We start from the raw sequence: 57,035 nt of genomic DNA, 5'->3' as shown, positions 1-57,035 counted from the left end.
CCGTCGAAGTCGATCATCCGCACCGCAAGGCTTTATGCCGACATGCGCGATGCCGAGAATTTCGGCGGCGACATGCCGGACCGTCTTCACGTCAACTTTCAGCGCGCCATGACGCGGATGCGGCAGATCCGGCAGCGGATCAGCCGCGCCGATGCCGCCGATAGCCTGGTTTCCGAAGGCATCGACCTTTATTTCGGCGAAGCGCGGTTTTCCGGAAGGGACACTGTCACGGTCGCCGGACAAATCTTGCGTTTCAGAAAGGCGCTGATCGCGACAGGCGCGCGCCCGAGGCTGCCGACGATCCCGGGGCTTGCCGACGCCGGCTATCTCAGCAACGAGACCATGTTCGATCTCACGGAGTGCCCGAAGCGGCTTCTGGTCATCGGCGGCGGACCGCTCGGTTGCGAGGCGGCGCAGGCCTTCTGCCTGCTGGGCGCGAAGGTCATCCAGGCGCAGCGCGAACCGATGTTCCTGCCCGGTGAGGAACGCGATGCCGCCCAGATCCTTTCGGATGCGCTGGCGCGCGAAGGTGTCGAGGTTCGCCTCAACACCGAGGTGGTGGCGATACGAACGGAAGGCGACAAGAAGCTCGCCGACCTGGTGTGCGACGACATCACGACGACGATTTCCGTCGATGAGATCATCACTGGCATCGGCCGATCGCCCAATGTCGACGGCCTCGACCTGGAAAACGCCGGGGTGGCTTACGATGCCGACGGTATCAAGGTGGACGACTGTCTCCTCACCACAAATCCGCGCATCTATGCGGCGGGCGATGTCTGCCTCGCCTACAAATTCACCCACACCGCCGAGGCGACAGCCCGCATGGTCGTACGCAATGCCCTGTTTCTCGGACGCAGGAAGCTGAGCGAACTGGTCATTCCGTGGTGCACCTATACCGATCCGGAGATCGCCCATGTCGGCCTCTATCCGGCGGAGGCGCGCCAGAACGGCATCCCAGTCAAGACCTATACAGTGCTGATGCACGATGTCGCCCGTGCGGTGATGGATGGCGAGGAGGAGGGTTTTGTCAAAATCCACGTCAGGGAGGGATCCGACCGCATCCTGGGCGCCACGGTCGTTGCCAGCCATGCCGGCGAGATGATCAATGCGGTGTCGCTGGCGATCAAATCGGGCATCGGATTGCGTGCGTTGGCCGACGTCATCCATCCATTCCCGACGCAGGCGCAAGGCATCAAGATGGCCGGCGACGCCTATCGGCGGACAAGGCTCACCTCATCGTGGAAGCGTCTGGCGGGCCGCTGGTTGGCGTGGTCAAGGCGATGGTGACAGCAGCCTGCCGCAACTGGTGCATCTGACAATCAGCGACGATGCGGCGCTTGACGAAAGCCTCGTTCGGCTGAACAAGTCGAAGCCGATTGTTATGGTTTGGGGCCGTCGCGCATGCCGTCTGGAATGAAGCCTACGGCGCAAAGCCCAGAGTGCCCGCTTTGAAACCCGCGGGCGCACAACCGCTCGACGCTGTCTCCGCGGCGAAAGCCGGGCGACGTGTGCTGGTTGTGTCCCACGATCCAGCCTTTCCGCCGATCTCCGGCGCGGATCTGCGGAACTACCGCAATGCTGAGTCTGCTGCGCAATTCGGCCCGGTCTGCCTGGTGTCTGTGCTGCCGCAGGCGACGGAAACAACCGATCCGTCGATCCGCACCGAAGCCTTGTCGATCAAGGGAGAGGCCCGCTCCGCCTCGATCGGGTGGTGGCGTATAAGGGCGGAGCGTCGCATCTCGCGCGTCGCCTTGACGCGGCTGGAGACACTGGTTCGGGACTTCCGCCCGGACACGGTGGTGATCGAGGGTATCGGCCTGTTCAAGCTGCTGCGGCCTTTGCGGGCACTGACGAAACAGCTCATCCTCGACATGCACAATGTCGAGTCCGACCTGGCGGGACAGCTGCGGCACGTCGATGCGAAGCGGGCTGCGGTGGCGATGATCAGCGAGGGCCTTGGCATCAGGCGTCTCGAGAGAAAGGCGCTTGCCCTTGTCGACAGGGTCTGGGTCTGCTCGAGCCAGGATCGAGAGCGGCTGATGGCACTTTGTCGGCACAAGTTGCCGATCGATGTCGTTCCAAACGGAATTCCGCACGCCGGGCACAGCCCCGAAACGCTGCCCGCCGAGCCCGTATCCGACGAAGGCTTTCCGGTGATCCTGTTCGTCGGCCATCTCGGCTATCCGCCAAACGTCGATGCCGTCCAGAGGTTAGCCGGCTCCATACTTCCGCGCATCCGACTGGCCTTGCCGACCGCGACACTGATTCTCGCCGGGCGCAACCCGACAACGGCCGTGCAAGCGCTGGCAGGATTGCCTGGCGTGGAGCTCGTCGAAGACCCCGGAGACATGGCGCCGCTTCTGTCGAGAGCGCATCTCACCATCATCCCGCTTGCGGCAGGCGGCGGCACCCGCATCAAAATTCTGGAGGCGATGGCGTGGGGCGTGCCGGTGATCGCCACGCCTCTGGCGGCCGAGGGCCTGGACCTGGTCGGCGGGGAGGAACTGCTGCTGTCGGATACCGATGAAGGACTTGCCGAGACGGCTGTCGGACTTTGCCTGGACGCGGACGGCAGGGCACGGCAGCGCATCTGCGCGCATCAAGCGGTTTGGGCAAGGTTCGGCCCAGAAGCCATCCGCAATGCCGTCCGCGGCGGGCTGGGGCTGGACGAGGCTGGCACATGATCCCTCCCTCCACCAGATATGGAGGAGCGACGTCGCTCCACATCGCTTGCAGGAGCTCCGCTTCGCACCGCGTCCAACCGGAATTTCGTGGCCTGCCCTATCGGGATGCGTGCTGAAGCTCTTGCCGAATGGGGCCGAGATAGGTTTGCGGATGCAAGCGTCGCCAAACATGGTCCCGGTCGGTCAGATGCGCGACCTGCTCTATCCAGCGTCTCGGCGCATCGGGGTCCCTCACCTCGTGCCAGTCGTCGACGATAATGACAGGCAGGCCCTGGTAGAGCGGGTCGAGCGGCGAGGTCCTGGTGACGACGATGCAGCCGAGATAAAACAGCTCCCATGTCCTATGGCAGTCCAGGCCGTTGCCTTCGGTGGACAGCACGAGCGGGTATTGCGAGTACAGTTGCCAGATCGAGCGCTGCGAGACGCGTTTCGTCAGGAAATCGACGTGCGGACATCCGCCCAGGGCATCAAGCAGTTCCCGGCGCTGCCTCGAGCCATTGCTGATGCTGAAATCAGAGAACAGCCTGGGCGGACGGCGGTCCACATGATCCTGCCGGGCGCGTATGATTTCCAGTTGCTTCACAAGCCCTGCCGGCGTGGCAAGAGACCTAGGCGTGTGAAGATCGAGCCCGATCGGGAAAGGCTTCACCCTGGGGTGAGTGCCATCACAATTCTGGCTGTACCAGGAGACCAGGAAAGGGTTGGCGAGAAGCTGGTCGACGGTGTCCTTCGCCAGATCCGACGGCACCGAAGCATCCCCATCGGTCGTCAGCAGCGTGAATGGTGCCGTAATCGTCGGCAGCACGATCCTGACAAACGTGTCGAGGTCGCAGGTTTGCGCATCCCTGGACAAGGTGCTCAGGCGCAGCCAGACGATGCCATGCGCGCCGCTGTAATGTTGGCGGAAAAATGCCTCGCTCTGCGTAGATGCAGTTGGCGCGTTGCGATACCAGCGCGGCCCGGCGAAATCGCAGAAATGCCCGATGCCCTGCGACCACAGCACGGGCGGAACGCCAAGAAACCTTAGCGCCCTGGAGTAGACGGCTCTTTTGACAGCCCTTCGAAACCTGCCCATCGGCAACTCCTAGCGCGGATGCCAATAGCGTTGCAACGTCCTGCCTTGCACCGCCTTGAGCCGAACCAAGGCCAAAAATTTCGAACCGTCTGGCGGCATCGCAACTGGCTGACGATCTCGCCGGCTGCAGTGCCGCGGCCAACCCCCCGGCTCGGCCGGAGGCACACGGCGGTCTACAGACTTGGTTGTGGCAAAGGTCGAAGTGCTTGCGGTTCAGCGCAAGACCGCAGGTCTCAATCGTGCAATTCCCGCGATATCGGCGGACCGAGGGAGAAATCCGAGAACGTTACCTCAAAGCCTTCGCGTTGCGGCGAACAGCACATCATGCCGATATCGACCGTCTTCGAGGTCGGGAAATAGGCAAGCCGCACAGGCTTCCAGTGGCTCTCGGAAGCGTCGAGGTACTGGACGCGGATCGCCTCGGCGTGACGGGTCAACCGGATCCTGACGCCGTTCGGATCGGCATGAATGGCGACCAGCGACCAGTCTGACGTGTCGTTGGTGACGACGACGGAGAAATAGGCAAGGCCGTCGGTGTACTCGATACCGGCCTTGATCCAGTGCGTTTCGCTGAGCCGGACCATCAGCCCGGCCTGATCATAGAGGACCTCGTAGTCGCCCTTGACCGTGACTTCGGCGCTGAAATCGCCCTCGACAGGCCGGTGCAGGAAGTGGCCGTTGTCGCGCCAGAAACCGTAGAAAGTCTCGCGCCAGAAATCGGTCTCCTTGCCGGTGCGCACACGAACGCTATCGCCCTCGATGGCGTGGTGCGGCGGCGGGTTAAGCCAGGTCAGATCTTGCACTGTCATCCTTTCGCGCCGCTCCAATCCAGATGTGCATGGCGGTGTTGCCGGCATGGTCGGCAGTGACCGATCAGTCAGGCTGATCGGTCGACGGCCGATCAGCCTGCGAACGTATAGGCCGTCTTCACCGTGGTGTAGAACTCCGCCGCATAGTGGCCCTGCTCGCGCGGCCCATAGCTCGAGCCCTTGCGGCCGCCGAAGGGAACATGGAAATCGACACCCGCCGTCGGCAGGTTGACCATCACCATTCCGGCCTCCGAATTGCGCTTGAAGTGCGTGGCATGCTTGAGGCTCGAGGTGCAGATGCCGGAGGTCAAGCCGAAGGGCGTGTCGTTGGCGACGGAAAGCGCCTCGTCATAGTCCTTGACGCGAATGACGCTGGCGACAGGTCCGAAAATCTCCTCGCGCGAACTGCGCATGGCATTGGTGGCCTCGGTGAGCAATGCCGGCTGCAGGTAGAAGCCTGGCGTCTTGCGGTCGAGCCGCTCGCCGCCGAAGGCGAGCGTGGCACCTTCCCTGACGCCGATGGCGATATAGTCCTCGTCCTGCTTCAGCTGCGTCGCGTCGACGACAGGACCGATCTGGGTCTGCGCGTCGAGCGCATCGCCGATGACCAGTTTGCTCATGCGGTCCTTGAGGGCATCGACGAAACGGTCGTGAATGCCGTCAGCCACAATCAGCCTGGATGACGCGGTGCAGCGCTGGCCGGTCGAGAAGAAGGCGCCATTGAGCGCGCAATCGACGGCGATCGCAAGATCGGCATCGTCGAGCACGACCAGAGGGTTCTTGCCGCCCATTTCAAGCTGGAACTTGCGCATGTGTTCGATGCTTGCCGCGGCAACGCGCTTGCCGGTACCGACCGAGCCGGTGAAGCTGATGGCGTTGACGTCGGGGCTGTCGAGCATCGCCTGACCGACGACCGAACCCTTGCCCATGACGAGATTGAGCACGCCCTTTGGCAGGCCGGCGCGATGCAGGATATCGACGATGGTCCAGGCGCTCTCGGGAACAAGCTCCGCCGGTTTGAAGACGACGGTGTTGCCGTGGGTTAATGCCGGGGCGATCTTCCAGGCCGGAATGGCGATCGGAAAATTCCACGGCGTGATGATGCCGACGACGCCGACCGCCTCGCGCGTCATCTCTACGCCGACGCCCGGCCGCACGCTCGGCACGACCTCTCCGGTCAAGCGCAACGTTTCGCCGGCAAAGAAATCGAAAATCTGGGCGGCGCGAATGGTCTCGCCTATGCCTTCGGCCAGTGTCTTGCCTTCCTCACGCGCCAGATTGCGGCCAATCTCGTCCTTGCGCGCCATGATCTCGTCGGCGGTCTTTTTCAGCACCGCGTGACGCGCCAGCGGACCGGAGCGGGACCAAGCCGGGAACGCTGCCTTGGCCGCGGCGATCGCCTGCTGGGCCTGTTCGACACCCGCCGAGGCATAGTCGCCGACGATGTCGCCGGTATCCGAGGGGTTGATGTTGCGCGAACCGGCGTCGCCGACCCACTCGCCATCGATGAGGTTCTTTCGAAACAGCGTCATATCGTGTGTTCCTGCTTGTTGGCCGCGCGGGCATCTGTCTGAACTGGTATTTGCCAGACAATTGCCTCGCGGGAAAGCAAACAGTGAACCAGCAGCCGCGACAAAAATCCCCCCGCCTGCGCCGTGCGGATGGCGGGCGACGACATTGCCTCATTGAGCCTCGATGCGGCCAACATCCATGGTGCGTCGTCCGGCTTGGGCCGATTTCCTCTATACACTTCTGTCCATAGCCTTGATTTGCCTGAGGCAGCATGTCATGCGTCGTGCCGATGGCAGCTCTCGAAACGACGATTCAGCGCGCCGGCGCCACCGGCAATATCAAGGCCACTCGCGAAGACTGGCTGAAGCTTGCGCTCGAAACATTGATCTCTGACGGTGTCGAACGCGTCCGCGTGCTGACACTTGGACAGAAGCTCGATGTGTCGCGTTCCAGCTTCTACTGGTATTTCAAGAGCCGGCAGGATCTGCTCGACCAGCTGCTGGATTACTGGCGGCAGACCAACACCAAATTCATCGTCGAACGCGCCAGGCGGCCATCCGCCACCGTCATTCGCGGGGTGATGAGCATTTTCGAATGCTGGGTGGACGAAAGGCTGTTCGATCCACAGCTGGATTTCGCGATCAGGGCCTGGGCCCGCCGCTCGCCCGCCATCCGGCGCGCCCTCGACGAGGCCGACGAGGAGCGTGTCAACGCCATCCGCGACATGTTCATGCGCCACGGCTATGAGGAAGAAGACGCGTTCGTGCGAGCCCGCGTGCTGTACTTCATGCAGATCGGCTATTACTCGCTTGAGCTCAACGAGCCGATGAGCAGCCGCCTGCCTCACGTCGCCGGCTATCTGCGCAGCTTCACCGGCCAGGAGCCCCCGGCGGAGGATGTCGAGGACTTTTCGCGCTATGTCGAGAAGACGCTTTCGCGCAACCGATAGTACGGCCCGCCCGGCCGCCGCGGCTGACGATTTCGCTTAGCGCATCGCCCCAATAGCAAGCACGTTTGCTGCCGACAGCAGCAGAGGAGCCCCCTCTGCTGCATCGGCGCAGAGCGGAGTCATGGGCCGCTCATTCTATCGCCTTTCCAAGCTCTAGACACATATGTACAATACCAGTAGGGTACGCCACTGACTGGGTGGAGTGCGACAGGATGAAATCCCAATACAGGGCGATCGTCATCGGCGGCGGCGTGGTTGGAGCCTCGGTGCTCTATCACCTGGCGAAGTTCGGCTGGAGCGACGTCGCGCTGATCGAACGCGAGGTACTGACAGCGGGATCGAGCTGGCATGCGGCCGGCGGGTTCCATGCACTGAACGCCGATCCCAACATCGCCGCCCTGCAGGCCTACACGATCGACCTGCTCTCCGAAGTCGAGAAGGAATCGGGCCAGAGCATCGGCATGCACATGACCGGCGGCATCTCGGTCGCCTCGGCGCCCGAGCGCTGGGAATGGCTCAAGGCCTCCTACCGCATCTTCCAGACCATGGGCATCGACGATGTCCATCTGGTTGGCGTCGACGAAATCCGACAGCGCTGCCCGATCCTCAACACCGACGGCATGCTGGGTGGGCTTTATGCCGCGCGCGAAGGTCATATCGATCCCTCGGGCGTCGTGCACGCCTATGCCAAGGCAGCCAGGCTGCGCGGCGCCGACATTATCGAGCACAACCGCGTGCTGGAACTCAACCGCCGCGCCGACGGCGGCTGGGACGTGGTGACAGAGAAGGGCACGGTGATTGCCGAGCACGTCGTCAATGCCGGCGGACTGTGGGCCAAGCAGGTTGGCAGGATGGCCGGCATCGACCTGCCGGTATCGCCGATGGAGCACCATTATCTCGTCACCGAGGCGCTGCCCGAAATCCAGGCGCTGGACAAGGAATTGCCGCTGATCGTCGATCTCGAAGGCTTCACCTACATGCGCCAGGAGCAGAAAGGCCTGCTACTGGGTATCTATGAGGTCAACCACAAGCACTGGAACATGGACGGGGCGCCCTGGGACTACGGTATCGAACTGATCCAGGAAGACACCGACCGCATCGCCGACGAACTGGCGCTCGGCTTCAGCCGTTACCCCTGCCTGGAGAATGCCGGCATCAAGCGCTGGGTGAACGGTGCCTTCACCTTCTCGCCGGACGGCAATCCGCTGGTCGGCCCGGTGCGCGGCGTTCCCAACTACTGGGTGGCGTGCGGTGTCATGGCCGGCTTCCTGCAAGGCGGCGGCGTCGGCAAGTCGCTGGCCGAATGGATGATCCATGGCGAGCCGGAAGCCGATGTCTACGGCATGGACATCGCCCGCTATGGCGACTTCGCCTCCAACCGCGAATACATCAAGCAGACCACCGGGCAGTTCTATTCGCGCCGCTTCATCATGAGCTATCCCAACGAGCAGCTGCCGGCGGGACGGCCCTTGAAAACAGCCGGCGCGCATGACGCGATGGATGCCGCCGGCGCGCGCTGGGGCAATTCATGGGGCATGGAAGTGCCGCTCTATTTCGCGCCGCAAGGCTTCGTCGAGACACCGACGCTGAGGCGCTCCAACGCCTTCGACATTGTCGCACAGGAATGCCGCAAAGTGCGCGAAGGTGTCGGCCTGCTCGATATATCAGCCTTCTCGCGCTACGAGATCATCGGGCCGCAGGCCGAAGCCTGGCTCGACCGGCTGCTCGCCTGTGCGCTGCCCAGGCCGGGTCGCGCAAAACTCGCGCCGATGCTGGGTGAAAACGGCAAGCTCAAGGGCGACCTCACCGTCTTCAATTGGGGTGATGGCTCCTGGTGGATCATGGGATCCTACTATCTGCGCCAGTGGCATATGCGCTGGTTCGAGCAACATATGAGCGATGGCGTCACCGTTCGCGACATTTCGAACGCCGTCGTTGGTTTCTCGCTCGCCGGTCCCAATGCGCGAATGCTACTTGAGCGCCTCACACATCAGGACGTTTCGCACCAGGCGTTCGGCTTTCTCGCCTGCAGGACGTTCGATGTCGGACTGGTGCGGGCGAAGGTCGGACGACTGTCGGTCATCGGCGAACTCGGCTACGAGATTCATTGCCGGGCCAATGAGCACATGGGCCTGCGCCGCGCGCTACTTGCCGCAGGCAGCGATCTGGGAGTCACCGAATACGGCTTCAGCGCGGTCAATTCGCTGCGGCTCGAAAAGAGCTTTGGCATCTGGTCGCGCGAATTCACGCAGGACTATACACCTGATGAGACCGGCATGGACCGCTGGGTCGCCTTCGACAAGGGCGATTTCATCGGCCGCGAGGCGGCCCTGAAAGAGCAGAAGGCTCCATCGAGGCGCACGCTGGTGACGCTCGAAATCGACGCGGCGGATGCCGATGCCAGCGGCTACGAGCCGGTCTGGAACAGAGGCAGGCTGGCCGGCTTCGTCACCTCCGGCGGCTATGGCCATACGGTCGGCAAGAGCCTCGCCATGGCGCTGGTCGAGCGCGAAGCGGCCGATATCGATACGCCGTTGACAACCCACATCGTCGGCGTCGAAAGAGATGCGCGCGTCATCGCTTCGTCGCCATATGATCCACTGGGCAAGGCGATGCGGGCATGACCGATCGAACCGATTACGTCGGTGCGAAAGACCATTCGATGATCCACATTTCTTTCCGAACATCAGGCCTGTCCGGCACGTCATGACCACACGCTATTCCGCCCTGTCGCTGTTCAAGGAGGGCCTGGCTGGCCAGACCGGCTGGCAACCGGCCTGGCGATCGCCCGAGCCGAAGCCGTCCTACGACGCCATCGTCATCGGCGGCGGCGGCCATGGGCTGGCGACGGCCTATTACCTGGCAAAGAATCACAACATCACCAGGGTGGCCGTGCTGGAAAAAGGCTGGATCGGCGGCGGCAACACAGGGCGCAACACCACTGTGGTACGCTCCAACTACTATTATCCCGAAAGTGTCGAACTCTACGGGCTGGCGCACCAGCTCTATGAGGGATTGTCGAAAGACCTGAACTACAACGTCATGCTGTCGCAGCGCGGCATGGTCAATCTGTGCCACTCGACTGCCGAGATGGAGATCGGGGCGCGCACCGTCAACGCCATGCAGATCAACGGCATCGATGCGGAGTTGTTTTCACCTGACGATGTGCGCCGGGTAGCGCCGATCTATAATTTCTCAGCCAATGCACGCTTCCCGGTGTTCGGCGGCATCTGGCAAGGCAGGGCCGGCACGGCGCGCCATGACGCCGTCGCCTGGGGCTATGCGCGGGCGGCGAGCCGGCTCGGCGTCGACATCATCCAGAACTGCGAGATCACCGATTTCATCATCGAGGGCGGCCGCTGTCGCGGCGTCCAGACTTCGCGTGGCGCGATCCGGGCCGAGCGCATCGGCATGGCGGTAGCCGGGCATTCTTCGGTGCTAGCGGCCAAGGCCGGCTTCCGGCTGCCGATCAATTCCTATGCGCTGCAGGCCTGCGTGTCCGAGCCGGTCAAGCCGATCCTCGACACGGTGGTGCTGTCGCCCGGCTGCGGCGTCTATGTCAGCCAGTCGGACAAGGGCGAGATCGTCATCGGCGGCGGCCTCGACCGCATTCCTTCCTATGCGCAGCGCGGCAATCTGCCGACGCTGGAGGGGGTGATCGCCGGCCTTTTGGAGATGTTCCCGATCTTCGGCCTGCTCAAGCTGATGCGGCAATGGGCTGGGATCGTCGATGTCGTGCCGGATTCCTCGCCGATCATCGGCGAATCGCCGCTGCCCGGCCTGTTCCTCAATTGCGGCTGGGGCACGGGCGGCTTCAAGGCCATTCCCGCAGGCGGCACGCTGCTGGCAAACCTGCTGGCATCAGGCAAGCACAACGACATCAGCCGCCCGTTCGACCTCGATCGCTTCGCCAGCGGGCGGCTGATCGACGAAGCGGCCGGCTCCGGCATCGCGCACTGAGACAAAGACCAGAGGCAATCATGCAACTCTTTCCTTGCCCGTTCTGCGGCTCGCGTGACGAAACCGAATTCCACTATTGCGGCGACGCCGGCAATGCCAGGCCGGATGGCGCCGACGTGCCGATCGATCGCTGGGCAAACTATCTCTATCTGCGCACCAATCCGAAAGGCGCGGCGCGCGAGATCTGGGTCCACATGATTTGCGGCGAGTTCTTCGTCATGGAGCGGGACACCGTCACCCACAAGGTGCTGTCTTCGGCCGCTCTCGACGGGGAGCATGCCGCGTGACCGCCTCGCGTCTTGCCACCGGCGGCAGCGCCATCGACCGCTCGCGCCCGATCCGCTTCAGCTTCGAAGGAACCATCGTGCAAGGCTTTGCCGGCGACACCATCGCCTCGGCGCTGCTGGCGGATGACGTCGCGGTCGTCGGCCGCAGCTTCAAATACCACCGGCCGCGCGGCATCTGGGGCGCCGGCGTCGAGGAGCCGAATGCGCTGGTCGATCTCGGCGGCCCGCGGACGATGCCGAACACCCGCGCCACGACCGAGCCGGCGCGCGACGGACTGGTGGCGAAAAGCGTCAACGCCACGCCCAGCGCACTGGCCGACCGCAACGCCTTCCTGGACCGTTTTGCGCGCTTCATCCCGGCCGCGTTCTACTACAAGACCTTCATGTGGCCGGACTGGCACAGGTTCGAGCCGCGCATCCGCGCCATGGCGGGGCTGGGCACGGTCGATGCTGACTGGACCTCGCCCGGCATGGCCGACCAGATCAACCATCATTGCGACGTGCTGGTGGTGGGCGCGGGGCCGGCAGGGCTGGCGGCGGCAAGACTGGCGTCCGGTGCTGGCCTGACCGTCACACTGGTCGACGACCAGCAGAGCCCTGGCGGATCGCTCGGCCATCGTGCCGCGGAGATCGACGGCAAGCCGGCGGCCGTATGGGTCAAGGAGACGATTGCCGAGCTTGCCGCTGGCGGTCACCTCATCCTGCCTTCGACCACCGCCTTCGGCATTTACGACCACAATCTGGTCGGGCTGAATCAACGCCATTTCGACGGCCGGCCGGATACGCTGTGGCGGGTCAGGCCGCGCCAGATCGTGCTGGCGGCCGGCGCCATCGAGCGGCCGCTGCCTTTCGCCAACAACGATCTGCCGGGCATCATGTCGGCGGATGCGGCGTTCGCCTATCTCCGGCGCCACGCTGTGCTGGTCGGCCGCCGCATCATCGTCGCCACCAACAATGACAGCGCCTATGAGGTGGCGGGGGCGCTTGCCGAGGCCGGCGCCGAAGTCAGGCTTGTCGACATCCGGCGCAACGGCACGCCTGCCGCGCCGGCCAATGTCCGGTTGATCAAAGGGCGTTCTCTCGCATCCGCCAGCGGCAGACTGCGCGTCGACGGCGTGACGCTCGACGACGGCACGAGGTTCGATGCCGATTGCGTCCTGGTCTCCGGCGGGTGGACGCCGACCATCCATCTCTTCGGCCAGGCCAAGGGCAAGCTCGCCTGGAGCGATGCGCGCGCCGCCTTCCTGCCAGGCGATCCGGTCGATGGTATCTCCGTGGTTGGCGCCGCAGCCGGCGCGGTCTCCTTGTCGGAGGTGTTTGCTGGCGTGGGCAAGGCATTCGCCGGCAAGGAGAACTCGGCAACACCACGCAGCACCGGGCCGGAGGCGACGGGCGGCATAGTCGCGGCATGGCCAATACCGGGCTCTAAGGGGCGCATCTGGATCGATTACCAGAACGACGTGACGGTGAAGGACGTCGAACTGGCGGCGCGCGAAAACTTCGTCTCGGTCGAACATCTGAAGCGCTACACCACGCTCGGCATGGCGACCGACCAGGGCAAGACCTCCAACCTGCCCGGCCTGGCGCTGATGGCCGGTATCACCGGGCGTACGGTGCCGGAGGTCGGCACCACCACCTATCGTCCGCCGTTCACGCCGGTGCCGCTGGCAAGCTTTGCCGGCGCGCGCGTCGGCGAATTGATGGCGCCGGTGCGCCGGCTGCCGCTCGAAAATGTCCACCGTTCCAGTGGCGCCGTTTTCCAGGAATATGGCGGCTGGCTGCGCCCGGCTCACTATGGCGGCAACGGGGACGCGGAACGTTCGATCGCGGACGAGGCGCGCCGTGCCCGCCACTCGGTCGCGCTGTTCGATGGTTCGACCCTCGGGAAGATCGAGGTGATCGGGCCGCAGGCGGCCGCGTTCGTCGATTTCCTCTACTACAACACCATGTCGACGCTGAAGCCGGGCCGCTGCCGCTATGGCTTCATGCTGTCGGAGAACGGCGTGGTCTTCGACGACGGCGTTCTGGTCCGACTGGACGAGCATCGCTTCGTCGTCTCGTGCTCGTCCTCGCATGTCACTTTGGTGCATGCGCGGCTGGAGGAATGGCGCCAGGACCGCTTCGGGCGCGGCGCCGTCTACATCCACAACGCCACATCGGACATGGCGACGCTGACAGTTTCAGGACCGAACGCCCGAAAACTGCTCGAAGCGCTGGATCTCGGTCTCTCGCTCGGCGACGCCGATCTTCCGCATATGGCGATCGGTCATGGAACCTACGCCGGCAACGAAGTCCGCATTGCCCGCGTCAGCTTCACCGGCGACAGGAGCTACGAGATTTCGATCCGGGCCGATCGCGCCGAGCCGTTATGGGCGCATCTGCGCGAGGCCGGCCAGGCGCTCGAGGCCGTCGTCATCGGACTCGAGGCGCTGATGATCCTGCGGGCCGAGAAAGGCTTTATCGTCATCGGCAAGGACACTGACGGCACCACGCTGCCGCATGATCTCGGCGTCGACGGTCCGCGCGTCAAGCGCCAGACCGAGTTCGTAGGCCGCCGCTCGCTGTTCACAGAGGAGGCCTCGCGTGACAACCGCATGCAGCTTGTCGGACTAGCGGTGCCGCAAGGCGAAGCGCCGCTGGCCACCGGTGCGCATGGCATCAAACGGATCGACGGCGGATTGCACAGCCAGGGCTTTGTCACCTCGAGCTACCAGAGCCCGACGCTTGGCCGCGCCGTGGCGCTTGGCCTGATCGAGCGCGGCGCGGCGCGTCACGGCGAAACGATCGAAATCCAGCATCTCGGCAAGATCAGCAAGGCGACAATTACCGCCCCTTGCGCCTTTGACCCGGCAGGAGACCGGCTGCATGCGTGATCTCGCGGAAAAATGGTCTGTTGCACCGGACTGGCAGAGCGCGGCCATCACCACGCCGGGCCTTGCGATACGAGCCGTCCTCGACCTCAACCAGTTGATGGTCAGCGGCGACCTCGACGCGTGGACACGGGCTTCCAGCATCGGCGGGACTGGCGTGGGTGCCTTTGGTATCGCACAGGGCGACCGCTACGCGGCGCGGCTGGCGCGCGACCGGTTGCTCGTCGTATCGAAGAGCCCGCTCGCCATCGCCACGGGCTGGCATGCAGACGGGTTCGCGGTGACGGCGATCAGCGCTGGGTTGCAAATATTCGAGGCCGAGGGCATGGCGCTCGACGCTTTCATCGCGCGTGGAACGACGCTCGATCCCGCGAAGCCAAGTGCCAGTGCAGCACTTTCCTTCGCCGGCATCAGCGCCGTCGTCTATCGTCTTGACGGCAAGCTGCGCATCCATGTCGACCGCGGCCTTGCCACTTATCTCTGGACATGGATGGAAACGGCCGCCGGCAACATCGCGACCGGATCAGCCGACTAACCGGCGACACGTCAGAGCGTGAACGACCAAAACAGGCAGGCCAGCGTCGCGGCGGCAAAGACCACGAAGAACAGGCTGCGCAGCAGCACATTGCGGCGCAGCTCGTTCATGACGAAGTGACAACCGACGATCGCCGCGGCAAACAGGAACCGCCAGTTCAGCAGCGCCCACACGGCGCTGCCCTGCCCGAACGCCCGTCTGGCGACCAGACAGCCGACGATGGTCGCAAACAGCGCGATCACGGTCCAGAAAAGGGCGTCGGCGGCATGGGTCAGGACGATGCCGGCCGCCCTGATCGGCAGGATCATCATCAGCATCGCGCTGAAGAAATAGACAGCGGCAATCGGGATGAACACGCCGGCGTCGGCAATGCCGTCAAGGCGCCTGACGCCGATCGCGCCATAGGGATAGCCGTGCCTGGCCACAGCCAGGCTCAACGCCATGAGCAAGGCGGTCAGCACGGCGACCAGTGCGAAGGATGTGAGGGCTTTGCTCATGACGTTCCTGTCCCAGACGAATCAGACAGGAACGTTTTTAGCGGGCGGTCGTAAATTGCGGGTAAGCGAGGGCGCTGCCCTCGCCTGTTTCGATCGCAATCTGGTGACAAAGCCTATTCAGCGGCGATCCTGCCGGCCGAGCGGTTGGCCAGCACGAAGCCGACCTCGTCAACCGCCTGTGCCGCACGCTTCAGGATCGCCTCGGAGCGCAGCACACCGTCGGTGAAATCCTTGTCGGTGGCGTAGACGGCGGTCGGCAGCGCGAAAGCCTCGAAGAAGCCGAACAGCGGCCGCAGCTGATGCTCGACGATCAAGGCATGGCGCTCGCCACCGCCGGTCGCCGTCAACACGATGGGCTTCCCCCGCAGCGCTGCCGGATCGATCAGATCGAAGAAATGCTTGAACAGGCCGGTATAGCTGCCCTTGTAGGTCGGCGAGCCGACGACGAGCACGTCGGCGGCGAGGATTTGTTCCAGGATCGCGCGCGCCTGGCCGTCGAGATCGCGGGCCCATTTCGCCGTGCCCAGCGACGGGCCGAGATCCTCGATATCATAGGTGCTCGCCGATAGGCCGTGGCTGGCGGCGATGTCCCTGGTGACCAGGTCGACGAAGGCGCGCGTCTTTGACGGCCTGGTGATGTTGCCGGAAAAGCCGACGACTGTTGGATTTGACATGGCAGTGGGCCTCTTGGATGGTCGAAGGTTTGACGTGGCAGGCCGCCCGCCCGCCGGTGGGAATCAGCTCCAGGCGTGCAGCGGCGGATTTTCGCCGTTGAGGAAATATTTGCCGAGGATGGAATATTTCCAGCGCACCGGATCGTGCAGCGTGTGCGTGCGCGCGTTGCGCCAATGCCGGTCGAGATTGTATTCGGCCAGCGTCGAGCGGGTTCCCGCAAGTTCGAACAGCCTGTTGGTTGCGGCAATGGCGATCTCGGTCGACAGGATTTTTGCCTCGGCGGTGACGATCTGGGCATGCGCGACGGTCTCGGCGGTCGGATCGATCACTGCCCGGTCGATCGCATGACCGGCCTTTTCGAGCAGCGCCTGCGCCGCGTGCAGGCGCAGCGTCAGGTCGCCGATGGCCTGAATGGTGTAGGGATCGTCCCAGGCATTGTCGACGCCGCTGTCGATCCAGGCGCGGCTTTTGGTCCTGACGAAATCGACGGTCTCGTCGATCGCCGCCTGGGCGATGCCGGTGTCGACCGCCACCTGGATGATCTGGAAGATGGCGCCGTCGGCGGTCGGCCTGTCGTAGCCCTTGTAGCCGGGTACCAGATGGGTCTTCGGCACCTTGACGTTGTCGATGATAACGGTGCCGGACAGCGTCGTGCGCTGGCCGAAGCTCGACCAGTCGTCGATGACCGTCAGCCCGGGTGCGGCACGGTCGGCGATCGCATACCAGGCGCGGCCCTCGTCATCGAGCGCCACGATCGGCACGAGATGGGCAAGCAGCGCGCCGGACGAATAGAATTTGCGGCCGTTGACAACCACATGATCGCCGGCATCGGTGAAGCGGGTCTCAAAATCGGCGGCGCGCTTGGAGCCGAACTCGGAAAAGGCGTTGCCGAACCGCGTGCCTTTCAACGCTTCGGCAAACAGCAGCTTCTGCTGGTCCGCGTCGGACACGGTGCGAATGGCGGCGACAACACCGAGATGGTTCTGCGCAACCTGGCCGATCGAGGAATCCGCCGCCGAGATGATCTCGATTACCTTCGCCAACGTCGCATAGGACACCTCCGGCCCACCGAATGCCTTGGGTACATTGATCGACCACAGGCCGCTTTGCGAAAAGGCATCGAGTTCGGCGACCGGCCAGATCCGCTCGCGGTCGCGCTGGGAGGAGTCCTTCACGAATTCGGCGGCGAGTGCGTGGGCAATCGCAATCGCCTCGGCATCATCCTTGATGATGTGCGCTGGGGCGGTCGGCCTTGCGACTGGCGGCACGGCGGCGGAAGCCTTGTCGGTTTTGACGGTCGAAACGGTCATTTCACTGCTCCTTGGGATTTTGGCTCAGGCAACGGCGTGGAGATGGGCGGGCTTGGTGGCGGGTGACACCTGTTGCCCGGGGGTTGATTGACCGAGATAGAAGGCTCTGATGTCCTCGCGCTGGCGAAGTTCGACGGCAGCGCCGGCGAGAACGGAAACGCCGTTTTCGAGCACGGTGGCGTGGTCGGCGTATCTGAGCGCGACCGCCGAGTTCTGCTCGGCAACCAGGATCGACAGGCCGGTCTCGCGGTTGAGTTTTTTCAAGCTCTGGAAGATGTCCTGGACGATGAGCGGCGCGAGTCCCATCGACGGTTCGTCGAGAACCAGCAAACGCGGTCGCGACATCAGCGCCCGGCCGATGGCGGTCATCTGCTGTTCACCGCCGGAGGTCAGGCCGGACAATGTCCGGCGCTTCTCCCTGAGGCGCGGGAAATAGCCGTAGATCCGTTCGAGATCCTCGTTGATCTCGGCGCGGCTGCCGCTGCGGCCGATGCCGCCGGCGATCAGATTCTCCTCGACGGTGAGGCTTTTGAAGCAGTGGCGGCCTTCCAGCACCTGGACCAGCCCGGCGCGCACCAGATCACCCGGTTTGCGGCGCGAGACATCGGACCCTTCATAGCGGATGGTGCCGGCATTGACCTGGCCACGTTCCGCCGGCAGCAGGTTGGAGACGGCCTTCAGCGTCGTGGTCTTGCCGGCGCCATTGGCACCGAGCAGCGCCAGGATCTGACCGCGCCTGAGCTCGAAGCTGACGCCATGCAGCGCCGTGATGGCGTGGTTGTAGGTGGCATGGACCGTGTCCACGGCAAGAATGACGTCATCGTTCGGCATAGGCTGTTCTTTCGCGGTTCGAAAACCGAACAGGTCGGGCGCCACGGAAACTTGGTCCGCGACGCCCGGCACTGACTGATCAGTTGGTGGTCACAGCATTGGCATCGTCGGCGGTACGCAGCTTGATGCCCTTCTCGGCGGCGTAGGCCTCGGCGGACTTCTCGATGATCGGCCGCAGCAACGCCCAGTCCGGCGCGATCCAGTCGGAGACGACGTTCCACTTCCTGCCGTCCCACTGCTGGAAGGTCACGTAGCCTTCGCCTTCGTGATTGTCCCAGCTGACGTTGATCGAATGGAACAGATCCTTGGCGCCGAGCGCCTCGACCTTGGCCGGATCGAGCTTGAGATGCTCGAAGCCCCAGCGGACCTCGTCGCCGGTCAGCGTGCGGTGGCCGAACTTCTCCTGCGCGACCCGGATCGCCTCGACATTGAGGATGCCGTTGACGATGCCGAGATTGTGGTAGACTGAGCCGATGCGCGCCTTGTCTTCAAGGTTGCCCTTGGAGGCGCCGTAGACCGTCTTCACGATCTCCTGCACCACCGGATAGGAATTCCCGGAAGCCTGGGTGGTGATGGCGGTATAGCCCTTGGCGGCGTCGCCGGCCGGGATCACGTCCTCTTCCGAATTCGACCAGACATTGCCAACGATGTGGTCGACGGGATAGCCGACCTTCACCGCCGTCTTCAGCGCCACCGGGTTCATCACGCCCCAGCCGCGCAGGACGACGAAGTCCGGCTTGGCGCGGCGGATCGTCAGCCACTGGGACTGCTGCTCGTTGCCGGGATGCGGCACCTCGATCTGCTGCACGGTGAAGCCGTATTTCTGCGCCAGCAATTCATAGATCGGGATGGTTTCCTTGCCGTAGGGCGACCCATGATAGAGCACGACGATCTTCTTGCCCTTCAGCTTGTCGATGCCGCCTTCCTTCGAGGCGATGTAGTTCACGATGCCTGATGTCTCGCTGTAGGGATTGAGCAGGAGCGGGAAGACGTAGGGGAAAACGCGCCCATCTGTGGAATCGGTTCGGCCGTGATTGACGGTGATCAGCGGCACCTTGTCGGCGGTGATGCGATCGATCATGGCATAGGCGATGCCGACCGAGAGCGGGTTCCAGGCGGCGGCACCGGCATGGCTCTTCTGCCGCTCATAGCATTCGACACCACGCTCGACCTCATACTGGGTCTCGCATTCGTCCCAAGTCAGTTTGACGCCGTTGACGCCGCCGTCACGGATGTTGATGAGGTTGAGATAGTCGATGAAGCCGCCGAAGAAGCCGGTGCCGCCGGCCGCGTAAGGCCCGACGCGATAGCTCTGCAGCGGAAAATATTGCTCGTCGGCGTGCGCGGCCGGTAAGGCCACCGACACGATCATCGCCGCGGACAGCGCCGCCGCCTTGATTGTGCTGAGGAAAGTCATGGTCGAGATACTCCCGGTATGGGCCGTCTTGGGTTCGGCCCCTTGTTCATTTTCGGATTGGATTCATTTTCAATGCATCAGCTCAAGTCGACTGCCAGGCGAACAGGAGCCGTCTTCGGACCCTGTCCCACAGCGCCACCAGCCCGTCAGGTTCAAGGATCAGAAACAGGATGATGAGCGCGCCCAGCACGATGCGCTGGCTCATGTCGAGCACGCCCGAGTCGAAGAGATCGCCAAGCAGAAAGCCGCCGAGGCGCGACAGAGCGAGTGGAAAGACCACGATGAGGGCGGCGCCGAAAAACGCGCCGCGGATCGAAGCCAGACCACCGATGATGATGATGAACAGGATCTGGAACGACCGGTCGAGATCGAAGCCGTCCGGCTCGACCGTTCTGAGATAGGCGAAGGCCCAGATGACGCCGGCAACCCCAATGATGAAGGACGAGATGGCGAAGGCCAGAAGCTTGGTCTTCAGGACCGGAATGCCGATGATGCGGGCGGCGGTTTCATTGTCGCGGATGGCGATGAAGTTGCGCCCGGTCTGCGACGAGACCAGCCTATAGGCAAGGAAGGTGAGCACAGTGACGATGGTCAGCGCGAACAGATAGCGGCCGATGGCGCCGTCGAGCGCGAAACCTGAAATCGACAGTCTCGGCGCGTCGATGACGCCGGACGCCGAGTTGTTGGAAAACCAGCTGAACTTGGTCAACGCCCATTGCACGAAGAACTGCGCGGCAAGGGTCGAAACCGCGAGATAAAAACCCTTCAGGCGCAGGCTCGGCAGGCCGAAAACGACGCCTATCGCGGCCGCCACTATGCCGGCCAGGAAGATGCTGCCGACCAGCGGCAGGCCTTCGACACGCAGGTTGAAATTATAGGCGGCAAAGGCGCCGGCCGCCATGAAAGCAGCACTGCCAAGCGACACCTGGCCGGCATAGCCGGTCAGGATGTTCAAGCCCACGCCGGCAAGGCTGAGCGCCAGGAAAGGCAGCAGGATGGCCTCGAACAGATAGCTTGAGCCGATCAGCGGCACGACGCCGTAAGCGAAAGCGAGCAAAAGCACGGGCACGACCCATTTCGGCAGCACCGGCGCGGCGGCGAAATCGCTTGTTATCGCGGTCATCGTTCAGATCCTCTCGACAAGCTTCTGACCGAACAGGCCGGAAGGGCGGATCAGCAGGAAGACGAGCGCGACGACATAGGCAAACCAGCTCTCTATGCCGCCGCCGAAATAGTCGCCGATATAGACTTCGGCGAGCTTCTCGCTGGCGCCGATCAAGAGGCCGCCGACGATGGCGCCGAGGATGGAATCGAAACCGCCGAGCACCAGCACCGGCAGCGCCTTGAGCACCACCAGCGACAGCGAGAACTGCACGCCGAGGCGTGCGCCCCACAGCAGTCCGGCCACCAGCGCGACGAGGCCGGCGGCGGCCCATACAGTGGCCCAGATCAAGGGTAGCCTGAGGCCGACCGCGAGTGCCGCGAACTGATCGTCGGCGACTGCGCGGAAGGAGAGGCCGATGCGGGTGTAGCGGAAGAACAGCGACAGCAAGAGGACCATGCCGGAAGCAACCACGGCCGCGAAAATATCGAACTGGCTGATCAGCACGCCGCCGATTTCCAGCGGCACGTCCTCGATGCCGAGATCGAGGCCGTGGACCTGCGTGCCCCAGATCAGCTGGGCAGCGCCTTCGATGATGTAGGACAGGCCAAGCGTCGCCATGAACAGGGTGATCGGCGGCTTGTTGGTCAGTGGCCTGAGCACCGTGCGCTCGATGGCGATGCCGATCGCCACCATGATGGCGAAGGTGACCACCAGCGCCAGCGCGAAGGGAATGCCGCGCTCGGAAAGGCTGACGAAGGTGAGTGCCGCAAACAGCAGCATCGCGCCTTGCGCGAAATTGAGCACGCCCGAGGTCTTGTAGATGAGCACGAAGCCGATCGCGACAAGCGAATACATGACGCCTGAGAGCAGGCCTCCGACGAGCACTTCGATGAAGAACTGGTAGTCGAAACCGGCGATCATATGCCTGCCCCGTCTTCATTGTCCGAGGCGACGCCGAGATAGGCATCGATGACGCGCTGGTCGTTCCTGACCTCATCGGGCGTGGCGTCGGCGATCTTGCGGCCGTAGTCGAGAACGGCGATGCGATCGGACAGACCCATGACGACGCCGACATCGTGCTCGATCAACACCACCGTGGTGGCGAAACGATCGCGCGCGGCACGGACGAAAGCCGCCATCTCGCTCTTTTCGCTCGCTGTCATGCCGGCCATCGGCTCGTCGAGCAAAAGCAGGCGCGGCTCGGCCACCAGCGCGCGGGCCAGTTCGACACGCTTCTGCAGCCCGTAAGGCAAGGTGCCGACAAGACGGTCGCGAATGGCGGTGAGATGGAGGAATTCGAGGACCTGTTCGGCACGGCTGCGTGAATCGCGCTGCTCGCCACGCGAGCGGCCGATGCCGAGCACCTGGCCGGCAAAGTTGGAGCGAACCTTGTAGGCAAGGCCAGAGGCGACATTGTCGAGGACGCTGAGGCCCTTGAACAGTGCAAGGTTCTGGAAGGTTCTGGCGACGCCGAGATGGGCCAGCCGCTGCGTCGGGACCTGGGCATAGAAGGTACCGTCGAGCTGGACATGGCCACGATCCGGCCTGTAGACGCCGCTGATGACGTTGATCAGCGAGCTCTTGCCGGCGCCGTTAGGGCCGATGATGGCGCGGATCTCGCCTGGTAGAACCGACAGGTCGATATCGGCAAGTGCGACGACGCCGCCAAACGACAGGCTTATGCCCTGAAGCGCGAGCAAGGGAGAGGCGGCGTCGGCAACGGACCCTGCCGGCCTGGCGGCATCTTCGAACGACTGCTCCGACCGCAGGCCTGACGGCAAGCCGCGTGCAAAGACTTCCGGCGCATAGACCGAAGCGTCCATCACTCCGAGCGTATAACTGGGCAACGGCATTCCAATCGTCCTCGATTAGGCGCGCAAAATCCTATTGCCGCCCGACGGATCAGCGCGCCGGGCAAGCTTCATGTGTGCAGGCCGGCGCCTGTCCGGCGTGCCTATGGGGTGACTACTCCGCCGCCAGCGACGCCGCCGCCTCGGCATCTTCCAGTTCGCGAACGAGTGGGATGACATGCTTGCCGAAATACTCGACCTCTTCCTGGAAGTGCAGGAAACCGAGCAGGATGAGATCCGCACCCGCGCGCTTCAGGTCGACGACGCGTTGAGCGACCTGCCTGGGGGTGCCGATCAGGTTGGAGCGGAAGCCGTCATTGTACTGGACCAGGTCGTCGAAGGACGATTTCGCCCAATTGCCCTCACCTTCCGGCGAGGCCTTACCGGCGTTCTTGACCTCATGGCCGAAAGCATTGACAGCCTCGGGATTGGCCTTGGCGATGATTTCGGCGAGCACTGCTCTCGCCTCGTCCTCGGTCTCGCGAACGACGGCGAAAGCGTTGACGCCAACCTTGACGGAATGGTTGTTGGCCTTCGCCTTGATCCTGATATCGTCGACCTGCTTGGCGATTTCGGCCGGCGTGTTGCCGTTGGTGAAGTACCAGTCCGAGACGCGCGATGCCATGTCGCGCGCGGCGCGCGACGAGCCGCCCTGGAAGATTTCGGGCAGCGGCTTCGGCGGCTTCGGCTTCAGCGAATATTCGTTGAAGCGGTAGAAATCACCACGGAAGGTGAAGCTGTCTTCAGTCCATATTCCGCGCAGCGCACGAATGAATTCTTCCGAGCGGCGGTAGCGCTCGTCATGGTCGAGCCAATGCTCGCCAATGGCGTGGAACTCGCCGCGGAACCAGCCGGAGACAAGATTGATCGCGACGCGGCCGTTGGTCAGGTAGCTGATGGTGGCGATCTGCTTGGCCGCCAGCGCGGGGTTCCATGGCCCGGGCAGGATCGCGGCGATGACCTTGAGCGTGGTGGTCGCCGCCAGCAGATCATGGCTGAACGCCACCGATTCATGCTGTTCGTCGGCGCCGTAGCCGGCGGTGAAACGGATCTGGCTGAGCGCGTAGTCGAAGCCGGACCTCTCGGCGATCTGCGCCAGCTTGCGGTTATACTCGGCCGAATGGTTGGTGCGCTGCTCGATGTTGGAGATCACCAGGCCGCCCGAAACATTCGGCACCCAGTAGGCAAACTTGATCGCGTCGGTCTCTGCGTGTGCCATGAAATGTCTCCCATTCAGGCCGTGTCATTGATCGATCCGGCCGCAGCCGGACTTCGCCGATATTTATTATGTTTATAGAATATATATACAAAGAAGGATTTTCCGTTTTTAGGGCACTCTTGGGACGGAAATACCAATTTTCGCTGCCGAACCCGGCCTGCAGATGTCAGCCCGCAAGAGGTCCATGCGCGGCATGGGCGCCGATCGCCTGCGCTGACGGCAGCGTAACCAGCAGCTTGGCAATTTCCCCCGCGACCGCACGGGCATGGCGGGCGACTTCCGGAAGACCCATGAGCTCGCCGAAAGTGCCTCTTGCCAGCGGGCCGGCGACCAGGAGTGTCGCAACCGCCTCACCGTCCGAGCCGATTGCGCGGCTGTCGAGACTTGTCTCGATGCCAAGTCCATATTGGTCCGTCCTGATCAAGCCGGCTTCCGCCAGCGAGCTCAGCGCCGGGTTCAGCTGTAATGCCTGCCCATGAGCCGGACCCGTAGTGTTGATGACGGCATCGAAGCGCGTCGTCTCGATCCGTGTCTGCCCGCGCCGTTGAAAGCTGACAGCCAGGCTGCCGTCCTCATCGTTCGACGCGACAAGCCTGGCGGCAATGGTGTCGAATGTTCCGGCCGCATGACGCCGGTCGAGCACCGCCGCCACCTGCGGAGCGATCCTGAAGCGATGCACGTCCCAGAACACGCGCAGCCGGCGGACCAGCCTTGTCCGCTCCGGCGGGGCAAGTGCGGCCCACAGCACCGGCCCCTGCAGGCGCAGCTGGTCGAAGACCGACTGCCAGTTGACATTGGCCGCTCTCGCAGCTGTCAGCGTCGCCCGAATGGCCCTGAGCAGGCCGAGCGCCGTCGTGGCCGGCTCGAATGCAAAATCGCCAAAGGGCTCGCCCCTGACATCGGGGTGTCCGCGCGAGCGTAAGCCGCGGCGCGACAGCGCCAGGATGCGACCGCGATGGCCACGACGGTCGAGTTCGGCGACCATGTCGGCAGAGGTCAGCCCGGAGCCGACGATCAGCACCGACGCCTCCGGACCGATCCCGGCAAGCGCCGCTGGTGCGTACGGGTCGGCGATGAAACCCGGTGCTTCCGACAGGTGGACCAGCGCGGCTGGAATCGCGGGCTGTGGGTGCGTCGCTGCCAGGACGACGATATCGGCAGCGACCAACCCACTGGACGTATGCACGGTCCAGCCCGCGCCACTGGCATCGCGCGTCACGCGCATGGCGGGACCTTCGACATGACGGACAAGGCCGGAACCAAGATACGGCGCCAGATGCTTGGCGACGTAGCGACCGAACACGCGTCGGCGCGGAAAAGCGTCGCCGTTCTTCCAGATGGCGTCCGGGTCGCGTTCGAGTTCTCCGCTGCCAGTCAACCAGCGTGCAAAATGCTGCGGGTCGTCGGGAGCCATGCTCATCCTGGCTGCGGGGACATTGACCCGATGAGACGGTTCCTCGCTGGAATAGGCAAGGCCACCGCCAAGAACCGGCCGTGGCTCGACCACGGAAATGGAAATCCGCTCCGGCCGAGGCATTTGCGCCAGGTGCCACGCCACCGCGGCGCCGGAAAAGCCGCCGCCAATAATGGCGACGCGCAACCGCGAGGACGCAGGAAGCAAGTTCACGAGGCGCTGGCGAGCGACTTCGGCCGGTGGTCGCCGGCGATGGTTTCGCCGAACGGACCGGTGTTTACGGACGAGCCGGCTGCTTTGACCGGATGGTCGGTCGGCAGTTTCGGCAGCACCAGCTCACCGAAGCGATAGGCTTCTTCGAGATGCGGATAGCCGGAAAGGATGAAAGTATCGATACCGAGGCGCCGGTACTCGTCGATGCGCTCGGCGATCGTGTCGGGATCGCCGACAAGTGCGGTCCCTGCGCCGCCGCGCACCAGGCCGACGCCGGCCCAGAGGTTGGGGGCGATCTCGAGCTTGGCGCGATTGCCGCCATGCAATGCGCTCATCCGCGCCTGGCCGACCGAATCCATGCGGGCAAAGACCTTCTGCGCCGAGGCGATCGTCGCATCGTCGAGCCGGCTGATCAGCCTGTCGGCCGCGGCCCAAGCCTCCTCGGTGGTTTCGCGGACGATGACATGCAGCCTAATGCCGAAGGAGAGCTTGCGGCCAGCCTTCTGCGCCAGTTCACGCATGCCGTCCAGCTTGCGCTCGACATCGGCTGGCGGCTCGCCCCAGGTCAAATATTTGTCGATCTCCTGCGCTGCCACAGTCGACCCGGCATCGGACGAGCCGCCGAAGTAGAGCGGGGGATAGGGCGTCTGCACCGGCGGAAACAGCAGCCTTCCATCCTCGATGCGGAAATGCTTGCCCTCATGCTCGACCGTCTCGCCGCTCAGCACCCGCTTGTAGATCCGAAGGAATTCCTGCGTCACCTCGTAGCGCTCGGCATGCGACAGGAAAATGCCGTCGCCCTTGTTCTCCAGCGGATCGCCGCCGGTGACGACGTTGATCAGCAGGCGGCCATTGGAGATGCGATCCAGCGTCGCAGTCATGCGCGCGGCCAGCGTTGGCGACTGCAAACCGGGCCGCACGGCGACAAGGAAACGCAAGCGTTCGGTCATCGGCACAAGAGCCGATGCGATCACCCAGGAATCCTCGCACGAGCGGCCGGTCGGCAACAGCACGCCATAGTAGCCGAGCGTGTCGGCCGCCTTCGCCACTTGAGTCAGATACGGCAGATCGACCGATCTGCCGCCCTCGGCCGTGCCAAGATAACGGCTGTCGCCATGCGTCGGCAGAAACCAGAGCACCTTGATGCGGTCCGGCACGACCCGGCTCATGGCCTCTCTCCCGCTGCCTGACGAAGGCGGCCGGATATGCCTGCTTTGGTGAGTAGCTGATGCGAAAGAGTGGGCATGGCGTGGTCCTGTCCGGGTGGAAACCAGATCGCCAGTGCAGATTGCTTATTCCACAAACTCTGTAGAGTTAGTTTATTCCAATTCTGCCGCCGCTATTAGAATTTCTCTCTCTGGAAGAAAAGGAGGCCGGCCCGAATACACCGGGCCGGCCTCCTCGTATCAGAACGCTGGTTCGACCGCGTTGACGTTGTCCTTGGTGACGACGGTCAGCGGGATGGGCAGCCGGTCCTTGACCTGCTTGCCGTCGATGATCTCGGCCATCGTGTTGATCGCCAGGCGGCCATCCTCGACGGGGGACTGGACGATGGTCGAGTACATTTCATTGGTGCGGATCGATTCGAACGCATCCTTCTGGCCATTGATGCCGACGATCGGCGGTGCGGCCTTGGAGGGGTTGGCCTCCTTCCATGCGTCGATGAAGCCGCGGGCCATCGTGTCGTCATTGGCGTAGACGCCGCTGATCTGGTCGCCGAAGCGTGTGATCAGATCGCGGCTGACCACCAGTGCCTTTTGCTGGTCGAAGTCGGCGTTGACCGTGTCGAGCACCTTGATGTCGGCATTGGTTTCCTTCAGACGGTCGGTGAAGCCGCTGACGCGTCCGATCGTGGTGCCGTTGCCGGCCTGGCCGGCGATGATGACGACGGAGCCCTTGCCGCCGAGCGCCTTGCTCAGCGAGTCCGCCGCCAGCTTGCCTTCCTCGTAGACGTCAGGCCCGGTGAACGACTTGATGAACGGCTTGGCATCGTCGCTCATCGGTGAATTGATGAGGATCGCCGGGATGTTCGCCTGCTGCGCGCGCGCCAGCCCCGGTATGTATGCCTGCGGGTCGAGCGGCCACAGGATGATGCCGTCGACCTTGCGCGCAACGCAGGTGTTGAGCTGCTCGGTGCCTTTCTGGACATCAAAATCCTGGCTGAGGCTCAGGATCTCGATGCCGAGTTCCGCGGCGCGCGCCTGAAGCGCCTTGTTGGCCGGCGTCGCGTAGGCATGCGAATCCGCTGCCGTCACGTAGCAGACCGTCTTGGCGCTGGCCCAGCCCGTCGATGCCAGCACAGCCGCCACGGCGGCGACGTGAAGCATGCTTTTCTTGCCAATCATGTGTTTCCTCCCAATCATGTGGTTCCTCCTTGCGTGATTGGATTGTCGCGAACGAGCGCCGGGCGCGTGCCCGGAGCCCTCCCCTTGGTGGTAACGGCCCGATCGAGCACGACGAGCAGGATCAGGATAAGCCCGGACACGACCTGCTGGACGTATGCGGGAACGGACTGGAACTCCATCGCGATGGTCAGCGAACCGATCGTCAGCACGCCGCCGAGCGTGCCGAGCGCAGATCCCCTGCCGCCTTCGAGACGAGTCCCGCCGACAACGACCGCGGCAATGACGGCAACCGTCAGTTCCGAGCCGAAGACAGGCGAGCCGGTGTTGGTGACGAGGCTCTGGAGAACCCCCGCCAGGCCGGCAAGCGTGCCGGCAAAGACAAAGCCGAGAAAAACGATACGGTCCGAGGCGATACCGCTTTCCTTGGCAGCCGCCGGGTTGGATCCCACCGCAAAGACGTTGCGCCCAGGTATGGTGCGCGTCAGCCAGAAATGCAGCAGCACGATCAGGGCGATGAACAGCGCGCTGCGGAGGGTGAAGACATCGAGATAGATCTTGGCCAGCGCCAGGGAGAGCATGATGTCGGTTCCGGTCACCGGCTGGCTGTTGGTGATCCAGTGCGCGAGCGAGCGGAAGATGAGCATCGTCGCGAGCGTCAGCACGAGCGAATTCACCTTCAGGCCGACGACCAGCATGCCGTTGACGGCGCCTGCCAGGGTACCGACCAGGATGCCGACGATCCCGGCAGGCAGGATGCCGATCTCTCGCTGCAGGATGACCGATACGATGCCGGCCAGGGCAAACACCGCGCCACCGGAGAGGTCGATCTGGCCCGATATCAAAAGCACCGTCAGGCCGATCGCGATCAGGCCGATTGTCGCCGCCCGGTCGAGGCCGAGGCCGAGGGTCGATGCCGAGAGGTAGCCGGGGACCACCAGCGCGGAAATGACGAGCGTCAGACCGAGAATGACGATGACGCGATACTGCGAGACAAGCGAAAGAAAACGCATCACGACACGCCCCGCTTGCGCAGCGCCGCATCCATGCCAACGGCGCCGACGATCAGGATGCCGAGCACGAAACCCTGGATCGGCGTGCGCACACCGTCGAGCACCATGACGTTGGTCAGCAGTTGCACGAAGATGAGGCCGGCGATGGCCCGTGGCACCGATCCGAAGCCGCCGACGATCGACACGCCGCCGACCACCACCGCCGTGATGGCACTGAATTCGTAGCCGCCGCCGATGAGCGGCCGCGCGCTCTGCAGCGTCAGCCCGAGCAGGCCGCCGCTGATGCCGGAAGCGAGTGCTGTGATCACGAAGGCGCCAGCCTTCACGGCCTGCACCGGAACCGCACTTGCCTCGGCGGCGCTGTAATTGCCGCCGGTGGCAAGCGTCCATCTGCCCCAGAAGGAGCGGGACAGCACGAAATGGCCGACAAGGGCGATGACCAGGAAGATCAGCACCACGACCGGCATGCCGAACAGCCGGCCCTTGGCGAACTCGGCGGAAGCGGGATTGCTGCCATAGACGATGACGCCGCCGACAGCCGCCTGGACGATGCCCAGTCCGATCGTGCCGATGCCGAGCGTGGCGATGATGGGGTTGATGCCGACATAGCCGACCAAGACGCCGTTGAGCAGGCCTATGAGGCCGGCAAGGCCGACGGCCAGGACGAATGCGGGCAGCGGCCCGATCATCGGCTGCAGCCCGAGCGACAGGATGGCGCCGCAGGCGATGGTGGCCGGCACCGAGAGGTCGGCCAGGCCGCCGACCACGAGCACGAAGGTCATGCCGACGACGACGATGCCGACGATGGACATCGAGGTCAGGACGTTGAGCAAATTGCCTGATGTGAAGAAGGCGGGGCTGACGAAGGAGCCGTAGAGCATCACGGCGAGGATAGCGAAGGCGAGCCCCGCCTTCGACAGGACATCGACAAGCCTGCTGCCGCGCGTAAAGCGGTCATTGCGGTTCACACCGCCGATCTCCATGGCCGCTTCGGTCACGCCATCTCCTCCCCCGTGGCCAGCGCCATGATGCGCTCCTCGCTCAATTCGCTGCGCAGGAGAGGCTCGGAGGCATAGCCATCGCGCATCACCACCACGCGGTCGCAGACACCGAGGATTTCGGGCAGCTCCGACGAGATCATCACGACCGCCATGCCGCCGGCGACGAGTTGGCCGATGATGTGGTGGATCTCGGCCTTGGCGCCGACGTCGACACCCCGCGTCGGCTCGTCGAGGATCAAGGCCGAAGGTTTGGCGGCAAGCCATTTGGCGATGACCACCTTCTGCTGGTTACCGCCCGACAGCAGGCTGATGCGCCGTTCGCCGTCGGGCGGTGAAATTGAAAACTGCTTGACCGAGTCCGCGGCAAGCGCGTGATCGGCGCTGCGGCTGATGCGTCCGAAACGGCTCAGGCGGCGCAATATGGGCAGGCTGATGTTTTCCCGGATCGACATTCCAGGCACGACGCCGTCGCCCTTGCGATCTTCCGGAACATAGGCAATGCCTGCCCTGACCGCCTGGGATGGCGAGTTGATCGAGACCTCGCGTCCGTTGACGCTGACTGTGCCTTCGACAAGCCGCGACAGGCCGAAGATCGCGCGGGCGACCTCGGTGCGGCCAGCGCCCACCAGCCCGGTCAAGCCCAGTATCTCGCCGGCGCGTACATCGAAGCTGACATCGCGGAAGCGCGCCGTCGCTGATGCGTTCGACGCGCAGCACCGACTTGCCGATCTCGGCCGGGCTTTTCGGGAAGACATTGCTGACTTCGCGACCGACCATCAGCCTGATCATGTGAGCGGCATTTATGCCTTCGATCGGCCGCGTCTCGATCATTGAGCCGTCGCGCAGCACAGTCACCTCGTCGGCGATTTCGAGCACCTCCTTCAGTCGGTGGCTGATGTAGATGATGGCGATGCCGTCATCGCGCATCTTGCGCAGGATCCGGAACAACGCCGCCGTCTCATGCTCGCTGAGGCTCGATGTCGGTTCGTCCAGGACGATGATCCTGGGCTGCGCCGCGTAGGCCTTGGCGATCTCGACGAGCTGCTGCTGGCTGATCGACAGGTTGCCGAGCCGTTCACGCGGGTTGATGGCCGCTCCGAGCTCATCGAGGACGGCGGCTGCCGCCCGGATCATCTCGCCCTTGCGCAGAAAGGTCCACTTGCCCGGCATGCGGCCGAGATAGACGTTTTCGGCGACGCTCAGGTCGGGGACCAGATTGATTTCCTGATGCACCATGCGGATGCCCAGCGCCTGGGCGTCGGCGGGCCGGCGCATGCGCACTTCGGCGCCGCCGACCCTGATTGTGCCGCTGGTGGGTGCGTAGGACCCGTTGAGTACTTTCATGAGCGTCGATTTGCCGTCGCCGTTCTCACCCACGACCGCATGAACGGTGCCGAATTTGACGGCGAAATTGACGTTGGACAGAGCCTTCACGCCCGGGAACGTCTTGCTGATGCCTCGCATGTCCAAGGCGCAATCGGCGACGACAGTCATATCTGGCTAGGTTCCTCCTGGCGGCTGGCCGATCGTCCTCGGTATCGGCCATCGATATGTTAGTATAATAGTCGCTCAACACAGCTCGACCCCTCTTCGAACTGGCTTGAACGTCCGGGCTTTTGAACACGCGACTCAGTCAAGGCTCTCGGTTGCGGTTGAATTTCTCACCGCGGATGATGACTATTGCACTAATATAATAGTTCTGGCAAGGTGGATTCCGGCGGTCGTTATGAACATCGTGTCCACCGACACCCGACCGCTTCCATTGGATGCGTTCCGATTGACATTCTAGTATTATCTGGCCATTTCTGGTGAACGAAGACACGGATTTGCAATGGACCTGGATCCTTCGACGCTCAATCGGGCTCTTCCGCTCCGCGATCAGATCTACCACAAGATCCGCAACCTGATCGTCGTCGGGCAGCTGAAGCCGGGAGAGGTCATCAACGAAGTCGCCATCGCGGAGGCCCTGGGGGTGTCGCGCACCCCGGTGCGCGAAGCGGTCAAGCGCATCAGCGACGAGGGCCTGGTCAAGATCTTGGCACAGACCGGCACCTATGTCGCTCCGATCAGCCGGGCCGACCTGGAAGAAGCCTATGTCATTCGGCGGGCACTGGAGATGGAGAGCGCCCGACGCGCGGCCGCCAAGTTCACAGCGGCGGCCAGCGAATTGCTGGAAGACAACATGGCGGCGCACCGGCTTGCCATATCCCGCGGCAGATATGCCACCGCGATACAGCTCGACGATGTCTTCCACCGCACCATAGCCGAGATCTGCGACCTGCCGATGATCTGGAGAGCCGTCGACATCTCGAAGGCACAGATGGATCGCGGACGCTATCTCGCCATCCCAAGACCGGGCTATGGAGAACAGACGATCGAGCAGCACGAGGCCATTTTCGACGCGCTGAAGCGCCACGACGCCGAGGGGGCGGCAAGGGCCATGGAACATCATCTCGAGACGTCGTTCCGCAACACGCTCGAAGTCGCCGCCGACCTTCTCGACTGAAGCCCCTGCGAGCCACCGGCATGCAAAGAATGGGACTATGTATCGGCGTGAAAGCCGAGGCGATCGCGGACTACAAGCGCGTCCACGCCGCCGTCTGGCCCGAAGTGCTCGACGTCATCAGCCGCGCCAACATCCGCAACTATTCGATCTTCCTGCGCGAACCGGAGAACCTTCTGTTCGCCTGCTGGGAGTATCACGGCAGCGACTTCGCCAGGGATGCGGCGCGGATGAGCGAGTCGCCGGCGATGCGCAAATGGTGGGAGCTGTGCGACCCCATGCAGACGCCACTGCCGACGCGCGCCGACAGCGAATGGTGGGCGGCGATGGAAGAGGTCTTCCATCTCGACTGACCGTGTCCCGGCCGGGCGGCGATCCGTTGTTTCATCCAGCCGTTTGCCGCCCTCAAACTGCGCCGCAAGGCGCACTCATCGCACGCCACTCACCTGACCGATCCGCCGCAACGCCCTGCAGTCCAGGCCTTTCGCAACCGCACCTTGACCACTGACATTCTATTATATTAGTATTCCAAATCACTTTTGCCTCTCGACGCTCCTTGTCGGGGAGAGCTTTTTCAGAGTTTGGGTCATGGCACGGTTCATCAAGCTGTCGGATACCGACAACATTCTTCTGGCAGTCGATCCGTTGAAGATCGGCGACAAGGCCGGGGACGTGGCAGCGAAGGCGCGCATACCGCGCGGGCATAAGATGGCGCTGTGCGACATCGGCTCGGACGACCCGATCGTGAAATACGGCCAGACCATTGGCTTTGCGCGGGAACCCATCGTCGCCGGCGACTGGGTTCACGAGCACAATGTGTATCTGCGCAATTTCGAACGCGACTACGTCTTCGGCACCAATACCAGGCAAACCGAGATCGTTGCCGAGGCCGAGCGGGCCACCTTCATGGGTTACCGCCGGCCGAGCGGCAAGGTCGGCACGCGCAACTTCATCGCCGTCCTGACGTCAGTGAATTGCTCTGCCAGCGTCGCCCGGTTCATCACCGACGAGGTCAACCGGTCTGGCATCCTGCGCGACTATCCCAATATCGACGGCATCATCGCACTCGTCCACGGCACCGGCTGCGGCATCGACACCAAGGGTCCCGCTTACGACCTGCTGAAGCGCACGCAATGGGGCTTTGCCACGAACCCCAATGTCGGCGGCGTGCTGATGGTCGGGCTCGGCTGCGAAGCGTTCCAGATTCCGCGCTGGATGCAGTCGTACAACATCGAGGAGAGCACGATTTTCCGCACGATGACGATCCAGGAAACCGGCGGCACGCGAAAGACAGTCGAGGCCGGCGTTAAGGCGATCGTCGACATGCTGCCTACGGTGAACGCCGCCGAAAGGACGCCGCAACCAGCCTCCGAACTGGTGCTAGCACTGCAATGCGGCGGATCGGACGGCTACTCCGGCATCAGCGCCAATCCGGCACTGGGTGCTGCGGTGGACCTGCTTGTCGGGCAAGGCGGCACGGCCGTGCTCTCGGAGACGCCCGAAATCTATGGCGCCGAACATCTTCTCGCCTTGCGCGCCGAGAGCCGCGCGGTGGGTGAAAAGCTGATCGAGCGCATCCGCTGGTGGGAGGATTATACCGCCAGGCACGACATGGAGATGAACAACAACCCTTCGCCCGGCAACAAGCTGGGTGGGCTGACGACCATCCTGGAGAAATCGCTCGGCGCCTCCGCCAAGGGCGGCACCACCAATCTGCGCGCAGTGCTGGAATATGCCGAGCCGATCAACGAGCGCGGCCTCGTCTTCATGGATACGCCTGGCTACGATCCGGTCTCGGCCACCGGGCAGGTCGCCGGCGGCGCCAACATATTGTGCTTCACCACCGGCCGCGGTTCGGCCTTCGGCTGCAAGCCGACGCCCTCGATCAAGCTTGCCTCCAACACCTTTATCTTCGAGCAGATGCGCGAGGACATGGACATCAATTGCGGAGACATACTGGACGGCGTCTCGCTGGCCGAGAAGGGCCGGGAAATCTTCGCCGAGATCCTGCGCGTCGCATCCGGCGGGCGCACCAGGTCGGAAGCGCTCGGCTATGGCGACAACGAGTTCGTGCCATGGAGCCTTGGCGCAACCATGTAGCGATATCGCCCGCCTGCGCAGGCCGGCCTTTATCCCGGAAGTAGCTCAAACGGAAAGAACCGCTCGACATGAACAGGATCGATCTTGACGGCCAGCACGCTGTGGTCACCGGCGGCGCCCAGGGCCTCGGCTTTGCGATGGCCAGACGTTTCGTCGCCTCCGGCGCGACGGTAACCTTGTGGGATCTCGATGAGGCCCGCCTCGAAACCGCCAAGAAGGAACTCGGCAGCGCCGCCACGACGGAGACCGTGGACGTCGCCGATTGGGCGTCGGTGGACGCGGCGCGCGCCAGGACCGAAGAGCTGGCCGGCAAGATTTCCATTCTGGTCAATTCCGCCGGAATTGCCGGCCCGGCCGCCCCGCTCGACGTCTACGACATCGAGACGTGGAAGAAGGTCATCGACGTCAACGTAAACGGTACGTTCTACGTCAATCGCGCCGTGGTTCCCGGAATGAAGGAGCGCAATTACGGACGGATCGTCAACATCGCTTCGGTGGCCGGCAAGGAAGGCAACCCCAACGCCTCCGCCTATTCAGCCTCGAAGGCGGCGGTCATCGGCTTGACCAAGTCGCTCGGCAAGGAACTGGCGCAGTACGACATCGCCGTGAACTGCATCTCGCCGGCCACGGCACAGACGCGCATCCTCGAACAACTGACGCCGGAGCACATCGAATATATGCGCTCGCGCATTCCGCGCGGCCGCCTGCTGGAGGTTGACGAAGCCGCGGCGATGGTCGCCTGGCTCGTCTCCAAGGAGAACAGCTTTACAACCGCCTCCACGTTCGACCTGTCGGGTGGACGGACGACCTACTGAAAGGCAGTTGCCGTTCAGCCAGGCAACCGACCCAGACCAATCGCAAAGCGCTCCACCATTGCGAGGCCAGGCTCGCCTGGCCGCATCGCCGGAGCCCGGTCATGTACCGGGATGCCGGCGCGGGCGCCGAACAGCCGCTTGCCGTAACAGACCAGGCTCTCGATGCCTTGCATGACGAACACGGCAGCCGGCAATATTCTTGCATATTCAGCCTCGGCCGTGACTTCGTCTCCGGCGCGGAACGCATGATAGGCGCGCACGGCATAGTCGGCGCAATCCGGCGCCAGGATCATGCCGCGGCAACCGATGCGGAAATTGTCGATCAGTTCCAGGCCGCCGCGTCCGTTGAAAACCGGTATCCGGCCTTCGGTGCGCTCGATCAGCCCGGCGATGTCGGTGACCGGACCTTCGCCCTTGATCAGCCTTATGTTGGGATGCAGCGTGACGAGTTCGCGGATTTCGTCCGATGACAGGCCGCGCCCGAAAAACGCCGGCGCGTTCTGGATCGCCACCGGCAGGTCGGTCGCCTCGGCGACGCGGCCGAAGAACTTGATGTATTCCGGCGCACCATAGGATCCGGCTGGCGGCGGCTGCAGGATCACCCAATCCGCTCCGACGCTTTCGGCATGGCGAACCTGCGCCACCTGCTCAGCCACAGAAGAACCGAAGATGGTGAAGGCGAGCGGCACTTTTCCTGCGGTGTCTTCCGCCGTCCAGTCCATGATCGTCCGACGCTCGGCCTCGGTCAGCTTGGCGACTTCCGTTGCCAGGCCGAGCGCCGCCATGCCGTGCACGCCGGTCGCGAGGCAGATCTCGACCTGCCGACGCATCGCCGCGCGGTCCAGCTGTTCGTTCACGTCAAAGAGCGCGTAGAGAATGGCGTGAATGCCGTGGAAATCGAAAGGCCGGAAATTAGGCATGCTGGTCGGCCTCAATGGCTTTCGCGCGGGATGGCGTGGCCACGGCTTCCGACGAGAAAGTCGAGGTCGGCGCCACGATCCGCCTGCAGGACATGGTCGACGTAAAGCCCCTGATAGCCGCCGCGCATCGCCGGGACGGGCGGTAGCCAGGATTCACGACGCCGCGCCAACTCCTGTTCCGACACGTCGAGATGCAGCTTCCTCGCTTCGACATCGAGCTCGATGAAGTCGCCGCTCCTGACCAGCGCCAGCGGGCCGCCGATAGCGGCTTCGGGTGCGGCATGCAGAACGACAGTGCCGAAGGCGGTACCGGACATGCGGGCGTCGGAGATGCGGATCATATCGCGGACGCCTTGCTTCAGCAGCTTCCGAGGCAGCGCCATGTTGCCGACTTCGGCCATGCCAGGATAGCCTTTCGGCCCGCAATTCTTCAGCACCATGATCGACGCATCGTCGATGTCCAGCAAGGGATCGTCGACGCGCGCCTTGTAGTCGTCGATGTCCTCGAAGACGACGGCGCGGCCGCGATGCTTCATCAGCGCTGGCGAGGCGGCGGACGGCTTGATAATGGCGCCGTCGGGCGCCAGATTGCCGCGCAGCACCGCGATGCCGCCGTGCGATGTCAGCGCCTTGTCGCGCGGGCGGATCACCTCCGGATTGTAGTTTTGGGCGTCAGTGATGTTCTCGCACACGCTCTTGCCGGTGACGGTCAGCGCGTCGAGATCAAGCAGATCGGCCATCTCCTTCATGACGGCCGGAATGCCACCGGCGTAGCAGAAATCCTCCATCAGGAAACGGCCGGACGGCATCAGGTCGAGGATGGTCGGCACATCGCGGCCATATCTGTCCCAATCGTCCAGCGTCAGCTCGGTGCCGACGCGGCCGGCGATTGCCAGCAGATGCACGACCGCATTGGTCGAGCCGCCGATCGCGCCATTGATGCGGATCGCGTTGGCGAAGGCTTGTCTGGTGAGGATAGCCGACAGGCGCAGATCCTCATTGACCATCTCGACGATGCGCCGTCCGGTCATGCGGGCGATGCGGCTGCGGCGTGCATCGACTGCCGGATAGGCGGCGTTGCCCGGCAGCGCCAGGCCGAGCGCCTCGACCATCGAGGCCATGGTCGAGGCCGTGCCCATGGTCATGCAGTGACCGGGTGAGCGCGACATGGCGCTCTCGGCATTGGCGAAATCCTGCTCGCTCATCACGCCGGCGCGAACGTCTTCCGAAAACTTCCACACATCGGTGCCGGAACCGATCTCCCGGCCCTGGAAGCGGCCATTGAGCATCGGACCGCCTGAGATGACGATCGACGGCAGGTCGCAGGAAGCCGCGCCCATGACCAGCGACGGCGTGGTCTTGTCGCAGCCGGCCATCAGCACAACGCCATCCATGGGATTGCCGCGGATTGCCTCCTCGACATCCATCGAGGCGAGGTTGCGAAACAGCATCGCCGTCGGCCGCAGATTGGACTCGCCGCAAGAGAAGACCGGGAATTCGAGCGGCAGGCCGCCGGCTTCCAGCACGCCCGCCTTGATATGCTCGATCAGGCCGCGGAAATGCACGTGGCAAGGCGTGAATTCGGAGAATGTGTTGCAGATGCCGATCACCGGGCGGCCGTCGAAAGCATCATCGGGCAGGCCGTTGTTCTTCATCCAGCTGCGGTGGATGAAGGCATCCTTGCCCAGCCCGCCGAACCACTGCTGCGATCGTCTCTTGGTCATGGTCTTTCCGGCGTTCAGGCGGGATGCTGGAGCTGGCTCAGTCCACCGTCGACGACGAGCGTGGCCGCGTTCATGAACGGGCACTCGTCGGAAATCATGAACACCGCGGCAAGCGCGATCTCGTGCGCCGTGGCGATGCGGCCGCCGGGGTGCAGTGCCATGGTGTTGGCGCGTGCTGTGGCCGGGTCGGCAAAGCTGTTCCAGTAATCGATCGCCTTCTGCGTCTCGACATAGCCCGGCGCCAGCGCGTTCACGCGCACGCCTTGCGCCGCATATTCGAGTGCCAGCGATTTGGTCAGGCCGAGCAGCGCGTGCTTGGCGATCGGATAGGGGAAGGTATGCGGGATGATGGTGAAGCTGTGCGTCGAGGCGATGTTGAGGATGGCGCCGCCGCCGCTCGCGATCATGCCCGGCAGCACCGCCTTGCTGCAGTTCCAGGCTCCCTTGACGTTGACGTCGAAGTTGCGGTTCCACTCTTCCTCGGTCGCCTCGAGCGGCGTCGAGAACACATTGACCCCGGCATTGTTGATCAGCGCGTTGATCGGGCCGATCTCGGCAGCCGCTTGGCTGACGGCAGCCGCAATCCCGGCGCTGTCGCTTATGTCGGCCGCAACATGTCCGACATGGCCTTGCGGTGCGGCAAGGCCGGCGACTGCCTTGTCCAGCAGTGCGGCATCGCGGTCGACCAGGAACAGTTTTGCGCCTTCGGCCAAACAGGCTTCGGCGATGGCAAGCCCGATGCCTTGCGCTGCACCCGTCAGGAAGATGCGTTTGCCGGAAAGGCGCTCAGCCATTTTTGTTCCTCCAGCCTATCGCCGACCCAGTGCCGATGAGCGCAGATTGTCGAGCAGCACGGCCAGCAGCAAAATAACGCCGCGCACGATGTACTGGTAGAAGGCCGGGATGTTGAGCAGGTTCATGGCGTTTTCGGCGATTCCCATGATCAGCACGCCGACGATGACGCCCGACATGGTGGCGCGGCCGCCGGCAAGCGAAACGCCGCCGAGCACGCAGGCCGAAATGACCGAGAGTTCCAGCCCGACCGCCGCGTTGGGCTGGCCCGAGGTGATGCGCGACGCCAGCAGGATGCCGGCGATACCGCAGACGACGCCTTGCAGCGCAAAAATCCAGATGCGCGTCCGGTCGACATTGACGCCGGCAAGCCGCGAGGCCTCCGGATTGCCGCCGATGGCCAGCGTGTTCTTGCCGAAGACGGTCCGGTTGAGGACGAAGCCGAAGATGCAAAACAGGATGGCAAGCACCCAGACCGGCGTCGGTATGCCGAGCAGTTTCGAGAGCGCCAGCTGATAGAAATCCGGGCTGTTGATGCCGACGGCGCGGCCGTCGGACGCGATCAGCGCAAAGCCGCGCACGATCTGCATGGTGGCCAGCGTCGTGATCAGCGCGTTGATGCGAAATTTGGCGATGACAACGCCGTTGATGAAGCCGACGAAAGCGCCGCAGGCGATTGCCGCCAGCAGGCCAAGCAGGATCGAGCCGGTGTAATTCGAGGCCATCACAGCGACCATGCCGGCAAAGGCGACGATCGAACCGACCGACAGGTCGAAGTCGCGCGCGGCGAGGCAGAACATCATGGTGCAGGCGACGATACCGACGGTGACCACCGACTGCAGCAGGCCGAGCATGTTGCGGTCCGTAAGGAAGTTCGGCACCAGAGCCGACACCAGCGCGAAGGCGACGACAAAGATGACGACGAGGCCCTGTTCGCCGAGCAGGATTTTTTTCAACTGGTCGGTCATGCCAAAGTCCTCAGGATGCGATCGCGTCGGGGGTTTTCTGATCGGGCAGAGCGGCGGCCAGGATCGCCCTTTCGGCGAACTGGTCGCGGGTGAGTTCAGCGCTGACGCGGCCACCGCACATCACCAGAATACGGTCGCAGATGCCCATCACCTCCGGCAGTTCGGACGAGACCACGACGATCGCCATGCCGTCCTGCGCAAGCTGGTAGAGCAGTTCGTAGATTTCCGATTTGGCACCGACATCGATGCCGCGCGTCGGCTCGTCGACAATGAGCACCCGCACGCCCTGTTCGGACAGCCAGCGGCCGAGGATGACCTTCTGCTGGTTGCCGCCGGAGAGGTTGATGATGTCCTGCTTGCGCGACGGCGTGCGCACCTTCAGCTTCTTGATAAAGGTCTCGGCCGTGGCGATCTCGCTGGCGCGGTTGAGCACGCCGAAGCGTGTGTGATGGCGCCGCGACGAGATGTTGATGTTCTCCTCGACCGAGCGCCCCTGGATGATGCCGTCATGCTTGCGATCCTCCGAGCACAGCACGATGCCGGCCCGGATCGTGCCACGCGGATCGGTGGCGCGAACCAGCTTGCCGTCGACGGTGATGGTGCCGCCCGAACGCGGATCGGCGCCATAGACCAACCGCATCAGCTCCGAGCGCCCGGCGCCGATCAGGCCGAAGAAGCCGACGATCTCGCCTGCCCTTGCCTCGAAACTGGCCGGTGTCTGCAGTTTGGGGCCGCTGAGAGCGTCGACCTTCAGGCGGACATCGCCTGTTTTTCGTGCGCGAAAACCCCAGATATCCGAAATCTCGCGGCCGACCATCTCGGCGACGACCTGATCGCGGGTGACGCCTTTCAGCGACGCGTGGTGCGCCGCGAGCTTGCCGTCGCGCAGCACGGTCAGGCTGTCGCAGAGCCGGAACACCTCGTCGAGCCTGTGCGAGACGTAGATGATGACCTTGCCCTCGCTGCGCAGGCGATTGATCAGGGCAAACAGGATTTCGCTTTCGCGCGAGGACAGCGACGAGGTCGGTTCGTCCAGCGCGATAACGCGTGCGTCGAGCATGACCGCCTTGGCGATCTCGACCATCTGGCGTTCGCCGATCGACAGCGTCTTGACCTTGCGGCGCATGTCGATGTCGATACCGGCCGATTTCAGCTTGGCGCCGACGTCGTCCAGCATCCGGCGACCGGCGATGATGCCGGCGTTGGCGGGGAAACGACCTAGGCTGAGGTTTTCGGCAACGGTGAGTTCAGGAACGAGTTGCAGTTCCTGATGAATGACAATGACGCCATTGTCGAAGGCATCCCGGGTCGAGGTATAGGCCTGAACCCTGCCGTCAATGCGGATCTCACCCTGATCGGCATGCTGGTCGCCGGACAGGATCTTGATCAGGGTGGATTTGCCGGCGCCGTTCTCGCCCATCAGGCCATGCACGGCGCCTTTGTCGACGCCGAACGAAACGTCCGACAGCGCCTTGACGCCCGGATAGGTCTTGGTGACGTGCGAGAAGTCGAGAAAGGACACGAGCCGATCCTTTTGAGCCATGACAAACAGGCGGCGGGATGAGCCGCCGCCTGTTTGTACAGGGAGGATTATTCGATGCCGAGGCCCTGGCGGACCTTCTGGTAGTCGTCGCGCTTGGCGAGTGCACCCGAAGTCAGGATCAGCTTCTCCGGTTCCTTGTTGTTGGCAACCCAGTCATACATGTTGAGCGCCGTCTCGTAGCCATGACGCTTCGGCGAGATGATCACGGTGCCGACGAAGCCGGTGGCGGTCGGCTTCTTGAACTCGTTGATCGCGGAATCCGCGCCGCCAATGCCAACGCCGATCACGCTGTCAGCGGGGATGCCGACGCTTTCGGAAGCACGCACTGCGCCGAGCACCGCCTCGTCGTTGAGGCCGAAGGAGACCCACTTCTTGATGTCGGCATGGGCGTTGAGCACGACAGTCGCCGCATTGAGGGCAGCTTCCGTGTCGGTCTTGGCCTGCGGGGCGTCAAAAATGTTCTCGGCTGTGAAGCCGTTTGCCTTCAGCACCGAGATGGCGCCTTCGACGCGGTCAACCGCGGTCGGCAGTTGGTCATACGAGACGCGGATTGCGCCGACCTCGTCCGCCTTCCAGCCGCGCGCCTTCATTTCGTCGACGATCGCCTGGCCGACGGCTTCGCCGATCTTGGTGGCCGAAATGCCCATATGCGGCACGTCTTCCAGCGCCTTGCCGTCGGCGCCGACCAGACGGTCGTCGACAGTCATCAGCTTGAGATTGTTGGCGGCGGCCTTGGCGACGATGCCGGGGCCAAGCTTTACGTCCGGTGTGCAGACGATGAAACCCTGGGCGCCCTGGGCGCCGAGATTGTCGATCGCCGACATCAGCTTCTCACCGTCCTCGGCGCCGATCTTGACCAGGGTAAAGCCCTTCTCCTTGGCGGCCTGGTCGGCGAACTTCCATTCATCCTGGAACCACGGCTCCTCGGGCTGTTTGACGATGAAACCGATTTTGGTGTCCTGAGCATATGCAGCGATGGTCGTGACGGACAGCACGGCAAGCGCGCCCGCGACGAGCGCGGTCTTCAAAAGTCGCATGATTACCTCCCAGCGATAGACCGGGCGCTCAGCCCGGATGCCGGAGTCTCTAATCGCTTTTATCATACTCGTCAATTGATCTGGTATGATAATTAATGTACATGCTCTGACCAGCGATCGCTAGCGCAATCGATCCGCATCCGTTAAGGGCGGACCGGTTGTGCGAAACCAGCGGTTCGCCGCCTTGGAGGAGGGCTGAGGTGACCGAGATTCTGAAAAAAGCCCCGGGAGATACGACCACTCGCCGCCCGCGCGTGATGCCGGATGTGACCAAGGCGATAGCCTCTGACATCTTCTCCGGGCGCTATCCGGCCGGCTCCTCCTTGCCGACCGAAAACGAGCTCGGCGTCGAGTATGGGGTCAGCCGCACCGTGATCCGCGAAGCCCTGAAGGTGCTGGCCGCCAAAGGGCTGGTGCTGTCGCGGCCACGCATCGGCACGATCGTCTGCAACGAGGACGACTGGAACATCATCGACCCGCAGGTGCTCGCCTGGCACGCGCCGCACGCGCTGGACGACAAGCTCTTCGACGCCATCCTCGAAACGCGCCGCGCCATCGAACCGCTGGTCGCAGAACTCGCCGCCACCCGCGCGACGCTGCAGGAAATCGCCGACCTCGAAGCGGCATGGCGAGGCATGGCCGGCGCCGGCGAGGATCTCGCCGCCTTCTCGCGCAGCGACATCGCCTTCCACCAGATCGTCTATGCCGCGAGCCACAACCCGATCTTTCGCCAGATCGGCAATCTCATCGACACCGGGCTCAAATTCTCGCTCGAGGCGACGGCGGTGATTTCGCTCGACCGGCGCATGGAGGCCGTGGCGGCGCACCTCGAGGTGGTCGAGGCGCTGCGCATGCGCAATGCCGAGGCGGCACGCGGGGCGGCAAACAAGATCCTCGACCTCGCGGCGCGCGACCTCGTCAGCGCCAAGAAACTCAAGAGCAACTGAGACTGCGCATGAAAATCATCTCGCTCACCACCTACATCGTTCCGCCGCGCTGGCTGTTCCTGAAAATCGAGACCGATGCCGGCGTCACCGGCTGGGGCGAGCCGGTCGTCGAGGGCCGGGCACTGACCGTCGAGGCAGCGGTCAAGGAGCTTGGCGATTACCTCATCGGCAAGGATCCCCGCCTGATCGAGGACCACTGGACGGTGATGCACCGCGGCGGCTTCTACCGTGGCGGGCCGATCCTGATGAGCGCCATTGCGGGCATCGACCAGGCACTGTGGGATATCAAGGGCAAGGCGCTCGGCGTGCCTGTGCATGAATTGCTCGGCGGCAAGCTGCGCGACACGATCAAGGTCTATTCCTGGATCGGCGGGGACCGGCCGGCAGAAGTCGCGGCCGGTGCCCGGGAAATGGTTGCGCGCGGTTTCCTGGCGTTGAAGATGAACGGTACCGAGGAGTTGCAGATCGTCGACAGCCACGACAAGATCGATGCCGCTGTCGAACGCGTCGCCATGGTGCGCGAGGCGGTCGGACCCAACATCGGCATCGCCGTCGATTTTCATGGGCGCGTCCACCGGCCGATGGCGCGTGCCCTGGTCAAAGAACTGGAGCCTTACAGGCTGATGTTCATCGAGGAGCCGGTGCTCAGCGAAAACCGCGAGGCGCTGAAGGAGATCGCCGCGCTTGGCTCGACGCCGATTGCGCTCGGTGAGCGGCTCTACAGCCGCTGGGACTTCAAGTCGGTGTTCGAGGAAGGTGTCGTCGATATCATCCAGCCAGACCTGTCGCATGCCGGCGGCATCACCGAATGCCGCAAGATCGCGGCGATGGCGGAAGCCTATGACGTGGCGGTGGCGCCGCATTGCCCTCTCGGGCCGATCGCGCTTGCTGCGTGCCTGCAGCTCGACGCGGTCAGCTACAACTGCTTCATCCAGGAGCAGAGCCTCGGCATCCACTACAATGCCGCCAACGACCTGCTCGACTATGCCGCCAACAAGGATGTCTTCCGCTACGAGGATGGTTATGTCGCCATTCCCGACGGACCGGGCCTGGGTGTCGAGATCGACGAGGACTATGTCAAGGAACGCGCCAAGGAAGGCCACCGCTGGCGCAATCCGGTCTGGCGCCACAAGGACGGCTCCTTCGCCGAGTGGTGATCGGGCTGCCTTTCAGTCTCTAAGCGCTCCATGAACAATGAGGACTTTGTCCGGCGAGCGATCGCTCTCGAGAAATGGCTCGTTCGTTCCGTTGATGGAGGCGCTTTCAGCGGCGTTGCCTGAACTGGCCATCAAGCGCGATGGCCGCAGTGCGGCACATTCATCGGCTGCGAATTGCAGAGGGACTGTTTGGTGGAGCCAATCGGGATCGAACCGACGACCTCTTGAATGCCATTCAAGCGCTCTCCCAACTGAGCTATGGCCCCACTTCCGGCAGTCAACCGGCGCCGTTTCCGGCGAAGAGATCCGGCGCGGGTTGGAGACCGCGCCGTTAGTGCAGGCGGCTTCTAACCCCGCCCTTCTCAGATATCAAGCCTTCGAGAGCCGCTTTTTCTTCACAGGCCTCGAAAGCCCGCAAACGCCCGCTTTCAAGGCCGATCAGACCTCGTCGTCGTCGTCGCCGACGCCGATCATGTCGGCGACATCGTCGTCTTCTTCCTCTTCGTCGGCAAGGAAGGTGTCATCTTCGTCGTCGCCGAGATCGACGTCGTCCTCGTCGTCGCCAAGATCCGGCAGGTCGTCGCCCTTGACGTCCTCATCAGCCTCTTCGAGCGAGACGACCTCAACGCCTTCTTCTTCCTCGGCGTCCACTTCCTTCTCGGCCACTTCCTCTTCCTCCTCGAGAGCGGCAATTTTGCCTTCCTCGAAATAGGAACGCGGATAGGTCTTGCCAGTGTATGGCGAGACGATCGGGTCCTTGTTCAGGTCGTAGAATTTTCGGCCCGTCTCCGGGTCGATACGTTTTGTGCCAAGTTCGGTTTTTGCCACGGCAAGCCTCGTCAATAAAAGAGTGGTCCCCTTAACCACAGTTTGCAGCGCTGTCAAAGCGAAAAGCCTGCGTCACAAAACCATGCATTGAAAGGCCTCGCGTCAGTGACGACCATGGGGGATGACCATTTCGGCCCGCCGTGATACGAGACCGCCGCAACAAATGAAAAGCGCCGGCCTGCCGGCATTCCGTCCAGGGAAATTCCATGTCTCACGCCGCCGCCCCCAAGCCGGCCACCGCCCGCCAATCCCCAGCCCTTTCCGGCATCGCGCGCGTGCCGGGCGACAAGTCGATCTCGCACCGTTCCTTCATGTTCGGCGGCCTCGCCTCCGGGGAGACTCGCATCACCGGCCTGCTCGAAGGCGAGGACGTGATGCGCACGGGTGCGGCCATGAAGGCAATGGGCGCACATATCGAGAAGAACGGCGACGAGTGGGTGATCCGCGGCACCGGCAACGGCGCACTGTTGCAGCCGGAAGGCCCGCTCGACTTCGGCAATGCCGGCACCGGCTCGCGGCTGACCATGGGCCTTGTCGGCACCTATGACATGGAGACGACCTTCATCGGCGACGCCTCGCTGTCGGGCCGGCCGATGGGCCGCGTGCTGGAACCCTTGCGCCAGATGGGCGTGCAGGTGCTGAAGGCGACGCCAGGCGACCGCATGCCGATCACGCTGCATGGACCGAAGCACGCCGCCCCGATCACCTACCGCGTGCCGATGGCCTCGGCGCAGGTGAAATCGGCGGTGCTGCTGGCCGGGCTGAACACGCCGGGCATCACCACGGTGATCGAGCCTGTCATGACGCGCGACCACACCGAAAAGATGCTGAAGGGTTTTGGCGCCAATCTGTCGGTCGAAACCGACGAGCGCGGCGTGCGCCACATCTTCATCGAAGGCCAGGGCAGGCTGACCGGCCAGACCATCGCCGTGCCGGGCGACCCGTCCTCGGCCGGTTTCCCGCTGGTGGCCGCACTGATCGTGCCGGGTTCGGACATCACAATAGAAAACGTGCTGATGAACCCGACCCGCACCGGCCTGCTTTTGACGCTGCAGGAGATGGGCGGCAGCATCGAAATCCTCAACCCGCGCAATGCCGGCGGCGAGGATGTCGCCGACCTGCGCGTGCGTTATTCCGAACTGAAAGGCGTCATCGTGCCGCCCGAGCGGGCGCCGTCCATGATCGATGAGTACCCTGTGCTCGCGGTCGCTGCCAGCTTTGCCGAGGGGGAAACGCTGATGCAAGGGCTGGAAGAGCTGCGGGTGAAAGAGTCCGACCGGCTGTCGGCCGTCGCCAACGGGCTGAAGCTCAACGGCGTCGATTGCACCGAGGGCGAGGCTTCGCTCGCCGTGCGCGGCAAACCGGGCGGCAAGGGCCTTGGCGGCCATCCCAACGGCCAGGACACCACCGTGCAGACTCACCTCGACCACCGCATCGCCATGAGCTTTCTGGTGATGGGGCTGGCGACGGAAAAGCCGGTGACCATCGACGATCAGGCGATGATCGCGACGAGTTTTCCGGAATTCATGGGGCTGATGAAGGCGCTGGGCGCGGAGATTGGATAGCAAATGTTGCACGACTGGCCAATCCTAGGAGCTTGCCTAGGAGCGGCGTTGGTCCCTTATCTAATTGAGCGTTTTGTTTTCAAAAACCGCGTAGGCATTTTTGCCTTTCTTTTTTGGATTTTGTTACTTCAATTTCTGATGATGTATCTGTCGGTTTACGCAGCCACCCTCCTGGAAAACAACAAATGGGTTTTCCTTGCGGTGCTGATCAAAGGGTTCGGTGCAATGGCTTTTGTAACAATTGGCGTCGTACCGTTTATAGCGCTGCCGCTGTCGGTTCTGATTGCCGCGGCGGTGTTGGCATTTCGATTTTTCAGACCAGCCAAATGAGCTCGACCTTCACCATCGCCATCGACGGCCCCGCCGGCGCCGGCAAAGGCACCCTCGCCCGGCGGTTGGCTGACCATTACCGGCTAAACCTGCTCGACACCGGTCTCACCTATCGCGCCGTCGCCTATGCGCTGATCCAGCACGCGCTGCCGCTCGGCAATGTCTCGGCCGCCGAAACCGCGGCGCGCCAGGTCGATCTGGCAAGGCTCGACCGGACGGTCTTGTCGGCGCATGCGGTCGGCGAGGCCGCCTCGAAGGTCGCGGTGTACCCCACGGTGCGGCGCATCCTCGTCGAGAAACAACGCGACTTCGCCAAGACGCCGCCCGGGGCCGTGCTCGACGGCCGTGACATCGGCACCGTCGTCTGCCCCGACGCCGACATCAAACTCTATGTGACGGCCAGCGCCGAGGTGCGGGCACAGCGCCGGCTGGCCGAGATCGAGAGCATCGGCGGGACCGCTGATTTCACCGAGATCCTCGCCGATATCGTGCGCCGCGACGAGCGCGACATGGGTCGAGCGGACTCACCGTTGAAGCCGGCGGTCGACGCGCACTTGCTTGATACCAGCGAAATGGCTATAGAAGCCGCGTTTCTTGCAGCCATGGCGATCATAGACGACGTGCTGGCCAAGAGAGACAAGGCCTGATCCGGGTTTTCCCTCGTATTTCCGTTGTCGGAGGCGAAGAAAATACCCATATCGGGCACGAACCAGCCTGCCAGCATTCTTCATGCGCCGGAATTGCCGCTTAAAGAGCGGCCCAGGGTTTTTGTAGCCCGGAACGCCGGCAGGCCAACGCAACGCTAACCTACGGCGCCCGTCCCGCTTCTAGATGCGGGGCACTCCAGGAGAAACAATGTCAGCTGCAAATCCCACTCGCGATGATTTCGCGAGCCTGCTCGAAGAATCATTTACCACAGGCCATTCCGGCGAAGGTCAGGTCGTCAAGGGTACGATCACCGCGATCGAAAAGGACATGGCCATCATCGACGTCGGCCTCAAGGTCGAAGGCCGCGTGCCGCTGAAGGAATTCGGCGTCAAGGGCAAGGACACCACCCTCAAGGTCGGTGACACCGTCGAAGTCTATGTCGAGCGCATCGAGAACGCGCTTGGCGAAGCGATGCTTTCCCGTGAGAAGGCCCGCCGCGAAGAGAGCTGGGTCCGTCTCGAAGAGAAGTTCACCAAGGGTGAGCGCGTCGAAGGCGTCATCTTCAACCAGGTCAAGGGCGGCTTCACTGTCGACCTCGACGGCGCCGTGGCCTTCCTGCCGCGCAGCCAGGTCGATATCCGCCCGATCCGCGACGTCTCCCCGCTGATGCACAACCCGCAGCCCTTCGAGATCCTCAAGATGGATCGTCGCCGCGGCAACATCGTGGTGTCGCGCCGTACCGTGCTCGAAGAGAGCCGCGCCGAACAGCGTTCGGAAATCGTGCAGAACCTCGAAGAAGGCCAGGTTGTCGAAGGCGTCGTCAAGAACATCACCGACTATGGTGCGTTCGTCGACCTCGGCGGCATCGACGGCCTGCTGCACGTCACCGACATGGCATGGCGCCGCGTCAACCATCCGACCGAAATCCTCAACATCGGTCAGACGGTCAAGGTGCAGATCATCCGCATCAACCAGGAAACCCACCGCATCTCGCTCGGCATGAAGCAGCTCGAGAGCGATCCGTGGTCCGAGATCGGCACCAAGTTCCCGATCGGCAAGAAGATCAAGGGCACCGTCACCAACATCACCGACTACGGCGCATTCGTCGAGCTGGAGCCGGGCATCGAGGGTCTCATCCACGTTTCGGAAATGTCGTGGACGAAGAAGAACGTGCATCCCGGCAAGATCCTGTCGACGACCCAGGAAGTCGACGTGGTGGTGCTCGAGGTCGATCCGGCCAAGCGCCGCATCTCGCTCGGCCTCAAGCAGACGCTCGAGAATCCGTGGCAGGCTTTCGCCTCGAGCCATCCGGTCGGCAGCCAGGTCGAGGGCGAGGTCAAGAACAAGACCGAGTTCGGCCTGTTCATCGGCCTCGAAGGCGACGTGGACGGCATGGTGCACCTTTCCGACCTCGACTGGACCCGTCCGGGCGAGCAGGTCATCGAAGAGTACAATCGCGGCGACATGGTCAAGGCGCAGGTGCTCGATGTCGACATCGACAAGGAGCGCATCTCGCTCGGCATCAAGCAGCTGGCCAAGGATACGGTCGGCGAAGCGGCGACTTCAGGCGAACTGCGCAAGAACGCGGTCGTCACCTGCGAAGTCATCGGCGTCAAGGATGGCGGTCTGGAAGTGCGGCTGGTCGACAGCGGCATCGAGACCTTCATCAAGCGCTCCGATCTGAGCCGTGACCGCGACGAGCAGCGCCCCGAGCGCTTCACCGTCGGCCAGAAGGTCGATGCCCGCGTCATCGCCTTCGACAAGAAGACCCGCAAGCTGCAGGTCTCGATCAAGGCGCTGGAAATCGCCGAAGAGAAGGAAGCGGTCGCTCAGTACGGCTCGACCGACTCCGGCGCTTCGCTGGGCGACATCCTGGGTGCCGCGCTGAAGAAGCAGGGCAGCTAAGCATTAGCTGTTGCCGCGCCTTGCGCGCGGCCTCAACAAAAACCCCGCCGGAGCGATCCGGCGGGGTTTTTCTTTGACTTGACCGACGTGAAGGGTTGGAAGGTTACGCCCTGCCGTAAAGCGGCACCAGCGTACCGCTCATCGCCAGATTGGCCGGCGATGCCAGGTAGGCGATGGCTTCCGCGGCGGCTTCGAGGCTGACCCATCTGGTGACATCGGCATCCGGCATGTCGGCGCGGTTTGCCGGCGTATCGAGCGTCGACGGCGCCACGGCATTGACCAGGATGCCCCTGTGCTTCAGCTCTTCGGCCATCGCCACCGTCATCGCGGCAACCGCCGCCTTGCTGGCGGCGTAAGCGACCATGCCAGCGCCGCGCCGCGGATCGAGCCCGGCGCGCGCCGTGACGTTGACGATGCGGCCCGCGATGTCCGACGACAGCATTGAGCGGATCGCGGCGCGGCAGCACAGGAAGGCGGTGCGTGCATTGGTGTCCATCATCTCGGCAAAGGAGGCCGACTCGATCTTTTCCACCGGTGCGGCGGTGAAGCCGCCGGCCAGGTGGATTGAGCCCCACAGGCCTGGAACCTGACTGTAGAACGCCTCGACCTTGGCGGGGTCCGAGAGATCGACATTGTGCACCAACTGGACACGGTCATGCGCGGCGAAGGGAAAATGCGCTGGTGCGGCGGCATGGGCATTGGGCACATGGCAGATCGCGCCGTCACTCAGCAGTTTGCCGACAACCGCACCGCCGAGCGCACCGGTTCCACCGGTCACGACGATATGCTTGCCTTCAAGTGTTTCCGTCATCTTGGACGCTCCTGTCATTTTTTTATCGTTAGGTCGTTTCTGTGCCGCCGACGCGAAGCGTCGCGCCTTTTGCCCCGTCACTCAATTGACATCTCGACATGGCAGTTGTCGCGTCTTTGCATGCGTCCGCCCACCGGCCGGCCGAGGTTCAGGGCCGGCGAGACGGGAAATACGTAGCACCGTCCTTCAGTCAACCGTGATTTCGATGACGCGCGGCAGTCCGGTGGCCCGGGCGCGCTTCAACGCGTCCGCGAGAGCGTCGATGTCGGCAAGCCGTTCGGCGCCGATGCCATAGGCCTCGGCCAGCTTGCAGAAATCCGGCGGCGCCGGCGATACACCGACCGGCTCGACACCGACATCGAGCATCGAGGTTTCGATCTCGCGGTAGCCTCTGTTATTCCAGACGATGAAGATGACCGGCGCCCGCGCATCGAGCGCGGCGCCCAACTCCGGCAACGTGAACTGGAAGCCGCCGTCGCCGGTCAGGCAGACAACCGGCGCATCGGGTATCGCAAGGGCCGCGCCAATCGCCGCCGGCGGGCCATAGCCGAGCGCGCCGAAGCCGGTGGCGGCATTGAACCAGCCGCCTGGCCGGTCGTGGTCGTAATAGAGGTTGGCCGCATAGATCGGCTGCGTCGAATCGCCGACGATGAGCGCGCCCGGCAAGGTGTCGCGGATCATCTCGACGGCGCGCACCTGTGCCTGCAGTGTCGGATTGAGCTCGGCAAAGGCTGCTTCCCGGGCGGCGGCGGCGCGTGTCGGCCCACCTTCGCTTGCCGGGATATGGCCCGTCTGCAGAAGCAGCGCTTCGAGCGCCTCGGCGCAATCGGCCTGGATCGAAACGGTTGCCGGGCGGCGGGCAAGCTGGTCGGCGCCGATATCGATGCGGATCAGATTGGCGGGCAGGACGAAGCCACCATCGCTGTAGCCGTCATAGTCGGTCGGGCCGAATTCGGTGCCGGCGGCAATGACCAGGTCGGCGTCGGCCATCAGGGCCCGTACCGCCTTCAGGCTGGGACTGGCCGGCACGCAAAGCGGATGACCATGCAGCAGGCCGCGCGCATTGGCGGTCTGGACGACCGGCGCTCCCAGCCGCTCGGCCAGACGCCGCAGCGGCGCTTCGGCGCGTTTGGCGCCGCCGCCGACCAGGATCAGCGGGCGGCGCGCGGCACCGATGAGTTTGGCCGCGCTGGCAATTGCGGCACCTTCCGGCGCGGGTGGGGTCACATTGCTCAGCATGGCAGCGATGCCATCCGCCGACTTGACCATGACGTCGGTCGGGATCTCGATATGCACGGGGCCGGGCCGGGCCGATGAAAACAGGGCAAAGGCCTGCGCCAGGGCACCGGGCAATTCGCTGGCCTCGGTAACGCGCTGCGAAAACAGCGCCACCTTCTCCATCATGCCGCGCTGGTCCGGCAATTCATGCAGATGGCCCAGCCCCTTGCCCAGCGTCGGCGTGGCGTTGACGCCTGATATGACCAGCATCGGTACCGAATCGGCGCGTGCCTGCCCCATGGCGGTGATGGTGTTGGTGAGCCCCGGTCCGGTGATGACAAAGGCGACGCCCGGCTTGCCGCTGGCGCGCGCATAGCCATCGGCCATGAAGCCGGCGCCCTGTTCGTGACGCGGCGTGACGTGGCGGATATTCGAGCGCGCCAGCCCGCGGTAGAGCTCGACCGTGTGGACGCCCGGAATCCCGAACACCGTGTCGACGCCATGCGCTTCAAGCAGCGAGATGAGGGCTTCGCCGAGTGTCGTCATTGGTTTTCCTCCCCGTCCGGCGCGAGGCCTAGTTCGGCCTCGACAGTCTTGATGCCGATCGCCGCCAATTCGCCGGCCGAGAACATCTCGCCGGCCAGGCAGCCTTCGATCCAGAGTCCGTCGATGATCGCATTAATCGCGATGGCATGGTGGCGCAATTGGCTTGCGTCCGGATTGCGCCGTTCGGCGGCGAGCACCTCAGCCACAACCGCCTCCACCTCATTGCGAAAACCAAGGTAGCCTTCGCGGTGGGCGTGGGCCAAGGTCGGATCCGCTCTGGCGCGGCCGATGAAGGTTGCCCAGAGCGAAAACACCCGCGCATCGATGATCGGCGCATTGAGGTTGGCGGTGACGAAAGCCGCAAGGCGCTGGCGAGGCGAGGCATTCTCCATGACCAAAGCCGCTTTCGCCTGCTCGGTCATGCGGCCCATCAGCGCTGCATAGGCTTCCTGCAGCAATTCTTCCTTGCCGGGAAAATAGTGCCGGATCAGCCCAGCGGTGACGCCGGCACGCAATGCGATGGTGCGCAAGGTGGCGCCCTGCAGGCCATGTTCCGCCACGCTGTCCAGAGTGGCCTCGATCAGATCCTGCCGCCGCCGCTCCTCGCCCTCGCGACGGAACCTGCGGCGGGATGGCATATTCATTGGCGCAGGATCGGTCGCGTCAGGCATGTCGGCCCGCCCTCGCAGGCGATGCAGAGCGCATCCGCCTCGAAGATTTCGACCGTGCAGCCGGCGGCTTCCATCGCGGCTTTGGTCTTTGGAAAGCCTGCGACGGCAATGACCTTGTGTGGGCTGGTCGGCAGCACGTTCAGGCTAAGGCCGTTGGAAGCCGCGAACTCTTCGGCGTCGCCTTCGACCAGTCGGATGTTGCGCGCCTTCAGCATCTGATAGAACGGGGCCGGCAAAAGCGGTGAATAGACCAGTGCGAGGTCGTCGGCCAGCGGGCTGATCACCGACATCAGATGCAGGCACGCCTCTTCGCCTTGCCACAGCGGCAGATCAAAGCCGTAGACGGAAACGCCCAGCGGCGTCAGCAGGTTGGAAACCTGCTGGATGCCTTCCTGGTTGGAGCGGACACCGCGCCCGATCACCAGCGTGCGGGCATCGAGCCATACACAATCACCGCCTTCGACCTGGCCAGGAACCTCGACGCGGCCCAGGATTGGAATACCCAGCCTTCGGTAGGTTTCCTCATGAAGCGAGGGCTCCCTGGCGCGCAACGGCTTGCCCATGGACAGGATCAGCGCGCCGCGATCGGTCATCAGCGACGGGTCGTGCGTGAACACCGAATCCGAAAGTCCATCCGCCGCGTCCTCGATCCATTCGATTTCGGCACCGGAAGCCGCCACCAGTTCAGCAAGGAGCGCGTGCTGCGATGCCGCTTTCGCCGGATTGAAACCCGGGCCATAGTGCCAAGCAGCCCTGTCGGCATTGCGCATGGCGTTGGCCGCCGACCGCATCAGCACGCGGCGCAGCGGCGCCGCCATGGACTGTGATCCGAAAGCGCTCATCGAAGTCCTTTTTCGCTGAAAAAAATCGAGAAAATTTCACGGAAGGCTATTTATACACTTGCACAACAAGCTCGCAAGTGCCGTAATAAGCAGGATTGACGGGCTCGCGCCGTTGGGTCCATGCTGAAGTCTGGAGCGGGGCAGTACAGCGTATATGTTGATTAGCCGGATAGACGTTCGACGAACCGCCACCGACCCTATAGAGGTCACCCAGTGAGCGTGGTGGAAGCTGCCACAGTCCAATCCGGCAAGGCGCATGACGGCGCCGCCGAAGCCATCCACGTCGAAAACCTGCACAAGAAGTTCGGTGAGCTGCATGTGCTGAAGGGCGTCTCGCTGTCGGCGCGCGACGGCGAGGTCATCGCAATCATCGGCGGCTCGGGCTCCGGCAAATCCACCCTGCTGCGCTGCATCAACTGCCTGGAAAACCCGACCAGCGGCATCATTCGCGTCAATGGCGAGGAGATCAAGCTCAAGGCCGACAGCCACGGCCACACCATTCCGGCCGACCGCAAGCAGATCGAGCGCATCCGCTCCAAGCTCGGCATGGTGTTCCAGAACTTCAACCTTTGGAGCCACATGACGCTGATCGAAAACGTCATCGAGGTCCCCGTACATGTGCTTGGCGTCAAGCGCGATGTGGCGATCGGCGAGGCCGAGAAACTGCTCGCCCGTGTCGGTCTGGCCGAAAAGCGCGATGTCTATCCGGCCTATCTGTCGGGCGGCCAGCAGCAGCGCGCGGCGATCGCCCGTGCGCTGGCCATCAATCCGCGCGTCATGCTGTTCGACGAGCCCACCTCCGCACTCGATCCCGAGCTGGTCGCTGAAGTGCTGAAGGTGATCGGCGACCTGGCGCGCGAAGGCCGCACCATGGTGCTGGTCACCCACGAGATGAAGTTCGCCCGCGAGGTCGCGACGCATGTCGTCTATCTCTACAATGGATTGGTCGAGGAAGAAGGCCCGCCCGAGCAGATCTTCGGCGCGCCCAGATCCGAAAGGCTGAAGCAGTTCATCCGCAACATCGGCTAGGACAGGCCGGGACGGAAGAAAACCGGGAACCAACAACAAACTGGGAGTCATGAAATGAAGACCGTTCTGAAGACATTCGCCGCAGCGCTGCTGCTCGGCGTCGCAGCCATGGGCGTGGCCAAGGCCGATCCCGTCAAGATCGGCGTCGCCGCCGAGCCTTATCCGCCCTTCACCTCGCCCGATGCTTCGGGCAAGTGGGTTGGCTGGGAGATCGACTTCATCGATGCCGTCTGCGCCGAGGAGAAGCTCGATTGCGTCATTACCCCGGTCGCCTGGGACGGCATCATCCCGGCACTGACGACCAAGAAGATCGACCTCATCGTCTCCTCGATGTCGATCACCGCCGAGCGCGCGAAGACGATCGATTTCTCGGACAAGTACTATAACACGCCGACCGCGATCATCGGCCCGAAGGACCAGAAATTCGGCTCCGCCCCGGACGACCTCAAGGGCAAGATCGTCGGCGTGCAGGTTTCGACGGTACACGCTGTCTACGCCAAGAAGCATTTTGGCAGCACAGCCTCCGAGATCAAGGAATACCAGACCCAGGACGAAGCCAACAACGATCTTGCCGCCGGCCGCCTCGATGCGGTTCAGGCCGATTCCATCGCGCTTGGCGAGTTCCTGAAATCCGACCAGGGCAAGGCCTGCTGCGACTTGAAGGGGATGGTCGCTCCGGACGACGAAGTGCTCGGACCGGGCGTCGGCGCCGGCGTGCGCAAGGAAGACACCGAACTGAAGGGCAAGATCAACGCCGGCATCAAGGCGATCCGCGCCAACGGCAAATATGACGAGATCTCGAAGAAATACTTCGATTTCGACATTTACGGCGGCGGCGGCGCGCAGTCGAACTGACTATCCTCGCATGAGCCGTGGAGCATGGCGTCAGCGCCATGCCCCACCTGCCCGATCTTTCCCAGGCATGTTTGCCGCCGACACAGCCGTCGGCGGTTGGCCAGCACTTCGGGGGCGACGCTGATTGACGCACTTCTTTCGGCCTCCGCGGCCGGCATCACCGAGCTTCTCTCGCCCTACCCGCCAGGCTGGGGCGGGACGCTTCTGGTCGGGCTGCTGCACTCAATCGAGATCGCGCTGGGCGCCACGTGCCTCGGCCTTCTGATCGGCACCGGCGGCGCCTACGGCAAGCTTTATGGCGGGCCGGTGGTGCGCGATCTCCTGGCGGTCTACACCACCATCGTGCGGGCTGTGCCCGAACTGGTGCTGATCCTGCTACTCTATTACGCCGGAACCGACCTGATCAATCAGGCGCTGACGGCCATGGGCTATCAGCGCGTCGACGTGAGCGGCCTTGCCGCCGGCATCGCCGTGCTCGGCTTCGTCCAGGGCGCCTATTCGACAGAGGTGATACGCGGCGCGATCCTGGCCATTCCGCAGGGCCAGATCGAGGCCGCCCGCGCCTATGGAATGTCTCCGGGCCTGCTGTTGCGGCGCATCACCTTGCCGTCAATGCTGCCCTTCGCCATACCGGGCCTCGCCAATCTCTGGCTGATCGCCACCAAGGATACCGCGCTATTGGCGGTCGTCGGCTTCTACGAACTGGCGCTGGCGACGCGGCAGGCGGCGGGTGTCACCAAAGCCTATTTCACCTTCTTTTTCGCGGCGGGCGTGCTCTATCTGCTTTTGTCGCTGTTCTCCAACCTCGTCATCGGCCGGGTCGAGACCTGGTCGCGGCGCGGCATGCCTTCGCTCAAGGAGGCGCGCTGATGGCCAACGAGGCTGCCATCATCAACGTCGTCGCGCGAACATCGCTGTGGCTGCAGCCGCACCGCATCGTGCTGATCCTGATCGCACTGGGCCTTGTTTTGTCGGCTGCCTTTTTCATGCGCTGGGACTGGCTGCCGCAATATTATGAAATGGGCTTGATCGGCATCTGGCGGTCGCTGTGGATCCTGGCCGTCACCTGCGTGCTGGGCTTTCTGCTGGCCGTGCCGCTCGGGCTGGCGCAAGCCGCCGGCTCATTCTGGTTCGCCGCGCCTGCCAAGGTGTTCTGCACGGTGATCCGGGGCACGCCGCTGCTGATCCAGCTCTGGCTGCTCTATTACGGCCTGGGTTCGCTGTTCCCGCAATATCCGTGGATCCGCGAATCCTGGATGTGGCCATATCTCAGGCAAGCCTGGCCCTATGGCGTGCTGGCGTTGACCCTGTCTTTCGCCGGCTATGAGGGCGAGGTGATGCGTGGCGCCTTTGCCGGCGTGCCCAAGGGACAACTGGAGGCGGCGCGTGCCTTCGGCATGAGCCGCTGGAAGGCATTCCGGCGGATCTGGCTGCCGCAGGCCATCTACCGGGCGCTGCCGACGCTGACCGGCGAGACCGTGCTGCAGTTGAAATCGACGCCGCTGGTGGCAACGATCAGTGTCATCGACATCTTCGCCGTTTCGTCCAAGGTGCGGCAGGACACCTACCTCACCTATGAGCCCCTGCTGCTGCTGGCGCTGATCTACATGACGATCACCGGTATTCTGGTCTTCGCCTTCAGCAGGATAGAGGCCAGGATTCCCAACAAGATTGGTTAGAGGGGAGTAGGGGAGTAGGGGAGTAGGGGAG

General features: G+C 63.6%; 51 protein-coding genes, 1 tRNA gene and 2 pseudogenes (1 of these 54 running past the window's edge). 22 read left to right on the top strand and 32 right to left on the bottom strand.

Translation table 11 applies throughout. The annotated features are described in order from the left end of the window. Both AC0L24_RS11525 and AC0L24_RS11520 read left to right on the top strand, forming a co-directional pair. Positions 1–1,290 carry the 3' portion of a mercuric reductase gene (locus AC0L24_RS11525; RefSeq protein ID WP_473563723.1) on the top strand. 243 nt of this gene lie to the left of the window's left edge, so the window shows 1,290 of its 1,533 coding nt (coding positions 244–1,533); its start codon lies beyond the left edge, outside the window; the stop codon is at positions 1,288–1,290. Positions 1,291–1,520: 230 nt separating this feature from the next. Next, positions 1,521–2,687: a glycosyltransferase family 4 protein gene (locus AC0L24_RS11520; protein ID WP_473563722.1), complete on the top strand. Its 1,167-nt coding sequence runs from the start codon at positions 1,521–1,523 to the stop codon at positions 2,685–2,687. 97 nt (positions 2,688–2,784) lie between these two features. Here AC0L24_RS11520 and AC0L24_RS11515 read toward each other — a convergent pair whose 3' ends face one another. From AC0L24_RS11515 to AC0L24_RS11505, 3 genes are all read right to left on the bottom strand, one after another. Continuing rightward, positions 2,785–3,762 carry a hypothetical protein gene (locus AC0L24_RS11515; RefSeq protein WP_127266937.1) on the bottom strand — a complete coding sequence of 326 codons (978 nt, stop codon included), beginning with the start codon at positions 3,760–3,762 and terminating at the stop codon, positions 2,785–2,787. A 233-nt stretch (positions 3,763–3,995) separates the two neighbouring features. Continuing rightward, positions 3,996–4,571, bottom strand: a complete 576-nt coding sequence (locus AC0L24_RS11510) for a DUF1349 domain-containing protein (protein ID WP_292680706.1) — start codon at positions 4,569–4,571, stop codon at positions 3,996–3,998. A gap of 92 nt (positions 4,572–4,663) precedes the next feature. Continuing rightward, positions 4,664–6,103, bottom strand: coding sequence for an aldehyde dehydrogenase family protein (locus AC0L24_RS11505; RefSeq protein ID WP_128307112.1), 1,440 nt, complete (start codon positions 6,101–6,103; stop codon positions 4,664–4,666). Between the two features lie 269 nt (positions 6,104–6,372). Here AC0L24_RS11505 and AC0L24_RS11500 point away from each other — a divergent pair, with 269 nt between their 5' ends. From AC0L24_RS11500 to AC0L24_RS11475, 6 genes are all read left to right on the top strand, one after another. Further along, entirely contained in the window at positions 6,373–7,032 is a 660-nt protein-coding gene (locus AC0L24_RS11500; RefSeq protein WP_164748900.1) for a TetR/AcrR family transcriptional regulator, read from the top strand. A 212-nt stretch (positions 7,033–7,244) separates the two neighbouring features. Next, the gene (locus AC0L24_RS11495; RefSeq protein WP_292695592.1) at positions 7,245–9,656 is read left to right on the top strand and encodes a GcvT family protein; all 2,412 of its coding nucleotides are present in this window, start codon (positions 7,245–7,247) and stop codon (positions 9,654–9,656) included. Between the two features lie 82 nt (positions 9,657–9,738). Next, positions 9,739–10,992: a sarcosine oxidase subunit beta gene (locus AC0L24_RS11490; protein ID WP_127397886.1), complete on the top strand. Its 1,254-nt coding sequence runs from the start codon at positions 9,739–9,741 to the stop codon at positions 10,990–10,992. Positions 10,993–11,012: 20 nt separating this feature from the next. Next, positions 11,013–11,279: a sarcosine oxidase subunit delta gene (locus AC0L24_RS11485; protein WP_473563721.1), complete on the top strand. Its 267-nt coding sequence runs from the start codon at positions 11,013–11,015 to the stop codon at positions 11,277–11,279. Then, positions 11,276–14,152: a sarcosine oxidase subunit alpha family protein gene (locus AC0L24_RS11480; RefSeq protein WP_473563720.1), complete on the top strand. Its 2,877-nt coding sequence runs from the start codon at positions 11,276–11,278 to the stop codon at positions 14,150–14,152. Before AC0L24_RS11485 ends, AC0L24_RS11480 begins: the two co-directional genes overlap by 4 nt. Beyond that, the gene (locus tag AC0L24_RS11475; protein ID WP_127395877.1) at positions 14,145–14,684 is read left to right on the top strand and encodes an aminomethyltransferase family protein; all 540 of its coding nucleotides are present in this window, start codon (positions 14,145–14,147) and stop codon (positions 14,682–14,684) included. The genes AC0L24_RS11480 and AC0L24_RS11475 overlap by 8 nt, the downstream gene beginning before the upstream one ends. A gap of 11 nt (positions 14,685–14,695) precedes the next feature. On the opposite strand, the gene AC0L24_RS11470 is transcribed toward AC0L24_RS11475, so the two are convergent. From AC0L24_RS11470 to AC0L24_RS11390, 17 genes and pseudogenes are all read right to left on the bottom strand, one after another. Then, entirely contained in the window at positions 14,696–15,181 is a 486-nt protein-coding gene (locus AC0L24_RS11470) for a hypothetical protein (RefSeq protein ID WP_473563719.1), read from the bottom strand. 113 nt (positions 15,182–15,294) lie between these two features. Then, entirely contained in the window at positions 15,295–15,855 is a 561-nt protein-coding gene (msuE, locus tag AC0L24_RS11465; RefSeq protein ID WP_127256266.1) for an FMN reductase, read from the bottom strand. Positions 15,856–15,918: 63 nt separating this feature from the next. Continuing rightward, a complete protein-coding gene (locus tag AC0L24_RS11460; protein WP_127395876.1) occupies positions 15,919–17,166 on the bottom strand; it encodes an SfnB family sulfur acquisition oxidoreductase in 1,248 nt (415 codons plus the stop codon). A gap of 24 nt (positions 17,167–17,190) precedes the next feature. After that, positions 17,191–17,997, bottom strand: a complete 807-nt coding sequence (locus AC0L24_RS11455; protein WP_473563718.1) for an ABC transporter ATP-binding protein — start codon at positions 17,995–17,997, stop codon at positions 17,191–17,193. A gap of 79 nt (positions 17,998–18,076) precedes the next feature. Continuing rightward, positions 18,077–19,414 carry an ABC transporter substrate-binding protein gene (locus AC0L24_RS11450; protein ID WP_127808171.1) on the bottom strand — a complete coding sequence of 446 codons (1,338 nt, stop codon included), beginning with the start codon at positions 19,412–19,414 and terminating at the stop codon, positions 18,077–18,079. A gap of 82 nt (positions 19,415–19,496) precedes the next feature. Then, entirely contained in the window at positions 19,497–20,537 is a 1,041-nt protein-coding gene (locus AC0L24_RS11445) for a branched-chain amino acid ABC transporter permease (RefSeq protein WP_127328846.1), read from the bottom strand. A 3-nt stretch (positions 20,538–20,540) separates the two neighbouring features. Continuing rightward, positions 20,541–21,440 carry a branched-chain amino acid ABC transporter permease gene (locus tag AC0L24_RS11440; protein WP_127395873.1) on the bottom strand — a complete coding sequence of 300 codons (900 nt, stop codon included), beginning with the start codon at positions 21,438–21,440 and terminating at the stop codon, positions 20,541–20,543. Further along, on the bottom strand, positions 21,437–22,372 hold the full coding sequence (locus AC0L24_RS11435; protein ID WP_127808172.1) for an ABC transporter ATP-binding protein: 936 nt from the start codon (positions 22,370–22,372) through the stop codon (positions 21,437–21,439). Before AC0L24_RS11435 ends, AC0L24_RS11440 begins: the two co-directional genes overlap by 4 nt. Before the next feature lie 112 nt (positions 22,373–22,484). Continuing rightward, positions 22,485–23,588, bottom strand: a complete 1,104-nt coding sequence (gene sfnG, locus AC0L24_RS11430; RefSeq protein WP_127808173.1) for a dimethylsulfone monooxygenase SfnG — start codon at positions 23,586–23,588, stop codon at positions 22,485–22,487. 166 nt (positions 23,589–23,754) lie between these two features. After that, positions 23,755–25,215, bottom strand: a complete 1,461-nt coding sequence (locus AC0L24_RS11425) for an FAD/NAD(P)-binding protein (protein ID WP_473563717.1) — start codon at positions 25,213–25,215, stop codon at positions 23,755–23,757. Beyond that, complete coding sequence (gene ssuD / locus AC0L24_RS11420; RefSeq protein WP_127808175.1) at positions 25,212–26,384, bottom strand: FMNH2-dependent alkanesulfonate monooxygenase; 1,173 nt, start codon at positions 26,382–26,384, stop codon at positions 25,212–25,214. The genes AC0L24_RS11425 and ssuD overlap by 4 nt, the downstream gene beginning before the upstream one ends. A 237-nt stretch (positions 26,385–26,621) precedes the next feature. Then, positions 26,622–27,560: a sugar ABC transporter substrate-binding protein gene (locus tag AC0L24_RS11415; RefSeq protein WP_127269514.1), complete on the bottom strand. Its 939-nt coding sequence runs from the start codon at positions 27,558–27,560 to the stop codon at positions 26,622–26,624. A 14-nt stretch (positions 27,561–27,574) separates the two neighbouring features. Further along, positions 27,575–28,570: an ABC transporter permease gene (locus AC0L24_RS11410; protein WP_127808177.1), complete on the bottom strand. Its 996-nt coding sequence runs from the start codon at positions 28,568–28,570 to the stop codon at positions 27,575–27,577. Continuing rightward, a complete protein-coding gene (locus AC0L24_RS11405; RefSeq protein WP_473563716.1) occupies positions 28,570–29,568 on the bottom strand; it encodes an ABC transporter permease in 999 nt (332 codons plus the stop codon). The genes AC0L24_RS11410 and AC0L24_RS11405 overlap by 1 nt, the downstream gene beginning before the upstream one ends. Beyond that, the gene (locus AC0L24_RS11400; protein ID WP_473563853.1) at positions 29,565–29,849 is read right to left on the bottom strand and encodes a hypothetical protein; all 285 of its coding nucleotides are present in this window, start codon (positions 29,847–29,849) and stop codon (positions 29,565–29,567) included. The genes AC0L24_RS11405 and AC0L24_RS11400 overlap by 4 nt, the downstream gene beginning before the upstream one ends. Then, positions 29,850–30,326, bottom strand: a pseudogene (locus AC0L24_RS11395) (ATP-binding cassette domain-containing protein); the annotation flags it as partial. 280 nt (positions 30,327–30,606) lie between these two features. Beyond that, positions 30,607–31,035: pseudogene (locus AC0L24_RS11390) on the bottom strand (ATP-binding cassette domain-containing protein); the annotation flags it as partial. A 367-nt stretch (positions 31,036–31,402) separates the two neighbouring features. On the opposite strand from AC0L24_RS11390, the gene AC0L24_RS11385 reads away from it, so the two are divergent. The 4 genes from AC0L24_RS11385 to AC0L24_RS11370 all read left to right on the top strand — a co-directional run bounded on the left by AC0L24_RS11385 (position 31,403) and on the right by AC0L24_RS11370 (position 34,989). Beyond that, positions 31,403–32,077: a GntR family transcriptional regulator gene (locus AC0L24_RS11385; protein WP_127808179.1), complete on the top strand. Its 675-nt coding sequence runs from the start codon at positions 31,403–31,405 to the stop codon at positions 32,075–32,077. Positions 32,078–32,097: 20 nt separating this feature from the next. Next, complete coding sequence (locus AC0L24_RS11380) at positions 32,098–32,427, top strand: L-rhamnose mutarotase (protein ID WP_127808180.1); 330 nt, start codon at positions 32,098–32,100, stop codon at positions 32,425–32,427. A gap of 235 nt (positions 32,428–32,662) precedes the next feature. Continuing rightward, positions 32,663–34,174 carry a UxaA family hydrolase gene (locus tag AC0L24_RS11375; RefSeq protein WP_292138719.1) on the top strand — a complete coding sequence of 504 codons (1,512 nt, stop codon included), beginning with the start codon at positions 32,663–32,665 and terminating at the stop codon, positions 34,172–34,174. Positions 34,175–34,242: 68 nt separating this feature from the next. After that, positions 34,243–34,989 (top strand): SDR family NAD(P)-dependent oxidoreductase, encoded by a 747-nt coding sequence (locus AC0L24_RS11370; protein ID WP_127271930.1) that lies wholly within the window; start codon positions 34,243–34,245, stop codon positions 34,987–34,989. 14 nt (positions 34,990–35,003) lie between these two features. Here the strand turns inward: AC0L24_RS11370 and AC0L24_RS11365 are convergent, their stop codons facing one another. The 6 genes from AC0L24_RS11365 to AC0L24_RS11340 all read right to left on the bottom strand — a co-directional run bounded on the left by AC0L24_RS11365 (position 35,004) and on the right by AC0L24_RS11340 (position 41,973). Then, positions 35,004–35,909 (bottom strand): dihydrodipicolinate synthase family protein, encoded by a 906-nt coding sequence (locus tag AC0L24_RS11365; RefSeq protein ID WP_127808182.1) that lies wholly within the window; start codon positions 35,907–35,909, stop codon positions 35,004–35,006. Between the two features lie 11 nt (positions 35,910–35,920). Further along, complete coding sequence (locus AC0L24_RS11360; protein WP_127808183.1) at positions 35,921–37,633, bottom strand: IlvD/Edd family dehydratase; 1,713 nt, start codon at positions 37,631–37,633, stop codon at positions 35,921–35,923. 14 nt (positions 37,634–37,647) lie between these two features. Then, positions 37,648–38,427 (bottom strand): SDR family oxidoreductase, encoded by a 780-nt coding sequence (locus tag AC0L24_RS11355; protein WP_127808184.1) that lies wholly within the window; start codon positions 38,425–38,427, stop codon positions 37,648–37,650. Positions 38,428–38,442: 15 nt separating this feature from the next. Next, entirely contained in the window at positions 38,443–39,393 is a 951-nt protein-coding gene (gene araH / locus AC0L24_RS11350) for an L-arabinose ABC transporter permease AraH (protein ID WP_027039818.1), read from the bottom strand. Positions 39,394–39,403: 10 nt separating this feature from the next. Next, on the bottom strand, positions 39,404–40,915 hold the full coding sequence (gene araG, locus AC0L24_RS11345; RefSeq protein WP_127808185.1) for an L-arabinose ABC transporter ATP-binding protein AraG: 1,512 nt from the start codon (positions 40,913–40,915) through the stop codon (positions 39,404–39,406). A gap of 68 nt (positions 40,916–40,983) precedes the next feature. Next, on the bottom strand, positions 40,984–41,973 hold the full coding sequence (locus tag AC0L24_RS11340; RefSeq protein ID WP_127808186.1) for an arabinose ABC transporter substrate-binding protein: 990 nt from the start codon (positions 41,971–41,973) through the stop codon (positions 40,984–40,986). Positions 41,974–42,173: 200 nt separating this feature from the next. Between AC0L24_RS11340 and AC0L24_RS11335 the strand changes: the two genes are divergently transcribed. Beyond that, positions 42,174–42,920 (top strand): FadR/GntR family transcriptional regulator, encoded by a 747-nt coding sequence (locus AC0L24_RS11335; protein ID WP_127808187.1) that lies wholly within the window; start codon positions 42,174–42,176, stop codon positions 42,918–42,920. 8 nt (positions 42,921–42,928) lie between these two features. After that, complete coding sequence (dgoD, locus tag AC0L24_RS11330) at positions 42,929–44,077, top strand: galactonate dehydratase (protein ID WP_127267760.1); 1,149 nt, start codon at positions 42,929–42,931, stop codon at positions 44,075–44,077. A 190-nt stretch (positions 44,078–44,267) separates the two neighbouring features. Here the strand turns inward: dgoD and AC0L24_RS11325 are convergent. Both AC0L24_RS11325 and AC0L24_RS11320 read right to left on the bottom strand, forming a co-directional pair. Beyond that, a tRNA-Ala gene (locus AC0L24_RS11325) sits at positions 44,268–44,343 on the bottom strand. Between the two features lie 172 nt (positions 44,344–44,515). Next, positions 44,516–44,905 (bottom strand): TIGR02300 family protein, encoded by a 390-nt coding sequence (locus AC0L24_RS11320; RefSeq protein ID WP_013528180.1) that lies wholly within the window; start codon positions 44,903–44,905, stop codon positions 44,516–44,518. 206 nt (positions 44,906–45,111) lie between these two features. Between AC0L24_RS11320 and aroA the strand changes: the two genes are divergently transcribed. The 4 genes from aroA to rpsA all read left to right on the top strand — a co-directional run bounded on the left by aroA (position 45,112) and on the right by rpsA (position 49,353). Continuing rightward, complete coding sequence (gene aroA / locus AC0L24_RS11315; protein WP_127808188.1) at positions 45,112–46,470, top strand: 3-phosphoshikimate 1-carboxyvinyltransferase; 1,359 nt, start codon at positions 45,112–45,114, stop codon at positions 46,468–46,470. Between the two features lie 3 nt (positions 46,471–46,473). After that, entirely contained in the window at positions 46,474–46,800 is a 327-nt protein-coding gene (locus AC0L24_RS11310) for a hypothetical protein (RefSeq protein ID WP_127395334.1), read from the top strand. Further along, positions 46,797–47,447 carry a (d)CMP kinase gene (gene cmk / locus AC0L24_RS11305; RefSeq protein WP_127808189.1) on the top strand — a complete coding sequence of 217 codons (651 nt, stop codon included), beginning with the start codon at positions 46,797–46,799 and terminating at the stop codon, positions 47,445–47,447. The genes AC0L24_RS11310 and cmk overlap by 4 nt, the downstream gene beginning before the upstream one ends. 208 nt (positions 47,448–47,655) lie before the next feature. Beyond that, on the top strand, positions 47,656–49,353 hold the full coding sequence (rpsA, locus tag AC0L24_RS11300; protein ID WP_013528183.1) for a 30S ribosomal protein S1: 1,698 nt from the start codon (positions 47,656–47,658) through the stop codon (positions 49,351–49,353). Positions 49,354–49,456: 103 nt separating this feature from the next. Here rpsA and AC0L24_RS11295 read toward each other — a convergent pair whose 3' ends face one another. From AC0L24_RS11295 to AC0L24_RS11280, 4 genes are all read right to left on the bottom strand, one after another. Beyond that, positions 49,457–50,164 carry an SDR family NAD(P)-dependent oxidoreductase gene (locus AC0L24_RS11295; RefSeq protein ID WP_127808190.1) on the bottom strand — a complete coding sequence of 236 codons (708 nt, stop codon included), beginning with the start codon at positions 50,162–50,164 and terminating at the stop codon, positions 49,457–49,459. Between the two features lie 186 nt (positions 50,165–50,350). Next, on the bottom strand, positions 50,351–51,928 hold the full coding sequence (locus tag AC0L24_RS11290) for a 5-guanidino-2-oxopentanoate decarboxylase (protein WP_127808191.1): 1,578 nt from the start codon (positions 51,926–51,928) through the stop codon (positions 50,351–50,353). Next, on the bottom strand, positions 51,925–52,572 hold the full coding sequence (locus AC0L24_RS11285) for a TetR family transcriptional regulator C-terminal domain-containing protein (protein WP_236383290.1): 648 nt from the start codon (positions 52,570–52,572) through the stop codon (positions 51,925–51,927). The genes AC0L24_RS11290 and AC0L24_RS11285 overlap by 4 nt, the downstream gene beginning before the upstream one ends. Continuing rightward, positions 52,569–53,441, bottom strand: coding sequence for a dimethylarginine dimethylaminohydrolase family protein (locus AC0L24_RS11280; RefSeq protein WP_127808192.1), 873 nt, complete (start codon positions 53,439–53,441; stop codon positions 52,569–52,571). Before AC0L24_RS11280 ends, AC0L24_RS11285 begins: the two co-directional genes overlap by 4 nt. A 213-nt stretch (positions 53,442–53,654) precedes the next feature. On the opposite strand from AC0L24_RS11280, the gene AC0L24_RS11275 reads away from it, so the two are divergent. The 4 genes from AC0L24_RS11275 to AC0L24_RS11260 all read left to right on the top strand — a co-directional run bounded on the left by AC0L24_RS11275 (position 53,655) and on the right by AC0L24_RS11260 (position 57,004). Beyond that, the gene (locus AC0L24_RS11275; RefSeq protein ID WP_127808193.1) at positions 53,655–54,470 is read left to right on the top strand and encodes an ABC transporter ATP-binding protein; all 816 of its coding nucleotides are present in this window, start codon (positions 53,655–53,657) and stop codon (positions 54,468–54,470) included. A gap of 54 nt (positions 54,471–54,524) precedes the next feature. Further along, a complete protein-coding gene (locus AC0L24_RS11270) occupies positions 54,525–55,325 on the top strand; it encodes a transporter substrate-binding domain-containing protein (RefSeq protein ID WP_023811511.1) in 801 nt (266 codons plus the stop codon). 156 nt (positions 55,326–55,481) lie between these two features. Next, positions 55,482–56,195, top strand: a complete 714-nt coding sequence (locus tag AC0L24_RS11265) for an ABC transporter permease (protein WP_206516821.1) — start codon at positions 55,482–55,484, stop codon at positions 56,193–56,195. After that, positions 56,195–57,004: an ABC transporter permease gene (locus AC0L24_RS11260; RefSeq protein WP_027039831.1), complete on the top strand. Its 810-nt coding sequence runs from the start codon at positions 56,195–56,197 to the stop codon at positions 57,002–57,004. Before AC0L24_RS11265 ends, AC0L24_RS11260 begins: the two co-directional genes overlap by 1 nt. The last annotated feature ends 31 nt before the right edge of the window (positions 57,005–57,035 follow it).

Source organism: Mesorhizobium sp. WSM4809 (genome assembly GCF_055811655.1).
This window is presented reverse-complemented; position numbering and strand designations above follow the sequence as displayed.

What these genes read in the sequence shown, in the direction of transcription:
- AC0L24_RS11515 (WP_127266937.1), bottom strand. Translation starts at nt 3,762, where the DNA reads ATGGGCAGGTTTCGAAGGGCTGTCAAAAGAGCCGTCTACTCCAGGGCG.
- AC0L24_RS11510 (WP_292680706.1), bottom strand. Translation starts at nt 4,571, where the DNA reads ATGACAGTGCAAGATCTGACCTGGCTTAACCCGCCGCCGCACCACGCC.
- AC0L24_RS11505 (WP_128307112.1), bottom strand. Translation starts at nt 6,103, where the DNA reads ATGACGCTGTTTCGAAAGAACCTCATCGATGGCGAGTGGGTCGGCGAC.
- AC0L24_RS11500 (WP_164748900.1), top strand. Translation starts at nt 6,373, where the DNA reads ATGGCAGCTCTCGAAACGACGATTCAGCGCGCCGGCGCCACCGGCAAT.
- AC0L24_RS11495 (WP_292695592.1), top strand. Translation starts at nt 7,245, where the DNA reads ATGAAATCCCAATACAGGGCGATCGTCATCGGCGGCGGCGTGGTTGGA.
- AC0L24_RS11490 (WP_127397886.1), top strand. Translation starts at nt 9,739, where the DNA reads ATGACCACACGCTATTCCGCCCTGTCGCTGTTCAAGGAGGGCCTGGCT.
- AC0L24_RS11485 (WP_473563721.1), top strand. Translation starts at nt 11,013, where the DNA reads ATGCAACTCTTTCCTTGCCCGTTCTGCGGCTCGCGTGACGAAACCGAA.
- AC0L24_RS11475 (WP_127395877.1), top strand. Translation starts at nt 14,145, where the DNA reads ATGCGTGATCTCGCGGAAAAATGGTCTGTTGCACCGGACTGGCAGAGC.
- AC0L24_RS11470 (WP_473563719.1), bottom strand. Translation starts at nt 15,181, where the DNA reads ATGAGCAAAGCCCTCACATCCTTCGCACTGGTCGCCGTGCTGACCGCC.
- msuE (WP_127256266.1), bottom strand. Translation starts at nt 15,855, where the DNA reads ATGTCAAATCCAACAGTCGTCGGCTTTTCCGGCAACATCACCAGGCCG.
- AC0L24_RS11460 (WP_127395876.1), bottom strand. Translation starts at nt 17,166, where the DNA reads ATGACCGTTTCGACCGTCAAAACCGACAAGGCTTCCGCCGCCGTGCCG.
- AC0L24_RS11455 (WP_473563718.1), bottom strand. Translation starts at nt 17,997, where the DNA reads ATGCCGAACGATGACGTCATTCTTGCCGTGGACACGGTCCATGCCACC.
- AC0L24_RS11450 (WP_127808171.1), bottom strand. Translation starts at nt 19,414, where the DNA reads ATGACTTTCCTCAGCACAATCAAGGCGGCGGCGCTGTCCGCGGCGATG.
- AC0L24_RS11445 (WP_127328846.1), bottom strand. Translation starts at nt 20,537, where the DNA reads ATGACCGCGATAACAAGCGATTTCGCCGCCGCGCCGGTGCTGCCGAAA.
- AC0L24_RS11440 (WP_127395873.1), bottom strand. Translation starts at nt 21,440, where the DNA reads ATGATCGCCGGTTTCGACTACCAGTTCTTCATCGAAGTGCTCGTCGGA.
- AC0L24_RS11435 (WP_127808172.1), bottom strand. Translation starts at nt 22,372, where the DNA reads ATGCCGTTGCCCAGTTATACGCTCGGAGTGATGGACGCTTCGGTCTAT.
- sfnG (WP_127808173.1), bottom strand. Translation starts at nt 23,588, where the DNA reads ATGGCACACGCAGAGACCGACGCGATCAAGTTTGCCTACTGGGTGCCG.
- ssuD (WP_127808175.1), bottom strand. Translation starts at nt 26,384, where the DNA reads ATGAGCCGGGTCGTGCCGGACCGCATCAAGGTGCTCTGGTTTCTGCCG.
- AC0L24_RS11415 (WP_127269514.1), bottom strand. Translation starts at nt 27,560, where the DNA reads ATGATTGGCAAGAAAAGCATGCTTCACGTCGCCGCCGTGGCGGCTGTG.
- AC0L24_RS11410 (WP_127808177.1), bottom strand. Translation starts at nt 28,570, where the DNA reads ATGCGTTTTCTTTCGCTTGTCTCGCAGTATCGCGTCATCGTCATTCTC.
- AC0L24_RS11385 (WP_127808179.1), top strand. Translation starts at nt 31,403, where the DNA reads ATGGACCTGGATCCTTCGACGCTCAATCGGGCTCTTCCGCTCCGCGAT.
- AC0L24_RS11380 (WP_127808180.1), top strand. Translation starts at nt 32,098, where the DNA reads ATGCAAAGAATGGGACTATGTATCGGCGTGAAAGCCGAGGCGATCGCG.
- AC0L24_RS11375 (WP_292138719.1), top strand. Translation starts at nt 32,663, where the DNA reads ATGGCACGGTTCATCAAGCTGTCGGATACCGACAACATTCTTCTGGCA.
- AC0L24_RS11370 (WP_127271930.1), top strand. Translation starts at nt 34,243, where the DNA reads ATGAACAGGATCGATCTTGACGGCCAGCACGCTGTGGTCACCGGCGGC.
- AC0L24_RS11365 (WP_127808182.1), bottom strand. Translation starts at nt 35,909, where the DNA reads ATGCCTAATTTCCGGCCTTTCGATTTCCACGGCATTCACGCCATTCTC.
- AC0L24_RS11360 (WP_127808183.1), bottom strand. Translation starts at nt 37,633, where the DNA reads ATGACCAAGAGACGATCGCAGCAGTGGTTCGGCGGGCTGGGCAAGGAT.
- AC0L24_RS11355 (WP_127808184.1), bottom strand. Translation starts at nt 38,427, where the DNA reads ATGGCTGAGCGCCTTTCCGGCAAACGCATCTTCCTGACGGGTGCAGCG.
- araH (WP_027039818.1), bottom strand. Translation starts at nt 39,393, where the DNA reads ATGACCGACCAGTTGAAAAAAATCCTGCTCGGCGAACAGGGCCTCGTC.
- AC0L24_RS11340 (WP_127808186.1), bottom strand. Translation starts at nt 41,973, where the DNA reads ATGCGACTTTTGAAGACCGCGCTCGTCGCGGGCGCGCTTGCCGTGCTG.
- dgoD (WP_127267760.1), top strand. Translation starts at nt 42,929, where the DNA reads ATGAAAATCATCTCGCTCACCACCTACATCGTTCCGCCGCGCTGGCTG.
- aroA (WP_127808188.1), top strand. Translation starts at nt 45,112, where the DNA reads ATGTCTCACGCCGCCGCCCCCAAGCCGGCCACCGCCCGCCAATCCCCA.
- AC0L24_RS11310 (WP_127395334.1), top strand. Translation starts at nt 46,474, where the DNA reads ATGTTGCACGACTGGCCAATCCTAGGAGCTTGCCTAGGAGCGGCGTTG.
- cmk (WP_127808189.1), top strand. Translation starts at nt 46,797, where the DNA reads ATGAGCTCGACCTTCACCATCGCCATCGACGGCCCCGCCGGCGCCGGC.
- rpsA (WP_013528183.1), top strand. Translation starts at nt 47,656, where the DNA reads ATGTCAGCTGCAAATCCCACTCGCGATGATTTCGCGAGCCTGCTCGAA.
- AC0L24_RS11295 (WP_127808190.1), bottom strand. Translation starts at nt 50,164, where the DNA reads ATGACGGAAACACTTGAAGGCAAGCATATCGTCGTGACCGGTGGAACC.
- AC0L24_RS11290 (WP_127808191.1), bottom strand. Translation starts at nt 51,928, where the DNA reads ATGACGACACTCGGCGAAGCCCTCATCTCGCTGCTTGAAGCGCATGGC.
- AC0L24_RS11285 (WP_236383290.1), bottom strand. Translation starts at nt 52,572, where the DNA reads ATGAATATGCCATCCCGCCGCAGGTTCCGTCGCGAGGGCGAGGAGCGG.
- AC0L24_RS11280 (WP_127808192.1), bottom strand. Translation starts at nt 53,441, where the DNA reads ATGAGCGCTTTCGGATCACAGTCCATGGCGGCGCCGCTGCGCCGCGTG.
- AC0L24_RS11270 (WP_023811511.1), top strand. Translation starts at nt 54,525, where the DNA reads ATGAAGACCGTTCTGAAGACATTCGCCGCAGCGCTGCTGCTCGGCGTC.
- AC0L24_RS11260 (WP_027039831.1), top strand. Translation starts at nt 56,195, where the DNA reads ATGGCCAACGAGGCTGCCATCATCAACGTCGTCGCGCGAACATCGCTG.